We start from the raw sequence: 57,671 nt of genomic DNA on the forward strand, positions 1-57,671 counted from the left end.
CGGTTTTGTACAGTTCCTTGATGTTGGAGGGGATCTCGGGGATGCCCTGGATGGAACCGTTCGCCGAGATGATCTTGTTCTTCATGTCGTTGTCCCACAGACCGAGCTCTACGAGGTCTTTCAGCAGGTGTTTGTTCACTACCACGAACTCTCCGCTCAATACGCGGCGGGTGTAGATGTTGGAAGTGTATGGCTCGAAGCACTCGTTGTTGCCGAGGATCTGCGAAGTAGATGCAGTGGGCATGGGCGCCAGCAACAGGGAGTTGCGCACACCGTGCTTTTTGATCTCGGCTTTCAGGCCGGTCCAGTCCCAACGGTCAGACGGCTGCACGTTCCACATATCGTATTGCAGGATGCCTTTGGAAATGGGCGATCCTTCGTAGGAAGCGTATTTGCCTTCGGTAGTGGCGAGGTCTTTGGAAGCGGTCAGCGAAGCGAAGTAGATCGTTTCGAAGATTTCCTTGTTCAGCTGTTGTGCCGGCTCGCTTTCGAAGGGATAGCGGAGGAGGAAGAACGTGTCTGCCAGGCCCTGCACGCCGAGGCCGATGGGGCGGTGGCGGAGGTTGGAGTTGCGGGCTTCTTCAACCGGGTAATAGTTCTGATCGATGATACGGTTCAGGTTGATGGTAGCCTGGTAGGTAACGTCGAAGAGTTTCTGATGATCGAACTTGCCGTCGATCACGAACCGGGGCAGCGCCAGGGAGGCGAGGTTGCACACGGCTACTTCGTCTTCGGAAGTATATTCGATGATCTCGGTGCAGAGGTTGGAGGATTTGATGGTGCCGAGGTTCTGCTGGTTAGACTTGCGGTTGGCGGAGTCTTTGTACAGCAGGTACGGGGTGCCGGTCTCGATCTGAGCGTCGAGGATGGCGAACCACAGGTCCTGCGCTTTCACGGTTTTGCGGGCGCGGTTTTCGGACTCGTATTTTTCGTACAGTTTCTCGAATTCTTCGCCCCAGCAATCGGCCAGGCCGGGTGCTTCGTGGGGGCAGAACAGGCTCCAGTCGCCATTTTCTTCCACACGTTTCATGAACAGGTCGGGCATCCAGAGGGCGTAGAAGAGGTCGCGGGCGCGCATTTCTTCCTTACCGTGGTTTTTGCGGAGGTCGAGGAACTCGAACACGTCGGCATGCCAGGGCTCCAGGTAAATGGCGAACGCGCCTTTGCGCTTGCCGCCTCCCTGGTCTACATAACGGGCCGTGTCGTTGAACACGCGCAGCATGGGGATGATGCCGTTGCTGGTACCGTTGGTGCCGCTGATGTAGGAGCCGGTGGCGCGGATGTTATGGATGCTGAGGCCGATGCCGCCTGCGCTCTGGGAGATCTTGGCGGTCTGCTTCAGGGTGTCGTAAATGCCGTCGATGCTGTCGCCCTTCATAGTCAGCAGGAAGCAGGAGCTCATCTGGGGCTTCGGCGTTCCGGCGTTGAACAGGGTAGGGGTGGCGTGTGTGAACCAGCGCTCGCTCATCAGGTTGTACGTTTTGATGGCGGAGTCGATGTCTTCTTTATGGATGCCGACAGCTACGCGCATGAACATGTGCTGCGGGCGCTCGGCGATCTTGCCGTCCACTTTCAGGAGGTAAGAGCGTTCCAGCGTCTTGAACCCGAAGTAATCGAACGCGAAATCGCGGTCGTAAATGATGGTGGAATCGAGGATGTCGGCATTCGCCTTGATGATCTCCCAAACATCGTCGCCCAGCAGACCGGCGTTTTTGCCGGTTTTGGGGTCAACGTATTCATAGAGTTTCTTCATCGTTTTGGAGAACGACTTCAAAGTATTTTTATGCAGGTTGCTCACCGCGATGCGGGAAGCGAGCTGCGCATAGTCCGGGTGCTTGGTCGTCAGGGAGGCGGCGGTTTCGGCGGCGAGGTTGTCCAGCTCGCTCGTGGTAACACCGTCGTACAGTCCCTGGATCACTTTCTTCGCTACATCTATTGAATCTACGTATTCCGGCGCCAGTCCGTAACACAGCTTCTCTACCCTTGCCGTAATCTTGTCGAACTTGACAGTTTCCTTTCTGCCGTCTCTTTTTATAACGAACATAGTGTGATGAATTTAGTGGGTGAAAAATTGAATATGGCTAGATTGAGGTTATGTTTTTTTGACTAGAAATCTTCGTCGAGGCTGAAGGTTTGTGTTTCCTTGCTGCCCATTACGCCGGCTTTCTGGTAATCGCCTACGCGTTTTTCGAAGAAGTTGGTTTTGCCCTGGAGCGAGATCATTTCCATGAAATCGAAGGGGTTGGCGGCGTTGAAGAGCTTGCTTGCGCCCAGAGCCTGGAGCCAGCGGTCGGCCACGAACTCGATGTATTGTTTCATGAGGTCGGCGTTCATTCCGATGAGGGCTGCGGGCAGTGCTTCGGTGATGAATTCCTTCTCGATGGTAACGGCGTCGGCGATGATCTCGTGTACTTCTTTTTCGCTCAGCTTGCCTTCGAGCATGGAGTACAGGAGGCATGCGAATTCGCAGTGGAGGCCTTCGTCGCGGGAGATGAGCTCGTTGGAGAAGGTGAGGCCGGGCATGAGGCCGCGTTTTTTCAGCCAGAAGATGGAGCAGAAAGAGCCGGAGAAGAAGATGCCTTCTACCGCCGCGAACGCTACGAGGCGTTGGGCGAAGGTGCCATTCTCGATCCAGCGGAGGGCCCATTCGGCTTTTTTCTTCACGGCCGGTACGGTTTCGATGGCGTGGAAAAGACGGTCCTTTTCGGCGGGGTCTTTCACATAAGTATCGATGAGGAGGGCGTAAGTTTCGGAGTGGATGTTTTCCATCATGATCTGGAACCCGTAGAAGCAGCGTGCCTCGGGGATCTGCACTTCGCTCATGAAGTTCACGGCCAGGTTTTCGTTCACGATGCCGTCGGATGCGGCGAAGAATGCCAGTACGTGGGAAATGAAGTGGCGCTCGCCGTCGTTGAGTTTGGCCCAGTCTGCCAGGTCGCCCGACAGGTCGATTTCTTCCGCCGTCCAGAAGCTGGCTTCATGGCGTTTGTACTGTTCCCAGATAGCGGGGTAGTTGATAGGCAGGAGTACGAACCTGTCCTTGTTTTCCTTCAGTAATATCTCGTTCTCGTTATTCATACAAGTTTTTTTATATGGTTAACCAGTTTTAGTTGCCAGTTTTGTGATTGAACGTGATCCGAAGGGCGACGAAGGTCCCTCATCCTCGTAAGGAAAGTAGCGGGGGCCGTCAGCCAATACCTTGGATCGCGAAGGTTTTGACGTTGTCCGAAGTGCTGGCAGGTCTCCTGGCTATCCCTTGCCGGGGGCCTTCCCGTCCCGCTTTCGCTGAACAGTGGCGTAAATTGTAGAAACCGGCATTGACAGGGGGTTACAGTAGCGCGTCTGCCCGTGATTTGCACACGGTTCCCTTTTAATTCCTCGCGTCGGACACGTCCGGAAGCCAGCACATCGTTGTCAAGAACTGCTGCAAATGTAATGATCAAACCCCCTGCACAAATTCATAAGTTACCCCCATATGTGGATAAAGAACTCAACAACTTTGGAGATGCCGCAGGGGCGGCGGATCGGGGCTTTTACACACATAAATGCAGGTATTTGTTATGAGGATTTCTCACAATGTGTTGATTTTCTGGCACATATTAGCACAGTTAAAATGTATGTCGATCCGGACGCTGAAACCCAATTATTTGCACATTCATGGAAAAAAGCATTTCTTCTTTATCACCCATCGCCGTCCTTCTGAGAATGTAACAACGCATAACAGGAAGTAAGGGAATGCCTGTCGTTATCCACCATCGCCTTCCTTTCGCGGATAAAACATGCATAACAGGAGCAAAGGGGTGCCTTCGTTATCCCCATCGCCATCCTTCCATGTATAAAAAAATGCATAACAGGAGGAAAGGGATGCCTTCGTTATCCACCATCGTCATCCTTCCATGGATAAAACAGTGGATAACAGGAAGTAAGGGATGCCTACGTTATCCACCATCGTCATCCTTTCGTGAATAAAAACGCGGATAAAAACAATGCATGACAGGAAGTAAGGGGAATGCCTTCGTATTCCCCAATCACCAACCTTCCGCGGATAAAAACAGTGCATGACAGGAAGTAAGGGATACCCCTGCCAAACGTACGATGGCTCCCGGCCGGGAACGATGTGGATAAGGAAGGAAGCTCCTCTTTTTCCACCATCGCCAACCTTCCGCGGATAAAAACAGTGCATAACAGGAAGTAAGGGATACCCCTGCCAAACGTACGATCATTCCCGGCCGGGAAAGATGTGGATAAGGAAGGAAGCAGCCGCATTCGCGGGATTGGGTTAAAAAACAGGATTTCAATGTGAAAATCGTATCACGAGCGTGTCGGTTCCTCCCGTAACTTGCATATAACGTTAAATTCCGCGGATGGAGCAGTTGTTGGACCGAATTGCGAAAAACAGTGACCAGTTGGCTTTCGGCCAGCTCTTTTCCCATTACAGCGACCGCCTCATTTATTTCGCCGCGGCGCTCGTCCGCTCCCGCGAAGAAGCCGAAGAAGTAGTGGCCGATGTGTTCGTGAAACTCTGGCAGAACCGCACCCGCCTCCCGGAAATCCAATACTTCCAGACCTACCTCTACACCGCCGTCCGCAACACCGCCCTCAATCACAAATCCCGCTCGCTTTTCCCCCACGAAGAACTCGACGACCAGCACGCCGGCCTCATGCCCTGCGTAGTGTCTCCGGAAGAATCCCTCATCAGCCGCGAAAACCTCCGCCAGATAGAACAAGCGGTAAACGGACTGCCCCTCCGCTGCCGGCTCATTTTCAAGCTCGTAAAGGAAGACGGACTGTCGTACCGCGAAGTGGCCGAAGTCCTCGATATCTCCGTCAACACCGTTAACGCCCAGATCACCATCGCCCTGAAAAAACTCGGCTCCGCCATCGACCTGCGCAAGCCCTTCCGCATCCCCCTCCTCCGCAAATGACGGGGCGACAAAATTTTTTTTCAAGTCTTTTAACTGGACGGTCGAAAAACCGTGTCTAATTAATTAACCACCTGATTTTTTCCAGCATGGAACAAGAACAAAAGCTTTGGGAATTACTCGGCAAGGAATTGTCTGGCAGGCTCACCGAGAAAGAGCGGCCGGAGCTGGACATCCTGAAAAAACAGTTCCCCGAAGCCGTCAGGCAATACGAAATATTGGGTTCGTTGCAGTTCAGGAGCACCGAAACGCCTCCTGAAAGGAAAGAAGAACTGCTGGGCCGCATATTCGCCGCCGCCGGAGACCCGGCCGAAGAAATGCCGGCCGAAATGCCCCGCGCACGCCGCCTACGCAAACTTTGGCTCACCGCCGTTCCCCTCGCCGCCGCCCTCTGCGCCGGCGCCTGGTTCTGGATCGGGGATGGCACGTCGGAAGACAAAGGCTGGAGCACCGTGCAAACGCGCAAAGGCAGCAAATCGAAGCTCACCCTGCCAGACGGCACTGAGGTAGTCCTCAACGCCGGCAGCTCCCTATCGTACGCAGAAGGCTTCCGCAACGGGGCACGCGAAGTGCGCCTCAACGGAGAAGGATATTTCAAAGTGGCGCAAAACGCCGAGCATCCATTCATTGTAACCACCAATTCAGTCGTAGTACGCGTACTGGGCACGGAATTCAACCTCCAGGCGTACGATTCCGAATCAAAAACGGAAACCACCCTCATTTCGGGTAAAGTAGAAGTGACCGTGAAAAAAGAAGGGAAAAGCTATCTCCTGGAACCCCGGCAGAAACTGGCCGTAGTCAGCAATCCGCCGCCAGCCAAAACAGCCGCCCGGGTCGATCCCGCGCCGCCCAAAGTGACGCTCCTCGCCGCGGATACCGACCAGCAAGACAGCTCGCTTACCGCCGGCGCCTGGGTCGAAAACAGGCTCGTGTTCAACGACGAGCCCCTCGAAATCCTCGCGCGCCGCCTGGAACGATGGTACAACGTGGAAGTGGAAATCCAGGACGAAGCCCTCAAACAAACCCGCTTCACCGGCAGCGTAGAAAATGAACCGGTTTCGCAGATTCTGGAAATTCTGACCACGATCAAACCGATAAAATACAAAGTCACCGCGACCAAGATCATCATTTACTAACAAAAATTGCTAACAATGTACAGTTTACCACGTTCCACTTTCCAGCCTTCCTGACGCCCACCGTCTGGAAATAGAAACGGGAAATGCGCCAACATTCCCCGTTCAGTAAGTATGCAGGAAATCCGTCTGCTTTGGATTTCAACGGGTTTCCTATTGCCTTGACTTAACAATCAAATCTATGAAATTATTTACAAAACACGCTGCCAACAGGCAGTGGCATCAACTATTGCTGATCATGAAGATGAGTTTTGTGCTGACCTGCCTTTTCCTGCAGGTACATGCCGGCGTCTATTCGCAAAAACGTATCAGCGTGCAGGCCGACAAGCTGCCGGTGAGCCAGGTGCTCGCCATGATCGAGATGAAAACGTCGTACCGTTTTTTCTATAACAGCGATGAGCTCCGCAAACTCCCGCCGGTATCGCTTAACGTGACCAACAGCAACCTGGCAGACGTGATGTCGCTCGTGCTCGCCAGCCACATGCGCTACCGCGTGATGGACGACCGACTGGTGGTGCTCGGCAACGATATCGAAAACAAGCAGTTCAAGCGCCTGACCGGTAAGCTGACAGACAGCAAGGGCGGCCCCGTTCCCGGCGCCACCATCGTCATCAAAGGCACCACCAAAGGCGTGGCCAGCGATGCCGAAGGGCGCTTCGAAATAGAAGTGAACAACGGCGATGTGCTCGTGATCAGCATGATGGGCTTCAAAAAGCAGGAAATACCGGTAGCGGGCAAAGATCAGCTCGACATCGTCCTGGAAGCCGATGTAGCCGGTTTGCAGGAAGTGCTGGTGGTCGGATATGGTACCCAGAAAAAAGCGAACCTCACCGGCGCCGTGGCCTCCGTGGGCGGCGAAGTGCTGGAAAGCCGTCCGCTCGTGAACCTGGCCCAGGGGCTCCAGGGCGTAGTGCCGAACCTGAACGTGAACATGAACAACGGCGCCCCCGGCCGGGGAGCCACTTTCAATATCCGCGGCGCCGGCTCCATCACATCCGGCAACGACGCGCCGCTTGTGCTGGTAGACGGCGTAGTGATGGACCCCAACCTCATCAACCCGGCAGACGTACAGAACGTTACCGTGCTCAAAGACGCGGGCTCCGCCGCCATCTACGGCTCCCGTGCCGCCAACGGCGTGATCCTCATCACCACCAAGAACCCCAACAAACATCAGCCCATGCGGCTGTCTGTCAACAGTACCTACTCCTTCAACCGCCCTACTTACATGCCGAAATATATCAACTCCGTTGATTATATCCGCATGTTCCGCGAGGCAGACAGGACCGGCGCCGACGGCGGCAGAACTTCTTCGGAACCCTTTACGGCGGAGGATTCCATCCGCGCCGCGGAATATTATAATAATCCCGCCAACACTTCGCCCGTATACGTAGATCCCAACAACCCGAATAAATACCGCTATGTAGGCAATACCAACTGGCTGGATGAGCTCTATCCCGGTTGGGCGCCCATGTGGGACAATTCCTTCTCCCTCAGCGGCGGTTCCGGGAAAATCTCCTACGTGGCCAGCCTGGGATATCTCAAGCAGGACGGGCTTATCGAAGCGGCCGATCAGCGGTACAAACGCTACAACGCATCGCTGCGCCTCAACGCCGAAGCCACTTCCTGGCTCGATCTGAATTTCAAAGCGGCCCTGAACCGGTCCGATTTCAATACGCCGAACGCCACGCAGTTCGCGGAAAGCAATGTGAACGATTTCGCGTTTATTTCCAGTGACCTCCGTCCCATCATGCCCGTTAAACACCCCGACGGGAACTGGGCAGGACAGGGCAGCTTCACGAACCCTTTCGCCGTGATGGCCGAAAACGGGCGCGTTAAAGAAAACAAAACCGATATCTGGCTCACCGGCGGGTTTACCGTAAAACTGCTCCGCAACCTCCGCATCGTCGGCGATCTGACCTGGAACAATTACGGCGCGGGCAGAAGCATCCACTACAAAGCGTTCAAGGAATATGGGGTAGACGGAAGGCTGATCGGCACCTATCCCTGGACGAACCCCGACCGCCTCATCCGCCGGGCTTCCAACGACGGGTATCATGCCATCAATATCTATTCGGAATACTTCACCACTTTCGCGCGTAACCACAACCTGAAGCTCATGGCGGGTTACAACGAAGAGCTGAAACAGAATCTCTCGTTCAGCGCCACCGGCCGCAACCTCCTCGATCCTACGATGGAAAGCCTCACGCCGAACAACGATCCTACCGCCACGTCGCAATCCGTCGCCAACTCGATCTCCGAATGGGCCGTTCGCGGTGGTTTCTTCCGCGCCAATTACGATTTCAAGGAAAAATATTTGTTACAGTTGACGGGCCGATACGACGGAACTTCCCGCTACGCCCGCGGCAAGCGGAACGTGTTCTCGCCTTCGGTATCTGCCGCCTGGCGCGTGTCTGAAGAGAATTTCTTCGCCGGTGCGAAAAGCTGGGTGAACGATCTGAAGCTGCGCGCTTCCTACGGCATGCTGCCCAACCAGCTGAGCGACAACCCGTATCCCTACATCACCTTCATGCCCACCGGCACCACCGGCTACCTGTTCGGCAACAATCCCGGTGTAATTGTGGGCGCCCCGGCACTGGTAAGCGCGGATTTTACCTGGGAAAAAGTAACGACGCTGAACTTCGGGCTGGACCTCACTGCGCTCAACGACCGGCTCACCCTCGGTTTCGATATCTACCGCCGCAAAACGACGGACATGATCACCGCAGGCCGCCTGCTGCCCGCCATCCTCGGCACCAGCTCTCCCGCACGCAACTCGGCTGACCTGATGAACAGGGGATGGGAACTGGCGATCGGTTGGAAAGACAAGATCGGAAGCGATGTGCGGTATAATGTATCGCTCGTGCTGGCCGACAACCAGGCAGAAATCACCCGTTACGAAAACAATCCTACCGGCAACATCGGCGATCATTACGTGGGCAAGAAATGGAACGAGATCTGGGGGCTGGAGACCGACGGATTCTTTACATCCAACGAAGAAGCGGCGGCAACCGACCAAACGCAGATCTGGGCCGGTAAATGGCTCGCCGGCGATATCCGTTACAGAGACCTGAACGGCGATAAAAAGATCACCCGCGGCAGCAGCACCTTGTCTGACCCCGGCGATCAGAAGATCATCGGCAACACGACTCCCCGTTATACCTACGGCGTGAACCTCGGCATCGAATACAAGGGTTTCGACTTCACCGCGTTCTTCCAGGGCGTAGGCAAGCGCGACTGGATGCCGGGTGGTAACTATTTCTGGGGATTTGCGAGCGAATGGGCCGTGCCGATGGAGTACCATACCAATTACTGGCGCCCCGACAATACCAATGCCTATTATCCCCGCCTGCGCTTCGAAGGCGGCGGCAATTTCCAGGCGCAGTCCAAATACCTGCAGAACGCGGCTTACGCCCGGTTGAAGCAGCTGACGCTGGGCTACACCCTGCCGGCGGAATGGCTGCGCGTGGCGAAAATCCAGCGCCTGCGCGTTTTCGCTACCGGACAGAACCTGTTTACCATCACCAAAATGCACAAAGCGTTCGACCCCGAACTGCTGGGGGCCGACAGCTACCCGCTGAGCCGCACCATCTCGTTCGGTCTGCAACTGGGCCTGTAACCGCATTCGAATCCGTTGATCTAAAAACAGTATGAAATGAAAAAAACGCGCATCATATCAATCGCCATGCTCGCCCTCGTATTCGGCGCAGCCTGCAAAAAGGATTTGCTCGACCGCCTGCCGCAAGACCGGCTTAGCGACGCCACTTTCTTCAAGAATGAAAACGACCTGAAAATATACGCCAACCGTTTCTACACGCTCGTTCCGTTCCAGGGCCATACCGGCGATGTGGGGTCAGACAACTTCGTGCCCCGCGACCGTAATGCCTTCCTCGCCGGAACATACACCGTTCCCAATACAGGCGGTGGCTGGACGTGGACCAACGAGCGCGAAGCCAATTATTTCCTCGCGCGGTACGAGCGTGCCGACGCTTCGGCGCAGGTAAAGGCCAAATATGCCGGCGAAGTGAAATTCTTCCGCGCGTTCACCTGGTGGCGTAAAGTGGTGCAGTTCGGGGATGTGACCTGGTTCGGGAAAGACCTGAACGAGAATTCTCCCGAGCTCTTCGCCCCGAGAACGCCCCGCGCCGTGGTGATGGACACCGTGCTCAAAGACCTCAATTACGCCGTGGCCAACCTGCCCGTGCCCGCCAGCGCAGAGCAAGACCGCATCAACAAGGATATCGCCAATGCGATGAAGGCCCGCATCTGCCTGTGGGAAGGTACTTACCGCAAATACCGCGGCCTGGCCGGTGCCGACGCATGGCTCCGCGAAGCCGCCACCGCCGCCGAAGCCGTGATCAACAGCGGCAACTACGCCATCTACACCTCCGGCACTCCCGCAAAAGATTACGTGAACCTGTTCATCCAGGAAGAACTGCGCGGGAACAAGGAAGCGGTGTGGGCACGGAGGTTCGTCAAAGACCAGTCGATGCACAACACCACCCGCCAGATCGCCGACGTATGGCCCAGCTTCAGTAAGGATTTCGTGGAATCGATCCTGTGCGACGACGGGCTGCCGATCGGCCTGAGCCCGCGGTACCAGGGAGATGATACCCCCGATAAAGAGCGCACCAACCGCGATCCGCGATACACCCAGCTCATCGTTACCCGCGATTATGTGGTGACGCAGAATGCAGACGGCTCGGCCGACAAGATCACCCTTCCCCGCATCCCCGCCGTTACCACCGGTTACGCCAGCGCGAAGTACAAAAGCCCGGACCCCGTGCAGTGGGTCGCCAATCAATCCACCCTCGACCTCTTCCTCATCCGGTACGCAGAAACGCTGCTGATCTACGCAGAAGCCAAAGCGGAACTGGGCGAAGCTTCGCAGGCGATTATCGATCAAACCATCAATAAAATCCGCGACCGCGTAGGCATGCCGCATATGATCATCGCCGCACTGGTGAAGGACCCGAACTCCACTTTCCCCGCACTGGGCGTGCTGCTCGACGAAATCCGCCGCGAGCGCCGCATCGAGCTGGCACAGGAGAACTTCCGGTTCGACGATATCATCCGCTGGAAAGCCGGGTCGCTCATCAACAACCCGAAAACCATCGTGGGCATGAAACTGACCGCCGCACTGCGCGCGCAATATCCCGCATCGCAGGTAGCAGGCATCCAGGTGGATGCAGACGATCACATCCGCGTGTATACAGACATCCCGAACCGAACCTGGAACGATAAATTGTACCTCTATCCGCTGCCGCTGCAGGAAATGAACCTCAACCCGCAGCTGAAACCGCAGAACCCGGGATGGTAGTATGTATGAAAGGAAAGTAATTAAAACGACGAAGGGGGCTTTGGCCCCCTTTTTCATGCCCTAGATCCGCGGCACCTTGTTCCTGAATTTCTGCTGGATGACCTCCTGCACGGGGATGCCCTCGATCTTGCTTTCGAGCCAGCTCACGATGTCGAGATACAGATAGCTGCGGCGTTCGTAAGGGTTTTTCGCGATGATCTCCAGTTTGCCTTTCAGGTCGCGGAAAGCCGTGCGCAGCGCGCGGGGATTGGCGTACATGTTTTTGCGGAGGAACTTCAGGATTTCCTCCATCACCTGGCTAAGGTCTTTGTTCTTGGCGATGAAGTGATACACCGATTTGATGAGATATTCCACCAGGCTGTAGTTCTCCAGCTCGTAATGCGCGATCAGGTGCAGGATCCGCGCGAAGCACTGGATATCCGCCCGGAGGTTCCCGATCTTCAGCTGGATGATCTTATTGAGATAAATGATGGCATTGTCGTTATCGCCGCTGCCGAAATACAAACACGCGATCTTATAGTAGAAAACAAGCACGCGATGCTGGTCTACCGTCAACTGATGCTCGCTGATCTTTTCCTCTACTTCCTCCACCAGCTTGAGCCCTTCCGAAAAAGTGCCGTCGAGGAAGTGGCGGTTGACCTTGCCGGTATACAGATACACGAACGCATTGGTACGCGTGTTCTCGTTGAGGCTTTCCTCTTTTTCGGTGATGAAATTTTCCATCTCCTGGAGCACTTCGGTGAACTTGTCGTGGTTCATGGTATGGAAGTGCGCCGTCAGCAGGTTATGCATGGCCTTGATGTACAAATCCATGTCCGTATCCTTCAGTGCGGGATATTCGCTGAAAAGGTCCACCCATTTCTGCGTGTACCGGTAATACATGACGAAGTCCTGCAGGATATAGTAATACCAGCAATACGCCTGGTAGAGGTAGATGCGCTCGTAAAAACTCATCTGCTGCTGCTGGACGGGCGGGAGGTTGGTGTCGAAGAACGACTTGAGCATGAGGGTATCTTTCTCGTCGCGCGCGTGGCCGAGTTTGAGATAAAGCCCGTACATGCGGAGTGCCAGGGTAGAGAGGCGCGATACGTTGTTGAGCTGCTCGTTGATGAGGCGGCTTTCTTCAGACAGTTCCTCCGCGCGGTTGTCGAGGCTGCGGGTGATGTGCCGGGTTTCGATGAGTTTTTCGAACTCCACGATCTCGAAGTACAGCATCACTTCTTCCTGCTCGCGGGCAGAAACTTTCGCTTTGGCGAGGATTTTCAGGCTTTGATTGTATAAACCCTTGTTATACAATACCCTGGCGTAATCCAGCTGCTCCCGCAGCTCGATGAGCGCATCCTTCGTTTTGTAAAGCAACCGCAGGGTGGTGAGGAGATGTTTGTACAGATGTGCCTTGATATTGCTCAGCTGCTGCTTCTTGATGTCGGGCACACGGCGGAGGATCTGCTCGTCGTCGTACTCCTTCATCTTGTCGAGCGCATTGAACAACTGTATGAAAAGTACGTCTTCTTTCGTATTGTCCCGGTTAAAAGCCAGCTGGAAGTTCCTTTTTTCTGCTTTAGTGAGCGTTTTTATGAGTATGAACAAGGCGTCGTTCTGCGTGTTGGACATCGTTGTTATTGGATTATAATAATTTGACTTTCAATAAGTTAATGGCCTCAGGTGACAGTTGCTAATCGTAATATTGACAAATTTAACGAACTGAGGTTTAAAAGTGTCAATTAGATTTGAAGATGTAAAGTGATAGGAAAAGCAAATATAAGGGTTTGAAGATAAATGCATATTGAGGGTTAATATTTAACATATAATTGTCAAGATGCATGTATTGATACCCGGTTTATAAAGTCAAATTCGCATGGGGAAAACATTATTCGACAAGATTTGGGACAGCCACATTGTGGCGAGCCGGCCGGGCCATCCGGACGCGGTCTACATCAACACGCATTTCATACATGAAGTAACGAGCCCCCAGGCGTTCGACGGATTGCGGAAGCGGGGCGTTCCCGTGTTCCGTCCGGCAAAAACGCGGGCCACGGCAGACCATAACGTTCCCACCCTCGATCAGCACCTGCCCATCAAGGAAGCCCTGAGCCGCAAGCAGGTGGAAATGCTCACGCAGAACACCGCCGAGTTCGGCGTGGAATTATACGGCCTCGGCCATCCTTACCAGGGCATCGTTCACGTGATCGGCCCCGAACTGGGCATCACCCTGCCGGGCATGACCATCGTCTGCGGCGATTCCCACACCTCCACTCACGGCGCCTTCGGTGCCGTAGCCTTCGGGATCGGTACGAGCGAAGTGGAACAGGTACTGGCCACCCAGTGCATCCTGCAGTACAAACCCAAAAGGATGCGCATAACTGTAAACGGCCAGCTGAAGAAAGGCGTCTTATCCAAGGACATCATTCTTTACATCATTTCCCAGATCACGGCCGCAGGCGGCACCGGTTATTTCGTGGAATACGCCGGCGAAGCCATCCGGAGCCTCAGCATGGAAGCCCGCATGACCATCTGCAACATGTCTATCGAAATGGGCGCCCGCGGCGGCCTCATCGCTCCCGACAACACTACTTTCGAATATATCAAAGGCCGGGAATTCGCCCCCAAAGGCGAAGACTGGGAAAAATCCCTCGCGTACTGGAACACCCTCCGTACCGACGATGATGCCGTGTTCGACGCCGAACTGACCTTCGACGCCGCCGACATCGAGCCGCAGATCACTTACGGCACCAATCCCGGCATGGGCATGGGCGTTACCGGAAACATCCCTGCACTGGCGGACATCGAAGAGAAAGAACAGCTTTCGTTCTCCAAATCCCTCCAGTACATGGACCTTCAGCCCGGCAGCCAGCTCCTCGGCAAAAAAGTGGATTACGTTTTCATCGGCAGCTGCACCAATTCCCGCATCGAAGACCTCCGCATGGTGGCCGAATTCGTGAAAGGAAAACAGAAAGCCGAAGACGTAACCGTCTGGATCGTGCCCGGCTCCAAGCAAGTGGAAGCACAGGCCATCGCAGAAGGGATCGACAAAATCTTCGAAGCCGCCGGCTTCCAGCTGCGCCAGCCCGGATGCTCCGCTTGCCTGGCCATGAACGAAGACAAAATCCCGGCAGGAAAATATTGCATCGCCACCTCCAACCGCAACTTCGAAGGCAGGCAGGGCCCCAACGCCCGGACCTTCCTGGCAAGTCCGCTGACCGCCGCCGCAGCGGCCATCACCGGCAAAGTGGCAGACGTGCGCGCAATGATTTAATTCCCTGAAACAGCACCATCAACATGGACAAAAAATTCGCAAACCTGGTATCCTCCGTGGTACCCTTACCGATAGAAAACATCGATACGGATCAGATCATCCCGGCCCGATTCCTGAAAGCCACCACCCGCGACGGTTTCGGTGAAAACCTTTTCCGCGACTGGCGTTTCAGCGAAGACAATACGCCGAAGGCGGACTTCGTGCTCAATAACGATATCTACAAAGGCAAAGTGCTGGTAGCCGGCAAGAACTTCGGCTGTGGCTCCTCCCGCGAACATGCCGCCTGGGCGCTGGGCGACTACGGTTTCAAAGTAGTGGTGAGCAGCTTCTTCGCCGATATTTTCAAAAACAACGCGCTCAACAACTTCATCCTGCCCGTGCAGGTGAGCGAAGATTTTCTGCAGAAGATCTTCCGCGCCGTTGAAAAAGTGCCTTCCGCCGCCATCGAAGTGAACCTGGAAGAGCAGTTCATCGAAATTAAGGCAACGGGGGAGAAGGAAAACTTCGACATCAATCCCTACAAAAAAACATGCCTGCTCAACGGGTACGACGATATCGATTATCTCCTCAGCCTCCGCAACGAGATCGAAACATACGAAACAACAAGACCTTTTAATTTCTAAAACAATCTATGGGAGTTTCAAAGAAAATACTGGTAATACCCGGAGACGGGATCGGACAGGAAGTAACCGCGTGGGGTAAGAAAGTGCTGGAAACGATTGCGGCGAATTTCAATCATACATTTACGTTTGACGAGGGCATCATGGGCCACGTAGCCATCGAGGCCACGGGCGATCCGCTGCCGGCTGAAACGCTCGACAAGGCGCGCGCATCCGACGCGATCCTTTTCGGCGCCATCGGCCACGCCAAATACGACAACGACCCTACCGCCAAGGTCCGCCCGGAACAGGGGCTGCTCAAAATCCGCAAGGAACTGGGCCTCTACGCCAACCTGCGCCCTATCAAACTGTTCGACGACCTGCTGCAGGCTTCCAGCATCAAGCCGGAAATCCTCCAGGGGGCCGATATCCTCTTTTTCCGCGAACTGACCGGCGACGTGTATTTCGGGGAGAAGCAGCGCAGCGAAGACCGCGCCACCGCTTCCGACCTCATGATCTATCACAAATACGAAGTGGAGCGCATCGCCCGGAAGGCTTTCGAAGCCGCCCGCACGCGCCGGAAGAAACTCTGCTCCGTAGACAAAGCCAACGTACTGGAAGCTTCCCGCCTGTGGAGAGAAGTAGTGCAGGAAATCGCGAAAGAATATCCCGACGTGGAAACCGAGCACATGTTCATCGACAACGCCGCCATGCAGCTCATCAAAGACCCGAAACGCTTCGATGTGGTGGTGACCGGCAACCTGTTCGGCGACATCCTCACCGACGAGGCTTCGCAGATCGCGGGCTCCATGGGCATGCTGGCATCGGCCTCCGTGGGCGACCGCGTAGGGTTCTACGAGCCTATCCACGGTTCCGCGCACGACATCGCCGGCAAAGGCATCGCCAATCCGCTGGCTTCCATCCTGTCGGCCGCCCTGCTGCTCGATATTTCTTTCGGCTTGAAAGACGAATCGCAGCGCGTGATCCGCGCCGTAGACGCCACGCTGCGCCAGGGCTACCGGACCATGGACATCGCCAATAAACATACCGCCAACGATATGCTGCTGGGTACCGATGCGATGGGCGCCCAGGTGCTGAAAAACCTTAACTAATCAACTGTTTACAATATCATGGATAAGAATAGAGTATACGTATTTGATACCACGCTGCGCGACGGCGAGCAAGTGCCCGGCTGTCAGCTCACCACCGTGGAGAAGATTATCGTAGCAAAAGAGCTCGAAGCCCTCGGTGTAGACGTGATCGAAGCCGGCTTCCCCATCTCCAGCCCCGGCGATTTCCAGAGCGTTGTGGAGATATCCAAGGCAGTGTCCGAACCGGTCATCTGCGCGCTTACGCGCGCCAATACGGCCGACATCGACGCCGCTGCGTCTGCACTGGAGTTCGCCAAGCGTAAGCGCATCCACACCGGCATCGGAGCATCCGACATGCACATCAAATATAAATTCAACTCCACCCGCGAAGCCATCCTCGAAAGAGCTGTGAGCGCCGTGAAATACGCCCGCAAGTTCGTGGACGACGTTGAGTTTTATGCAGAAGACGCAGGCCGTGCAGACAATGCCTACCTCGCGCAAATGATCGAAGCCGTGATTGCCGCGGGCGCTACCGTGGTGAACATTCCGGATACCAACGGGTATTGCCTGCCGGAACAATACGGTGCCAAGATCAAATACCTCGTAGACCATGTATCCAACATCGACAAGGCGATCATTTCCGTGCATTGCCATAACGACCTCGGTCTGGCTACGGCAAATACCATCGCCGGTGTGATCAACGGTGCGCGCCAGGTGGAATGTACCATCAACGGCATCGGCGAGCGCGCCGGCAACACTTCCCTGGAAGAAGTGGCGATGATCCTCAAAACGCACCATGCGCTGGGATATAATACCGGCATCAACAGCAAGCGCATTTACGATATCAGCAACCTCGTGTCTAACATGATGCGCATGCCCGTGCAGCCGAACAAGGCGATCGTGGGCCGCAACGCGTTTGCGCACAGCTCCGGCATTCACCAGGACGGTGTGCTGAAACACCGCGAAAACTACGAAATCCTCGATCCGGAAGATATCGGCCTGTCGTCCAACGCCATCATCCTCACCGCGCGCAGCGGCCGCCACGCGCTGAAGCACCACCTCGAAAGACTGGGTTACAAGATCGACAAGATCAACCTCGACGAAGTGTATGCACGTTTCCTCGAGATGGCCGACAGCAAGAAGGAAATCAATGACCATGATCTGCTGGTGCTCATGGGCGACGGCGATGCGGGCCATTACGACGATAAGGCGATCAAGGTAACGCTGCTCCAGGTGGTTTGCGGCGATCCCCTGCGCCCGATGGCTACGGTGAAACTGCGTGTGAACGGCGAAGAAAAGGAAGCGAGCGCGGCCGGTAACGGTCCGGTGAACGCGACCATCAACGCCATTTCCAACATCATCAACGACGAGATCACTATCGACGAATTCAGCATCCAGGCGATGCACGGCGGAAGTGAAGACGTGAGCAAGGTGAACATGCGCGTGCATAAGGATGGTAAATCCTATTACGGTTTCGGATATTCGACCGATATCGTGAACGCGAGCGTGCATGCTTATGTGGATGCGCTGAACAAGATCTACTAGTCGGAACCGCTATATTTTTCTTCGAAAGACCGCCATGGTGCGGTCTTTCGTCGTTTTTGGAAAGGTTGGGACAGGAAGTCAGTGTGCAGGGAAGTAGTTCATCAACGAAAATCAACCCTGATCGTTTGGATGGATTAGGTTAACGGAAAGGAGCTCAGATATGATGAAGCAATTCATCGACGGATTTTCTCCGCGTTTGTTTGAATGCAATATGTTGATGGAACGGGAGTCTGGATGCAGGGAAGTAGTTCACCAACAGAAATCAACCCTGATTGATTGGATGGAATAGGTAAACGGAAGGGAAGCGGGGATCTGTTGATGAATTTCATCAAAGGATGTTTGCGGTGTTTTGAAATTCCTGGCGGCTTCGGTTTCCACATGTTGTACCGTAAGCGCGACGGAAGGATGGTTAATTTGAGGATGTGGAAGGGGTAGGGAATTCAGGATTTTGGGGGATGAGCGCAGTGATATAATAATGTACGGGAACCATTTTTGTTATCGTGATCGGGGGAGGGTAGAAGCGGTGGGAATCCCGGCCTGAATTTTGCTGCGGTACGCACGCAGCGCGAGGTTCGGCATAGATATAGATAAATTTTATTTGGATGGAAGTTGCCTTCTTCTTATCTTGTCGGCCAGTCGGTTAGCCACCGGATTTATTGAGTGAAACCATATTTAGAAACCATCGACGAACACTAGTTACCCGCCGTCAACCGCCATATCAGACAGAAGTTAAATTGCCGGCAGTGAACGTAGAAAAACCACGGACGAATTGTATTATGAAACCAAAATTCATTGACCCACGTATGACTAGACTGAACACGATCCGCCAACGCGCCAGGCACCGGAGCCGATGCATATCCGGTAGATTTTCATGATTCGATTTCGGTAAAGTAGCCAGGAACATTCGCCAACGCCATATCTAACGCCGTCATCCGGCTTGTTAGCCCGGGAAGTTGTTCCTCAATCCTAAAACATAACTACAATGAAAACTGCAACACTCCTTGCAAGGGGCATGTGCGGACTTTTGCTAAATCGATTTAGCAAAGGCTTTCGGCTTGCCGTCCCCATTTTGCTCCTCGCCTGCGCCCAGGCGCTCGGGCAATCCAAAAACATCACCGGCACCGTGAAAGACGACTCCGGCGCCCCACTCGCCGGCGTCACCATCCAGATCAAAGGCACCACTTCCGGCGCCGTTTCCGACGGCGAAGGGAAATTCAAGCTCACCGCACCCGATGACGCCGTGCTCAACGTCACCTTCATCGGATACGAACCACAGGAAGTACCCGTGGCCGGAAAATCGGAGCTCAACATCGTGCTCGCCCTTTCCAAGAAAACACTGACAGACGTAGTCGTAGTAGGGTACGGCTCCGTCGCCAAACGGAACCTCACCAGCGCCGTCACCACCGTCCAAAGCAAAGACTTCATCCAGGGTGGCTTCAACTCGCCCCTGCAACAGATCGACGGTAAAGTGGCCGGCGTCACCGTTTCCAACCCAGCCGCCGCCGATCCCAACCGCAGCACAGACGTACAGGTACGCGGCGCCGCTTCCCTCAACGCCGGCAACTCGCCCCTCATCGTCATCGACGGGATGCCCGGAGGCGACCTCCGCAACGTCATGCAGCAAGACATCGCCTCCATCACCGTGCTCAAGGACGCAGCAGCGGCCGCCATCTATGGCTCCCGCGGCGCCAATGGCGTAGTGCTGGTGGAAACGAAAAAAGGAAAGAGCGGAAGGGTGACCATGACCTACGACAGCTACGCCGAGCATGACGCAGTAGCCGCCAAACCGGACATCCTTTCCGCAGATGAATACCTCGCCAAAAACCGCGGCAACGACCAGGGCGCGCGTACCCAGTGGTACAACGAGCTCCTGCGCAAAGACAACTTCGGCACCAACCAGTTCCTCACCATTTCCGGCGGCAACGAAAACTCCATCTTCCGCCTGTCGGGGAACTTCCGCACCAAACAGGGGATCGACATCGCGTCTGACCGCCACGAATACGGCTATCGTGCCAACTTCCAGCAAAAGGTGCTCGACGGGAAACTGGAATTTTCCGGTAACCTTTCCCAACGCTTCGTGAAGGAGGAATACACCAATTACGCCGCGTTCAACCAGGCCGTGAAACTGAATCCCACCATTCCCATCATGGACCCTAACGATGCCACGAAGTACAACTTCCTCGCGGGTTACGACACCTACAACCCCGTGGCCGACCTGCTGGCCAGGGAAAACGGTGCAGACCAGAATTACTCCATCGTTGACCTGAACGTGAAGCTCCACATTCTTAAAAACCTCAACACCGAAGTTAAGCTCGCACGCCAGGGCCACGAGATGCTGAAGCGGGAATACTACACTTCCAAATCCCCCGAATCCATCTCCAACGACCGCACCGGCCGCGCGCGCCTGCAAAACGAAAAGTGGACGGATTATACACTGGAATGGATCGGCAACTACAACACCAAAATCGATAAGCACGACATCGCCGTAATGGGCGGTTACTCTTACCAGGAATTCAACAACCAGGCGTTCTGGGCGGAGAACATGGACTTCCCCAGTGATGGCTTCGGCTACAACAATCTCGGCGCAGGCCTCTGGAACCAGGAAAAAGGCCGCCTCGGCATGGATTCCTGGAAATCGAAAGAGAAACTCGTCGCCTTCCTCGGCCGCGTCAACTATAACTTCGACGACACTTACTTCCTCACGGCTTCGTTCCGTTATGAAGGCAACACCAAATTCGGGAAAGACAACAAATGGGGCATGTTCCCGTCTTTGTCCGCAGCATGGCGCATTTCTAACCTGCCCGCGCTTAAGGACAGCCGCATCTTCAACGACCTGAAACTGCGCGCTTCCTACGGGGTGACGGGCCGCTCCGGCTTCGACCGGTATACGGCCATGTTCCGCTACCAACAGTATGGCATGTACCAGAACGACCAGGGCGAGTGGATTTCCGTGTACGGGCCGGGCAACAACTTCAACCCGCGGCTCGCCTGGGAAAAAGCACAGGCGTATAACGTAGGGCTCGACTTCGCACTGCTCAACAACCGCCTCAGCGGCAGCCTCGACGTGTTCGACCGCCGAAGCAAAGGCCTGCTCGATAACTACGAAGTGGCGGTAGGTGCGTTCCTGCACACCAATATGTTCGTGAACGTGGGCACCACCAGTTCGAAAGGCGTGGAGCTGACATTGAACTGGGAAGCGGTGAAATCCGGCGATTTCTCCTACAACACCAGCGTGACCGGCTCTTATATCAAATCGAAACTCATCACCTGGTCGAACGCGGAATATACCGGCAATTTCCGGGAACTGCAGAGTTTGCCGTCGCCCGGTAACCCCGGCTACGCGTACCGCCTCGATCCCGGAACCGAGCTCGGCAGTTTCTACGGTTACCGTTATGCGGGCGTGAACGACGCGGGGCAGATCATGGTGTGGAAAGACGGGCAGATAGGGAAGGAGGCGATCGTGTACAGCAGTGCGAACGCCGATCGCGACAGGACGTACATCGGCCACGGCGCGCCGCGATACGAACTGTCGTGGGGCAATACGCTCAATTATAAGGCGTTTGACCTGAGCCTCTTTTTCCGCGGGCGGTTCGATTACCAGATACTCAACCTTTACCAGATGTATTATGGTTTGCAGGCAGAACAGGGGATCAACCTCCTGAAGGATGCGTATGGCCGCAACGGTCATATCAAATCGTCGAAACTCATCACGGATTATTTCCTGGAGAACGGTGATTATTTCCGGCTGGACAACGTAACCCTTGGCTGGACGCCCAAGCTGCATTCGAAGATCGTGAACAATTTCCGGCTGTACGGCAGCGTGCGGAACGTGTTCACCCTCACCGGATATTCCGGCCTCGACCCCACCGCCATCGGCGTTGCCGGTCTTACGCCGGGCTATGGCGATCTGAGCCTCTATCCCGTAACCCGCACTTTCACGCTGGGCGCACAGGTAACTTTCTAACCACGTAAATGCAAAAGACCATGAAACTCAAAACCAGAATAGGCAGCCTTTTGCTGCTAAGCATCTTCTCTGCCACGTCGTGCACCAACCTGGACGAAGAACCGTTCGACGTGCTGCCGGCAGACAAATATTACCAGGACAAGAAATCCGTCATCGCAGCCGTAGTACGCCCGTACGAGCACGGCCACTGGTGCGGCTGGGACGGCGACCGCTGGCTCGTGTCGGAGCTCACGGCCGACCAGCTCGTATGGACGCAGAAAGGCATTCACGGATACGACGGCGGCGACTGGCAGCGATTGCACCGCCATAACTGGACGGCAGACGATAACCATATCTACGGCGCCTGGTCTGGCCCGTACCAGGGCATCGCGCAATGCAACGTCATCATGCGCGACCTGCAGGCATTGAATTATCCGGCCATCGGGCTGACCGACGCGGAGAAAGCGAACCACATTGCCGAGCTGCGGACACTTCGCGCCTGGTTCTATCTTTTCCTCATCGATTATTTCCGGACGGTGCCGATCTACGAAACACCGCAGGAACTGGTGGGCCAGTCGTCTCCCGAAGAAGTTTTCGCCTATATTGAAAAGGAGCTGAAGGAATCGCTTCCGCAGCTGCCTAAAAATACCCGCGCAGGCCGCTGGGACCAGGGCGGTGCCGCGGCATTGCTCGTGCGCCTGTACCTGAACGCCGAGAAATGGATCGGGAAGCCGAAATATACCGAATGCGCGGCCGTGGCCCAGGAAATCATCAACGGGAAATACGGCACGTACGCACTGGATACGGATTACCGCGGGCCGTTCCGGTCGGGGATCAAGGATTACCGTTCTCCCGAGAACATTTTCGAATTCCCCCACGCCAAAAACATCTACGAATTCAGCTGGATGTACAACGCCACGATGCACTACCAGGCCCGTTATTCGCTGGACAATGACTGGGGCGGATGGAACGGCGTGCATCTGACGCCTTCCCGCAATCCCGACGGGGCGCTGTACACCTACAAACTGGGGATGCCTTACGAACGGTACACCGCCGGCGACATGCGCAAGCAACCATTCCGGACCACGTCGAGGAACGCGACGTATGAAGGTTTCTTCCTGATCGGCCAGCAATATGCATTCAATAACGCGGCCGGTTTCGGGTTCGACAGTACGAAGAAGATCAATGGAACGGAAGAGTACAAAGACAAGCCGCTGGCCTATGTAGACCAGGTGGGGCGCTTCTCCGAAAAGCCGGGAGGCCGCTGGAGCGAAGGTTCGCAGGTGCTGACGGGCGAAGAGAACTCGGGCGTGCGGCTCATGAAATTCCCCTGGCTGCCCATGTCTCAGGAGTTGTTCCAGTTCAATTCTGCACCGGAAATCAGGCTGGCGGAGATTTATTTCGCACTGGCCGAATGCAAGTACCGCGCGGGCGCCAGGCTCGAAGCGGCCACACTGCTCGATGCAGTGCGCAAACGTAATTTCACCGCCGTTGCCTGGCCGCTGAACAGTTACGTGACCAACCTGGTGAAACTGACGGACGATGAATTCGTGCTGGAACTGGGAAGGGAGTTTATCGGCGAGCGCCACCGCAGAACGGATCTCGTGCGCTGGGGCCGTTTCGGCAACGAGTGGTGGGATAAACCGGTTGACGGAAAAGACCGCAGCGTATTCCCGATCCCGCGGAAGGCGCTCAATACCAATCCGCAATTAAAACCGAACGGATACGAATAGGATAGAGGAACATTGAGAAACCCAGGGGCTGACGTCGGAAGATGTCAGCCCTTCTTTTTGCGGGATGCGCAAAAAAATGGCCCGCGTGAACGGGCCATTCATGAATGTTATCAACCGGATTCGGTTATTTTTTGCGTTTCTGCAGTTCTTCGATCTTTTTCGCCAGCTTCTTTTTGTCTTTCATGTACGGTGCGAGGTCGAACAGGTCTACCTTGCGGTATTCCACGGGATGGCTTTCGCTTTGCAGGGCGATGTAGCCTTCGGAGAGGAGCCTGCCGTTTTGCTGGAGTTTGGGATCTGCGTGGGAAACGTTGCCGCCGCCGATCTGGGGCTTATTGTATGTGAGCACGGTATCGCCTTCCACGATGTGCTTCACGATGGAATCGCCGAGCACCAGAACTTCCGCGCGTACCCAGCGGTCACCGTCATAGGTTTCGCTTTTGCTGTCTACACAATGCGCGGTGATCAGTTTACCGTCCATCACCACATTGGTGCCGGGTGTGCAAAGGTTGGCGGTGCTACGTTTGCCGTGGCCGAGGCCGCCCAGCAGCTGCACTTCGATGGAAATGGGGAAATCCTGGTCTTTGCCCATGGAAGCGGCGGATTGCGAGTGGATCATGGCGCCGCTGTTGCGGGTAGCCCATCCGGGGCCGCCTTTCACCTGGTCGCCCACGAAGCGGTACTCCATTACCAGCAGGTAAGCGGAAAATTTCTTTTTATGGAAGATGTGGCCATACTGATCGTTGAAGGCGTCGTAGTTTTCGTAAGACACGGCGAGGGCGCCGTCTTTCACGCGGAAAGTATTGCCGTTATTGTCGTTCAGGGCATGACCGGTAATTTTGATATCCCAGTCTTTGAGGTCCTTCCCGTTAAACAGCTTGATCCAGCCACCTTTCTGGGCTGAGCAGCTGGCGCCCAATGCGAGGGCGAGTGTAGTCATGAGGATCGATCTTATCATACGGAGTAAAGAATTAGGCCGTTAAACTAATTAAATTATCTCAGGTGCTCAAACGGTATATCCATGAGCGGAAATTTGGAGGCGCCTTTGAGCGCGTAATGCCACCATTCCGATTCGAGGGGAACGAAGCCGTAAGCCATCATGAGGTCGAAGATCAGCCTGCGGTTCCCGGCGGCTTCGGCCGACACGTTTTCGCTGCCGTGATGGGCTTTTTCGGAGAATTCGTCGTACGGTGTGCCCATGTCCAGCTCTTTCCCGGTTTTCGTATAAATGAATGTGAGGTCTACCGCCGCGCCGCGGTTATGGCCGGAGCCTTTCCTGGGATTGGCGGCATATCGCTCGTCGGGCACCACTTCCCACATTTTTTCCGTAACGCGGTATGGGCGGTAGCCGTCGAATATCTTGACGCTAAGCCCCATCGGGGCCAGCCATTGCTGCAGCCGCACCAATTCTTCAAACACAGGGCGGCGAACGTACACGGCGGCGTAAGGGTAGAGGGCTTTGCCAGTGAAGTTGCTGTCGGTAGCGTATCGCACATCGATCGGGATGCCCGTCACCCGCACCAGTTCCTGTTCGGGATCGAGTTTGACCAGGGCCTGGTATTGAAGGGTGTCGCTCACTACGGCCAGGCCGTATTTGTTGGGCGGGACCTGCTGCGCAAAAGCGGCCAGGGAAAGTGTCAAAAAGCACAGGATAAATAGATTTTTCACGAGTATCGATTTAGAACTGCTCAAAAATAGTCAAGATCGTACAGAATGAGGCTAAAAAAGAATTGCTATAGCGGTATAATTTGAGGTATTTTAGAACCCTTAAATTAACACAAAGATGAGTTTGTTCCGATTAGATGGTAAAACAGCCGTGGTAACCGGCGCCGGCAGCGGCATCGGCCAGGCTGTTGCGAAGTCGTTCGCCCAGGCGGGCGCCACCGTGCATGTGCTGGAATTGAATGAAGCGGCCGGTAAGGTGACGGCCGACGAGATCGCCGCCGAAGGCGGGAAAGCCTTCGTGCACGCGGTGAACGTGGCAGATCAGGCCGCCGTGGCAACCGTAATGAATAACATCGCATCCACGGCCGGGCGGCTCGATATCCTGGTGAACTGCGCCGGCATCGCGCATGTGGGCAACCTCGAAAACACGGCCGAAGCCGATTTCGACCGCGTCTTCAACGTCAATGTAAAAGGAACATATAATTGCATGTACGCTGTGATCGGACAAATGAAGTCCCAGGGCGGCGGCGTCATCCTCAATATCGCGTCTATCGCCTCCAGCGTGGGCATCCCCGACCGTTTCGCCTATTCCATGAGCAAAGGTGCGGTGCTGACCATGACCCTTTCCACCGCGAAAGATTATCTGGGCGCGGGCATCCGCGTGAACTGCGTATCGCCTGCGCGCGTGCATACGCCGTTCGTGGACGGTTTCATCGCCAAGAACTATCCCGGCAAGGAAGCCGAGATGTTCGAAAAACTGTCGAAAACCCAGCCGATCGGAAGGATGGCCAAGCCTGTTGAAGTGGCCAATCTCGCGTTGTATCTTTGTTCCGACGAAGCCGGCTTCATCACCGGTTGCGACTACCCGATAGACGGGGGCTTTATCAAACTGAACAACTGATCATGCACAAAACCATCCCCGGGATGCTGCTCGTGCTGCTGACCGCCTGTGGCGGCCCCAGCGCTGAAGAACAGGCCCGCAAAAATTACCATGAAGGCGAAGCGCCCGTTGCGCCCGCAAAACCTGCCGGCACCCTCGAAGTGAAAATCGAGGACCGCGAAAAAGATACCTCCAAAGTCACTTTTTACTGGACGGTGGATTCGCTGAAATACGACAAAACGTTCAACGACCTCCCGCTCATGCAGAACCTCACAGACACTTCGTTGTATAAAGTACTGTGGGACGCGCCGAACAGCGTGTGGATCGGGTTCATCAAACCGAACCGCGACACCCGTTATTATCACGGCACGCAAGACGGGAAGTTGCTCCGCATCCTTTGGGTGCCCTCGCCGCCGCAGCGTATCTATCAATACATGGAGAAAGACCTCGGCCTCGGAGACGCCATCCGCAACTACGAAAAAGTGACCCGGTACGCCAAACAGGTAAAATCCGGGCAGATCATCGCCGAATTCATCGTAGACCTGCGCAACGCCACGCCCGAAAAAGTAGGCGTGTACATGGAATACGGCGGCGTTCGCCGGGAAATCGACCTGCGCACGCCGAAAGGCACCAAACCCTATATCATGGCCGTTGCCGAAGATCATTGCATCGTTGGGCTGGAGCTGGAAGACGGGGAAATGGAAGACATCTACCAGGTACGCGTCGTGAACGGCCGTATTGGATACAAACAAATGCAAACAGTTAAATAATCTAAGGATATGAAATTAATCAGGTTCGGATTGCCGGGTGAAGAGAAACCGGGTGTAGTTACAGACAACGGCATGTTTGACGTGTCCGCTTTCGGAGAAGATTTCGGAGAGCGTTTTTTTGAAACCGACGGCCTTGCCCGCTTACAGTCCTGGTGGGCTGCCAACGGCGCCGGATGCCCGTCCGTTCCCGCCGGTACCCGCCTCGGGTCCTGCGTACAGCGCCCCTCCAAGATCATCTGCATCGGCCTGAACTACGCCGACCACGCCAAAGAAACCGGCGCGGCCATCCCCACAGAACCCATCGTATTCTTCAAATCCACCTCCTCGCTCGTTGGGCCCAACGATAACCTCGTTATCCCCCGCAACAGCGTGAAAACCGACTGGGAAGTGGAACTGGCCGTAGTGATCGGCAAAAAAGCCAGCTATGTAGACGAAAGCGAAGCCATGGATTATGTGGCCGGCTACGCACTGCACAACGATTACAGCGAACGGGAATTCCAGCTGGAAAGAAACGGGCAGTGGGTGAAAGGCAAATCCAGCGACACTTTCGCGCCGCTCGGCCCCTGGATGGTTACCAAAGACGAGATCAGTGATGTAAACAACCTGCGCCTGTGGCTGACCGTAAACGGCAAAACCATGCAGGACGGGAACACGTCCAACCTCATCTTCAAACTCCCCTTCATCGTTTCGTACCTGAGCCAGTTCATGACCCTGCTCCCGGGCGACGTAATCTCTACCGGAACGCCTGCTGGCGTAGGTTTGGGCTTCAATCCCCAGATTTACCTGAAAGCCGGCGATGTGATCGAACTGGGGATCGACGGGCTGGGCACTTCCAAACAAACAGCCGAGGCCTGGAAAAAATAACGATATGAAAAGATATTGCCTGGCGCTGGACCTGAAAAACGATCCGGCGCTTATCGCAGAATACGAAGCGTACCACCGCGCCGTTTGGCCGGAAATCCTGGACAGCATCCGCGGCGCCGGCGTTACGGCCTGCGAGATCTACCGTGCGGGCAACCGTATGTTCATGATCATGGAAGTAGGGCCGGATTTCTCGTTTGAAAGGAAAGCCGCCATGGACGCGGCCAACCCGAAAGTACAGGAATGGGAAACGCTCATGTGGAATTACCAGCAATCCATCCCCGTTGCCAAACCTGGCGAGAAATGGGTGATGATGGACAAGGTTTTTTCATTGTAGAACTGATACGACCACGCCAACTACAACGTTATGACAATTGATGCACACCAGCACTTCTGGCAGTTCGATCCCGTGCGCGACGCCTGGATCACGGAAGAGATGAACGTCATCCGCCGCGATTTCCTCCCCGCCGACCTGGCACCCCTTCTCAAAGCCGCGGGCATAGACGCCTGTGTGGCCGTTCAGGCAGACCAGTCTGAAGCCGAAACGCAGTTCCTCGTGGATTGCGCCAAAGGCAGCGATATCGTGAAGGCCGTGGTAGGATGGGTAGACCTGCGCTCGCCCGATGTGGCCGAAAGGCTGGCGTTTTGGGCGGGAGAACCGCTGGTAAAGGGTTTCCGTCATATCGTTCAGGGCGAGCCGGACGACAAATTTTTGCTGCGCGAAGATTTCAATCACGGGATCGCCGCGCTGAAAAAACATGGTTTTACATACGACGTGCTCGTGTTCCCCCACCAGCTGCCCGCCGTGGAACAGTTCGTGGAGCGGCACCCCGAGCAGCCGATGGTGATCGACCATCTCGCCAAGCCCTACATCAAAAAGAAAGAAATCGGCGACTGGACCAAGCACATCCGCCGAATCGCTCGCTCGCCGCATGTGCATTGCAAGCTCAGCGGCATGGTGACCGAAGCCGATATGCAAAACTGGAAGGAAGCCGACTTCCGGCCGTACCTCGATACGGTACTGGAAGCCTTCGGGCCGGAGCGCCTCATGTATGGCTCCGACTGGCCGGTTTGCCTGCTGGCGGCTGATTACGCCCGGCAGAAAAGCATCGTCGGTAATTTCATATCGGCACTTTCTGCCAGCGAGCAACTGTGCATCATGGGCAACAACGCCGCGGCATTTTATAACATCTCTTAAATCAATACCACAAAATGAATCTCGGGTTACAGGATAAAGTAGTGATCGTAACGGGCGGCGCCAAAGGCATCGGAGCGGCCATCGCAGAACTGATCGCGCAGGAAGGCGGCATCGCCGTCATCGCCGGCAGGAGCGAAGCGGACAACGATAAAGCCGTAGACGCCATCCGCAAAGCCGGCGGCAAAGCTTTCGGCATCCGTGCGGAGCTGGGGAAAGTGGAGGATTGCAGGCACGTGATCGACACTACCGTGAAGGAATTTGGCCGGATAGACGGGCTCGTGAACAACGCCGGCGCCAACGACGGCGTAGGGCTGGAAAGCGGAAGCCCCGAGCGTTTCATGGCTTCCCTTCAGAATAACCTTTCCCATTACTACAACCTCGCGCACTTCGCGCTGCCGTACCTCAAAGCCGCCAAAGGCTCGATCCTCAACATCGGTTCGAAAGTGGCGGAAACAGGGCAGGGCAACACATCCGGCTACGCCGCGTCCAAAGGCGCGATCAATGCGCTGACGCGCGAATGGGCCGTGGAACTGCTGCAATACTCCGTACGCGTAAATACCGTAAACCCGGCCGAAGTCTGGACGCCGCTCTACGAAACCTGGATCAATTCCCTGCCCGATCCGAAAGCCAAACTGGCTTCCATCGTGGCCAACATCCCCCTGGAAAAGAGAATGACCACTTCAGAGGAAATCGCCAACATGTCGGTTTTCCTGCTGAGCGACCGCTCTTCACACACTACCGGGCAGATCATTTACGTAGACGGAGGGTATACGCATCTCGACAGATCGATCTCTTAATTCCACCGTTATATCACCAATTAAACTGACAAATTATGGCAGGAGGCGCCGCAACCACCACGCAATACACGACCGCACCGTCGGGTAACAAGGCATCGGGGTATTTATTCCCATTTATCCTGGTGACCAGTCTCTTTTTTCTCTGGGCGCTCGTGCATAACCTGAGCCCTATCCTGATCCCGCACCTGAAGAAGGCGTGTATGCTGACGGATACGCAATCGTCTTTCATCGATTCCGCGGTATTCCTCGCATATTTCCTGTTGGCCTTGCCTGCGGGTTTCTTCATGAAGCGGTTCGGCTTCAAGGCGGGTATTATCCTTGGATTGATGCTATATGCGGCGGGAGCGTTGCTCTTCATCCCAGCGGCTAATTCCGGCCAGTATGCGTTTTTCCTCATCGCGCTATTTGTAATCGCTTCCGGGCTTACTTTCTTGGAAACGGCGGCGAACCCGTACGTGACGATCCTCGGCAAGCCGGAAACGGCAACACAGCGCCTTAACCTGGCCCAGTGCTTTAATGGTTTGGGCGCTTTTGTGGCACCGATCATCGGCGCACAGTTCATTCTTTCCGGAACGGAACATACCGAAGCGGAATTGAAAGCAATGCCTGCGGCGGAATTGCAACAGTATCTGGCTGGCGAAGCCGCTACTGTGAAAATGCCTTATATGATCATCGGTATCGTAGTGATCCTCGTTGCGGTATTGTTCATTTTTACCAAACTGCCCGATATCAAAGAGGAGAAGGACGAAAAAACAACGACCGGAAATCATCCTAAGGAAGGCAGCATTTTCAAACACAAGCACCTCATTGCCGCTATCATAACACAATTCTTTTACGTAGGCGCGCAGGTAGGCGTGAGCGCATTCTTTATCCGATTCGCGAAGTTCGCCGGGCATATGCCGGAGAAAGATGCGGGATTCCTGCTGGGCGCAGTGGCCGGGCTCGGTTTTATGATCGGCCGTTTCGTAGGCACATTCCTCATGCGTTATGTCAAACCCCACACCCTGCTGGCACTCTATGCACTTATCAATGTAGTATTGGTGGGCATTGCAATGACGACAAAAGGCGACGTGGCGATCTATACCGTACTGGCGGTGCCGTTCTTCATGTCGATCATGTTCCCCACCATTTTCTCCCTCGGACTGGAAGGGCTGGAAGGTGGCCATACGAAACTGGGTTCGTCGTTACTGGTGATGTCTATCGTAGGAGGCGCCATTTTTCCTCCGGCGATGGGCCTCATTTCCGACGCTACCAGTATCCAGACGGCATACCTCATTCCCGTGGTTTGTTTCCTGGTAGTACTCTGGTTTGCCACCAAAGGATATAAACTCGGCAGGACGAATTGATTTTCAATTGATAATTAAGTCGAAAACGCTGCAAATCCACCCGGTTTTGCAGCGTTTTTTTATGTAACTTAGGGAAACACGTTTTTCCCCATGAAGCCTTGCTATCTCATTTTCACGTTGCTGATCTGTTGCATGGCCTGCAAGAAGGACCTCATCCCGAAGAAAGAGGGGAATTTCAAGCTGAATTTCGAACATAAAGTCGGCACATCGCGCCTGACACTCGGCACCACCACCTATAAAAACCCCTCCGCCGAAAGCTACACCGTCACCGCTTTCAAATACTTTATCAGCAATGTTTATCTCGTGAAGATGGATAATTCCCTCCTCCGCCTTCCCATTTCCTACCACCTGGTCGACGAAAGCAAGCCGGAGTCCAAATCCATCCTTCTCCTTGCCCCGCAGGGAGAATACCGCGCCATCGGGTTCAAATTGGGGGTAGACAGCACCCGGAATGTGAGCGGCGCGCAGACAGACGCGCTCGATCCCGTGCTGGGCATGTTCTGGAGCTGGAACAGCGGGTACATCATGGCGAAAATGGAAGGCGCATCGCCGGTTTCCGCCGCGCCCGATAAAAAGCTCACGTTCCATGTCGGCGGATTTAAAGGACAATACAACGCCGTGCAGGATATCCGCATCCAGACGCCGATCTCCATTAACGTGGGGCCCGACCGTGAACCGGCCGTCACTTTTACGACCGATCTGAACGCGTGGTTCGGCCCACCGAATATCGTTTCTTTCGCCACAACGGCCACCATCCACTCGCCCGGCGAAGCCGCCTGGAAAATTTCGGTCAATTATAAAAACATGTTCCGCATCACCAACGTCACCGACCTGTGAAAAGATACGTCGTGTATACCTGTTTCGTGATGGCGCTCATCTGGGCCTGCCGTAAATCGGGCGACAATAAGCCGCCCGCCGGGCCTACGCCGTATACGGTGACGTTGCCGGCACATTTCCCGCAGCCGGTGTACGATCTCACCCAAAATCCGCCCACGGTGGAAGGGATCGCACTGGGGCGGCGCCTGTTTTACGATCCGCGGCTTTCGCGCGATAGCACCATCTCCTGCGGGTTCTGTCATCAGCAGTTCGCCGCGTTCGCGCATTTCGACCACGCGCTAAGTCATGGTATCGACAACCGCAATGGTTTCCGGTCCGTTCCATCGCTTTTCAACCTGCTCTGGCAAAAGGATTTCATGTGGGACGGGGGCGTCAATCATCTCGACATCCAGCCGCTCACGCCCATCACCGACGCCAACGAAATGGGGGAGGACCTGGGCCGCCTTATCGCCCGGCTGAACGCGGATAAAAAGTACCGTTCGATGTTCGATGGCGCTTTCGGGCCGGGGGAAATCAATAGTCAGAAGCTGTTCCGCGCCTTGTCGCAGTTCATGGCCACCATGAATTCGTTCAACTCGAAATACGACAGCGTGCTCACCCATAAAGCGCAATTCACGCCCGACGAACAGGCCGGCTATGCCATTTTCCAGGCGAAATGCGCGTCTTGCCACAAGGAGCCGCTGTTTACCGACGGCTCTTTCCGCAATAACGGCTTGCCTTACAACGAGTTCCTCAACGATGCCGGCCGGATGCGCATCACCAACAGCACGGGCGATTACCTCAAGTTCAGGGTGCCGTCGCTCAGGAATATCATTAAAAGTCCACCGTACATGCACGACGGCCGTTTTTACGACATTTACGACGTTTTCGAGCATTACAGTTCCGGGATCGAGCAAACGCCCACCATCGACCCGATTGTGAAAAATGGCATACCTTTAAGCCAGGAAGAGCAGCGGCAGCTGTACTTTTTCCTCACCACCCTGACAGATTATACCTTTATCAATAACAAGTCGTTAAGCGAAATTTTAATTGATAATTGATTGGTTAGCAAAAAGCAAGGAATTTTAGCCCCGGTTTTAACATATCTTATTGGGTCTTTTAACGGTTTTTGGCAGCATTTTTGCCAATTCCCCACGTCATGCAAAAAAATGTATTAAAAAAAGTGTTGAAGTATGCACTGTTGATGCTGCTGCCGGTAATGGCGGGGATCGTTCCCGCTGTGGCGCAGGTGAAAACAGGTGTAGGAACGGCCAGCTATTACGCCCAGAAGTTTCACGGGCGGAAAACGGCCAGTGGAGAGATTTTTGATAACAATGGAATGACGGCGGCCCACAATACCCTTCCGCTCGGGACCCTTATCAAGGTAACGAACCTGCGGAACAACCGTTGGGTGGTGGTGCGCGTTACCGACCGGCTGCACGCGGCTAACCGCCGTATCGTGGACCTCACGCAGGCCGCCGCCAAAAAACTGGGATTCATCCACTGGGGATTGACCAAAGTGAAGGTGGAAGTAGTGACGAAAGAATTCGTGAACAGTCTTCCCATCCTCGACATGGCCATGAACCCGTCATAAACGCCTTGTATTGGAAAGCCCGTGAACGTGTAACAGAACCGTCGTCTGTTGTAACCCGCAAAACAAAACTTCGCACGTTCGCAAAAAAAATACCGGCCTTAGTGCCGGTATTTTCGTTTTCAGGAATGCGTTATCTCAGGGGTGGAATTTGAAACATCCTTTCACATGATCGTCGACCATACCGCAGGCCTGCATGTAGGCGTAGCAGATGGTGCTGCCGATGAACTTGAAGCCCCGTTTCTTGAGGTCTTTGCTCATGGCGTCCGAGACCGGTGTTTTGGCGGGCACGTCTTTCATGCTGGCGAATTTGTTGTGGATGGTTTTGCCACCTACGAACTGCCAGATGTATTTGTCGAAGCTGCCGAATTCTTTCTGAACGGCGAGGAATGCTTTCGCATTGGCGATGGTGCCCCTGATCTTCAGCTGGTTGCGGATGATGCCGGGGTTCTGCATGAGCGATTCCACTTTCTTTTCGGAATACTTCGCGATCTTTTCCGCGTCCCAGTTGTCGAAGGCTTTGCGGTAATTTTCGCGCTTGATGAGCACGGTGTACCAGCTCAGGCCGGCCTGCGCGCCTTCCAGGTTCAGCATTTCGAAAAGGTGATGATCGTCGTGGCTGGGAACGCCCCATTCTTCATCGTGGTACGCGTTGTACAGCGCGTCTGTTCCTGCCCATCCGCAGCGTTGTTTTTCTTTTACAGTTGCCATTGCTTCACTATGTCTTTTATCTGTTTCTTATAACCTTTCAATTCTTCCGCCGTTTGCTGGATGAAACTGTTGTCTTCCAGCTTGCCGACCACTTTTTCCATTTCTTCCGGACTGTCGTAGGTCATCTGGCGGAAGGGATTAAGATAATCCTTTTCGCGCGATTTGAAAATATTGTCGGTGATGGACGTCAGTGTTTCCGCGGATTCCGCGAGGAAGCTGCGCAGCGCGTCGGGCGTGAGGGCAGAAGCTTTCAATCCGTGCAGCTCCAGCAAACAGCCGAGTGCGTGGCGGAGTTTGTCTTCCTCGTACCGGTCGCCGGTTTCGCGGTAAGCATCATGCAGCGCGTCCCAGCTGGCGATTTTATTTTTACGGATGCGCTGCTTGATATCGTTCACCCGGTCTTCGGGGATGAGTTGTCCGCCCACGTTATTCCACGCCGAGCGGCGGCATTGTTTCAGGAAAGATTGCAGTTCCCCGAAATCCCTGAACCGCGCGTACTCCTTCACGAGGTTGCGCATCGCGTACAGCGTCACGAGCTTGCGGAACAGCGGGTATGCCTTGTCTACTTTCAGCAATTGCGTTTTGCGCGACGAGTTCTCGCATCCATCCGCGAGGATTTCCATCCCGGCAATTTTCGCGGGAGATTCCATCAATAACGCGCGGCCGGCTTTACGGTCTTTCCCGATCGCTTTGCCCACGGCGGTTTCGAACAGTTCCAGCGCGGTGAAGATCTCTTCCACGGAATCGGGCGCCAGGTAATCGTATTCGATGAGCTGGGTCTTGTCTGTCCGCCGGTCGCGGTCCACATATTTCCACGCGTTCCGTGCCAGGGCGTACATGTTGTGGAGGAACCAGTATCCCGGCATGATCTTCAGCATATCGTCGTGCTCGTCGTTGACCACCAGGCTGAACGGAATGGCGATGTTCAGTTCGCTCATATAGTTCCCTTTCGCGATGAGCGTAAAGGAAGCGAACATGGAATTATGTTTGAGGCTGACGCATAATCCCGGCCAGAACCCGCGCCCGGCGATGATTTCGCCATCCGCTCCGCGGGAATTGTGGTTGGAGCCGATGGTGGCGCCGGCGGCCATGTTGCTTTGCCCGAGGATGAGCGCGGCGCAGAGGAACGAGTTGTTATGGTGCTGTTCGTGTGCAGGAAAAATGAGGGAATTGAGTACTTCGCAGCAGGAAATGGTGGCGTTGTTGCCGAGGTACGAGTTGATGAGGCGCGCGCCGTATTTCAGTTGTGAGTGCGACGCCATGACGAACCTCACGGCTTTCACGCCATAGAATAGGCGGCAGCCATACCCGATAATGCCGTTCACGATCTCGCAACCTTCGCCGATCTGCGTGGGTGCCGCGGCGTTGCTGTTGACGGTCACGTTCTTGATCTTGTTGGCGCCTTTGAGATAGGCATCCGTCCCGATCTTCGTATCCTTGATGATCTTGCAGTTTTTGATGACGGAGCGGTCGCCCACTTCGCCATAATAACCGCGCCGCTTATCGAATTTCTTTTCGGTGAAGGCTTTGAACTGGTTTTGCAGGGCATCGTCTGCGCGGTTGCGCGTCCAGAGCCAGGCGTCGCCAGGGAGCATGCCGTCGAACGGCAATACGCTCCGTCCGCCGTTTTCGTTGCAGAGTTCCAGCCAGATGCGCACGCTTTCCGGCTCGCCTTCCTTCACGATGCCGTTCCCGAATTTGCTGTGGTCGGTCACGCCCATTTCGTTGACGTTGGTGATGATGACGTCGTTACCGATAATGTAATGCGACAGGGAATTCACGTTATGGATCACGACGTTGTCGCCGATGTCGCAAGACGCGATGGTGCTGTAATACAGGCCCACGGGCAGCCGCAGGTTGTGGAACTCCAGGAAGTAGGGCTCCAGTTTCCCGATTCGGACGATGCCGTAGAACTGGCAGTGCTGGACGAGCTGGGGATCGAAATCGTTGTCGACGAAAATCTGGTTCCAGTCGTCGGAGGTATTATCGTTGCGGACGAGCGTTTCGATCTCGCCGGCTTTCAGTTTGCGGTAAACATTGGAGGAGCCGCGTTGCTGGTCGCGCAGGTAATATTCATTGCGGCCTTTCGGCAGATAGGGCCCTTCTACGAACTGGTAGCCCAGCTGGCTGAGGGGTTTTTTCAGGATTTGGTTCATACGCGGATTATTCTACGGTTACGGACTTGGCGAGGTTGCGCGGCTTGTCGACGTCGTACCCTTTGCTGACGCCGATATGATAGGCGAGGAGCTGGAGGGGGATAACGGAAACGATGGGCGCCACCAGTTCGTCGGCCTCCGGCACCACGATCACGTCGTCTGCCATGGAGGGAATGGTGGCATCTCCTGCGGTGGTAACGGCGATCACCTTTCCTTTCCGCGCCTTGATCTCCTGGATGTTGGACACGATCTTTTCGTAATAGCTGTCTTTCGTGGCTACGAACACCACGGGCAGGTTTTCGTCTACCAGCGCAATGGGGCCATGTTTCATTTCCGCGGCGGGATAGCCTTCTGCGTGGATGTAGCTGATTTCCTTGAGCTTGAGCGCGCCTTCCAGGGCGATGGGGAAATTATAGCCACGGCCGAGGTATAGAAAATCGCGGGCGTCTTTATATTTCTCCGCGATGGCTTTCACCTGGTCGTTGAGCTGGAGGGAGGTGGCTACTTTTTCGGACACGTCGTTCAGTTCTTCGAGCAGATGCTGGAACCGTTGTTCGGAGATGCTGCCTTTCGCCTGCGCGATCTTGAGCGCGATCATGGTGAGCACGGCAAGCTGAGCGGTGAAGGCTTTGGTGCTGGCGACGCCGATCTCGGGGCCGGCGTGGGTATATACGCCGCCGTTACTGAGCCGGGCGATGGAAGAGCCTACCACGTTGCAGACGCCGAGGATGATGGCGCCCTTTTCCTTGGCGCTTTCCATGGCCACGAGGGTGTCTGCGGTTTCGCCGGACTGGCTCACGGCGATGATTACGTCGCCGGGGCCTACCACGGGGTTGCGGTACCTGAATTCGGAGGCGTATTCCACTTCCACGGGAATGCGGCAAAGCTCTTCGATGATGTATTCGGCCACGAGCCCTGCGTGCCAGCTGGTGCCGCAGGCAACGATGATGATGCGGCGCGCGGCGGTGAGCACGTCCAGATGCTCGCGGAGGCCGCCCAGGGTGAGGGTGCCCGATTTGGCGTCGAGGCGGCCGCGGAGACTGTCGAAAATGGTTTGCGGCTGCTCGAAGATTTCCTTGAGCATGAAATGGTCGTACCCGCCTTTTTCGATGGCCGCCAGCTCGATGTCGAGCTTCTGGATGTAGGGGGTCTGGATCTCGTTGGAAATATTTTTGAGGATGAGCTCGTCTGACCGGAGGATGGCGATCTCATAATCGTTCACATATACCACTTCTTTGGTGTATTCCACGATGGGCGATGCGTCTGACGCGAGGAAGTGCTCGCCTTTTCCGACGCCGATCACGAGGGGGCTGCCTTTCCTGGCGGCGATGAGCGTGCCGGGATTGTCTTCATCGACGATCACGATCACATACGCGCCCACCACGCGTTTCAGCGCGATGCGCACGGCTTCTTCCGTGGAGCAGTTGTTGCTTTGCTTGATTTCCCCGATGAAATGTACCAGCACTTCGGTGTCTGTGTCGCTGGAGAACTGGTGCCCTTTGTTCAGGAGCTCCTGCTTCAGCTGCATGTAGTTCTCGATGATGCCGTTGTGCACCATGGCCAGCTTGCCGTCTCCCGAAAGGTGGGGATGGGCGTTACGGTCAGACGGTTCGCCGTGCGTGGCCCAGCGCGTGTGGGCGATGGCGATATGGCTGCTGACGTCTTTCCCCGTCGCATATTCTTCCATCTCGGCCACTTTCCCTTTCTTTTTATACACTTTCAGCTTGCCGCCATTGAGCAAAGCCACCCCGGCGCTGTCATATCCGCGGTATTCCAGTCTTTTCAATCCTTTCAGAACAACGGGATATGCTTCCCGATGGCCGATGTAGGCTACGATTCCACACATTGATTTCAGTAGATTAAGAGGTTAAGTGAAAACAAAAACGGCTTCAATGTAAGATTAATCAGGCAATTAACAGCGGGCTTTATAAAAGTTTTCCGTTAATATTAATTAAATAATATATGAATAAACAATGTTAAATCAAACTGGTATGAGTGGTTTTTCCATCGGATTGTATCAGAACTTAAAAAATATTTTAAAAAGTTGTCCGGGATGTCCAATTCGGGAAAGTTCGTGCATTATTAGGGTATACGAACAGATTATTCACTGATTTAAAAATACAAAATCATGTCTCACAGATTCAATCCCATCGAAAAAGGTTTCCCGGTTACCAAGGCATTATTCAGCATGGGCGCGTACCTGCACAAGAACCCCGTTGTCGAGCAACCGCTGCTGCACCTTATTTATATGCGCGTTTCGCAGATCAACGGTTGTGCTTTTTGCCTGGACATGCATTCCAAAGACCTCCTCGCCATGGGCGAAACCGCACAGCGCCTGCTCCTGCTCGACGCCTGGCGCGAAACCGAACTGTATTCCGACCGCGAGCGCGCCGCTTTCGCCTGGGCGGAAGCCATCACCCGCCTCCAGGACCGCGAAGTGCCGGACGAAGTGTATGAAGAAGCCCGCGAGATTTTTTCCGAAGAAGAACTGACCGAACTTACCTTCGCGGCCATGGTCATCAACAGTTATAACCGTTTCAACATCGCTTTCCAGATCACCGGCGGCAACTACGTTCCCGGTATGTTCAACGCGAAAGCGGCGGTATGAACCATTAAATATTTAATTTCAAGCATCCTTTAAAATCAAACACATGAAAGACTTCGCATTATTATTCCGTCAACCTTCATATGATTACCAGCAACTCCCGGAAGCAGAACAGGCGGTGCTGATCAAAAAGTGGCAAGACTGGCTGGGCGGCATTGCCGCGCAGGGCAAACTGGTATCGCCGCCCACGCGCCTGATCCCCAACCAGGGCCGGGTATTGAAACCCGGGGGCGTGGTGACCGACGGGCCTTTCGTCGAAATCCGCGAGCGCCTCGGCGGCCTCACGGTGATCCGGGCGGCAGATCTCGACGAAGCCACCACCCTCGCACACGGTTGCCCTGCCATCGAAGTGGGCGGCAGTGTCGAGATCAGGCCGGTAATGGGTTGATGAAAATTCTTTGACACGGTTCGCCCGGGCATACGGGCGAACCGTTTATTTTGCATCCATGAACCAAGAACGCGCAACGATCGATCAGCTGTTTCAGCAGGAATTCTCCAAAATGGTGGCGGTGATCAGCCGCCAGTTCGGGCTGGAACATATCGAAACTGCGGAAGACATCGTGGGCGATACATTCCTCACCGCCGCCGAAAACTGGGCGGAGAAAGGTATCCCGGAAAACCCGGCCGCCTGGCTGTATGTGGTGGCGAAGCAGAAAACGCTGGCCATGTTCCGCCGCGGCACCACCTGGAAGGAAAAAGTGCTCCCGGCCGTGAAAGCCGGACTGGAAACGGAGGAGCCCGAAACCGACCTGGACTTTTCGGCCCAAAACATCCAGGATAGCCAATTGCGCATGATCTTCGCCATCTGCAACCCCGCCATCGCGAGCGAATCGCAGATCGGGCTGGCGTTGCGGATCCTTTGCGGGTTCGGGATCGATGAAATCGCCGCGGCGTTCCTTACCAACAAGGAAACCATCAATAAAAGGCTCTTCCGCGCGAAAGAAAAACTCCGCACGGAAAACATCCGCATGGAATTGCCGCCGGAACATTTGCTGGATGCGCGGCTCGACAATGTGCTGCACATTATCTACCTCCTTTTCAACGAAGGATATTACAGTCGCACCCAAGACACTATTCTGCAAAAAGACCTCTGTCTCGAAGCCATGCGCCTGGGCCTCCTCCTCACCGCATTCCCCGTCACGGCGCAGCCGCGCACCTTTGCGCTCATCGCGCTGATGTGTTTCCACGCTTCCCGTTTCGAAGCCCGAGAATCTGCCGCCGATACGCTGGTGCTCTACGATGAGCAGGACGAAAACCTCTGGGACCGCGAGCTGGTCCAACAGGGGATGCACTTCCTGGGGCTTTCGGCCACGGGCAGCATGCTCAGCTCCTATCACCTCGAAGCCCGCATCGCTTTCCTGCACTGCCGCAAGGAAGATACGCCGGAGAAATGGCTGGAGATCCTGGCCATGTACAACGAGCTGCTCATCATCAACTATTCCCCCAGCGCCGCGCTCAACCGCACTTTCGCGCTGTACAAAGCACATGGGGCAGATATCGCGCTGGCGGAAGCGGAAAAGCTCCAGCTCACCGAAAACCACTTTTACTGGATGTTGCTGGGTGAATTGACGCGCCATTCCCATCCCGCGAAAGCGGCCGCGCATTACCAACAGGCATACGATCTGGCGAAAACGGCGGCGGAGAAGGAAGGGATTTTGCGTGTGCAACGTTCGCTGCATCTGGGTTGAACGAATAGGGGTGAAAATGATTCGGGGGAATCCGCTGTCCATTGCTGAAGCGTATTCCCCCGAATTATTTATGGCGATTTGAAACTATTCCTCAAACTGCGCCCGCACCCGCGCTTTATACCGCGCCTTCCGCATGAGGCGGTCCTGCTGCTCGGTCACCGGTATTTTGGGGTCCATGGGCTTGTCGTTCACTTCCAGCAGCGCCATTTCGCTCCGCACATCGGATTCCTTTTCCGGCTGCAGGCCGCTCACCGCAAGGAACCATTCGTCAACGTTCTTGATCCGGCATTTATAGAAATACACCGTTCCATTTTTCAGACGGAAAGTGGTGGCCTGTTTGCCGACGTACACCACCGAATCCAGCCGGCTGTCCCATGCCGGGGTGGCCATGAGCGCACTCCGGGCCAGCAATTCCTGCTTCCGGTAACGTTCCGGGAAACGCGCGGCCTGGCCGATGTTTTCCAGTTCTTCCAGCAGTTTCGCGCGGTAGAGGTCTTGGCCGGCGATGGCCTCGAGGAGACTGTCTTTCACCGGGATCCCGCGGCGCAGGTACATCGTTATCAGACTGATCTGCTGCCCCGGCTGGCGCAGTTTTTCGAGACTGTTGAAGAAGCGCGCCGCATTGCGGTTTTGCGTGCGGAAGGGAAGGAGCAGGGTGGCGAATTGCGTGATGTCGTCGTCGGGCGCTTCGTAACTGCGCTTGCCGTCGTTTTCGGCTTCCTGCACCTGCGATTCGCTGACCATCGCCTGGAGCGCGGCACGGGCATCGAACGCGATCTGGCCGATGTGATCGGCGTAAAGCGCCGGCGCCAGGGCGTTACTGTCTGCCGCCATCGCCATGGTCCGGTAAATACTGTTTTTGTATACAGACAGCGCCGTGAGCTGCAAAAGCTCGGGGAAAAGGCCGGCGCTGAGCTGCAGCGTGTCGTACAGGGGGAAGAACCAGTCGTACACCCGGTCGCCTTCGCTGAGGATGGGAATGTCTGCCAGCACAAGTTCCTTGAAAAGCGAATTGGCTTCGGTGGTTTTTTGTAGCAGGAGCGCCCGCGCCACGGCCTGTTGCAGGGCGGAAGTGTCTTCCGCCGCGAGGTACGCGCTCTTCAGAAACGGCAACACATTTTTGTGTTTGATAGTGCCCAGGCTGCCGAGCAGTTCGGATTTGACGGACAGGTAATCCTTTTCCTTCATGTTCCAGCCTTTCACCAAACGGATCAGTCCCGGCGCGTCGGCATCCCGGAAATTGGCGGAGGAAACCGACATCCGCGCGGATGCCCGCGTGGCGCTGTCTGCCGCGTAAAAATCGCGGACGAGCAGATTCCCGCGGGGCGAAAAGATCGTTCCGGTATCGGATTTGTCGCCGTAAGGCTGGAAGCTGTCGAAGAAATTTTTCACGAAATCCGATGGCCCCGCCGTTGAATCGATCAGGGCGGAAAGCAGGTAGCGCATGTGGTTGCGGACGATCACCCTATGCAGGATGGCGCGTGAAGAATTGGTGTCGCGCATCCGCAGCAACATGCTTTCCGTTTCGGGGGAAGAGCGCCGCTCGCGCGAGGCGATAACGAGGTGGTCATCTCCGCCGAGATCGTCGGTGATCCGCTGCCAGTACTCGCTACTGTCTATCGAAAAATAAGGATTGTATTTGCGGACCATCACGCGCACCGCCTCGCCGGTACTGTCGGCCACGAACCAGCGCGTTTTGGTACGGGAATCTTCGCCGGAATTGCGGCTCCAGGCCAGCGATTCCTCCACCGCTTCGGCCATATCGTCCTGCATGGCTTTTACGGGCGATTGAACGGTGAATTGCAGCATGGTGTCGCGCTCGGTCATCGGCCGGCCGTATTTCGAAAGGATGGGTTTGAACGCGGCGAGAAAATCTTCGGCTGCTTTCCGGTTTTGCCTGAACCTGGCGGCAACCAGCACGGTATGCGGCCCTTGCACGAAGAACCGTGCGATAGTATTGCTGCTGTCCGCGTTTTTGTACAGCATCTCCAGGCAATCGCGCCCTTCCCAACGGATGACTTTCCGGCCGGCGGTCTGTTGAATGGATGCCGTGGCGCGGTAGGTTTCTTCGGCGAACGACAGCTCAACGGTATCTTCCTCGAGCCGCGTGTAACTGTGCAGCGGGATCCTGAACACCTGGTAATTATTGCCGGTCTGCCGGTCCAGCATCCCGAATTCCTGCCGCTGCACGGAGCCCGGGCCGGCAATCGTGTTGGTGTGGAAAGGAAGATCGGTCACGTCGGCGCTGAAGCCTCCGTAAGACGATGAATACGTAAACGGCTGCACCACGCTGCCCATGGAAGATTGCAGGCGGATGGACTGCAGGAAGCGGTCGCCTTCGGGGCCGGCAGCGTAATCGCCGTTCCCGCTGATCTTGAAAATGAGTATTTCGAATGGCGTGACGAAGATGCGGTAGCGTTGCAGATCGCCACGGCGCGTCCTGCTTTCGATATCGAAGCCGGGCGTGGATGTGTGGGTGTTTTTCTTGATGGAAGTGATCTTTCCCGGCACGAATTCGTACAGCGAACTGTCGATCTTTTTCATGACGTCGTCCGTTGTTTGCCCGAGGGTAGCGGCGTTCGTCCGGATGCGGCTGACGAGGTAATAGGCACCGTTGGCGAGGTCTGCGTATTGCAATTGGTTGACGGCGCCGAGCCGGTTGAAGTTGAACAATGTGCCGGGAAGCTCTACGTAGAAGCTCCGGTCGTCTGCGAAATATTCACGGAATTGAACGGGCGCGCGCATTTTGTCGAGCTCGTCTTTCTGTTTGCTGTCGCGGTTGGCGAATTGTACCGGGCGGAGTTTGTACCCCATCTTCCGGAGCATGTTGATGACGCCGCGGTCTCCGGGAAGATGTGCGGCGCCCACACCGGCGAACAGGCTTGTTTTCCGGGCGATGGAATCGATGGCGCGGGCCATGTTCTCATTGCGTTTATAGAGGAATTTTTCCAGGAAGGCGGGTGATTCGGATTGCCGGTTGGAAAGGGAATCGAGCATGTCGAGGTCGCCGCGGCGATAGGCGTCGTTGAGCATTTCTCCCGATCCGCTGCGGTAGCGGACGGGCCTTTCGCGCTTGCTCTGCCGGTCAAGGCTGGCATCGCGGTAAGCTTCGAACATGAGTTTTTCGGATTCGTCGAAATTCTCCACGCCGGTCGCTTTTTTGCCGAGTTTGCTGCCTACCTGGTAGATGTACATATCGAGGAAGGTGTTCTCTTCGAAATCTTCCTGCATGGCATAGGAGCGGTACAGCAGGTGGTTGATCATTTCCGGGCGATAGGCGAGCCCCGCCTCCAGCGCGTCTGCATAAGATGAAACGGTGAAAGCCTGGTCGGGGAGGGTTTTGCGCTGCGGCGCCCTGCGGGAAGCCATGCTGCCGAGGAAGAACATCCGGCTTTTGGAGAAATCTTCCTGCAACTGTTCCGGATTGGTTTCCAGCGCCACCATGTCCGAATTCCGGATGCAGTGGTAAAACGAATCGCTGAGATGGAAAGCCAGTTTGCTGCTGACGTGCATGGTGCCGAAGAGGTAAGATGGCTTTTTGAGCCCGTTCCCGGTAATCTCCCATAAAAGGCCCTGGTACCGGGGCTGCTGCGCCGCGGAAATGGTGGTAATGCCCAACAGGAGCGCCCCCAGTGCCAGTATTTTCCGGAAAATCATAAGGTTGAAAGGGATGGTGTTATCCAAATATACCGAAAAAAAGAGGGTGCATCATCAGTAATGATACACCCTCTTTTTATAATATGCCGGCCGTTATTTCCCTGCCGGCTTCAATTCGTTTTCGAAAAGCCGCAGGATGCGTTTGTACTCGTCCGTCCAGCTGCTGGGCTCGGTGAACCCATGGTCTTCCACGGGGTACACGGCCAGTTCCCATCCGTCTTTCCCCAGTTCTATCAACCGCTGGCTCAGCCGCACGATGTCCTGGAAATGAACGTTGGTGTCTACCATGCCGTGGCACATCAGCAACTTTCCTTTCAGCCCTTCCGCATAATAGATCGGGGAAGAACGGCGATAGGCGAGGCTGTCGGTAAACGGCTCGTTGAGGATATTGCTGGTATACCCGTGGTTGTAATGCGCCCAGTCGGTCACGGAACGCAGGGCCGCTCCGGCCGCAAACGCGTCGGGCTCGGTGAACAGGGCCATCAGGGTGATGAACCCGCCGTAACTGCCGCCATAAATCCCGATACGTTTGGGATCTACGCCGAGCTGTTGCACGAGGTATTTCGCGCCGTCTACCTGGTCTGTGAGGTCTTTGCCGCCCATGTGGCGGTAAATGCCCGTGCGGCAATTGCGACCATAACCCGCGCTGCCGCGGTAATCGATATCGAGCACGGTGTACCCGAGGTCGGTAAGGAGGTTGTGGAACATGTACTCGCGGAAGTACTGGCTCCACCATTTATGCGCGTTCTGCAGGTAGCCCGCGCCATGCACGAACACCACGGCCGCACCGTTTTTCTTCGCCGCGTCCGGGGTGTACAGGCGGGCGTAGACGGGCTGGTTGTCGCGGGCGTTGAACGTGATCACGTTGGCCTCGCGCCAGGGGTAGGAGCGGAACTCCGGGCTCATGGCCTGGTCGGTGATCTGCGTTGCCGGTGCGCCGGCGCGGTTTTCCTGGAGGTACATTTCCCAGGGGTGGTTGGAGTTGGAATACCGGTAGGCGATCCATTTCTCGTCCGGGCTCATGCTCACGGTATGCGCGCCGCTCATGGCCGTGATGCGCTCGGGCTTTCCGCCGGCAACGGCCAGTTTGTAGAATTGCTTCTCGCCGGGATGCACTTCGTTGGTCGTAATATAAAAATGCTTTTTATCCCTGGACAGCTGGGCTTCCTGCACTTCGAAATTCCCGGATGTCAGCGCGGTCCGCTTGCCGGTGTTCACGTTCACGGTATAAAGGTGGCTGTATCCCGTAGCTTCGCTCTGGAACCAGCAAGTCTGCTCATCGATCCAGCCGAGGCCGCCCCAACCGATGCCCGGGCCGCCGATCCAGGCTTCGTCGCGCTGGCGGTCTACGGGCGTGAGTTTCCCCGAAGCTGCGTCCAGCAGCATGATCCAGCGGTCTTTATTGTCTTGCGAGCGGATGTTCACGATGGCTTGCGTCCCTTTTTCCGACCAGTAGGGGCCGTTGATGATGACGGGCCGTGCGGCTTTGGCGGTATCGCGCCCGGGATAGTCTTTCGTATAATCCGGTTTGTCGTAGATACCGGGGATTTGCGTGGTTTTGATGGCGAAGGAAGTATCTTTCACCCTGTCGTACACGAACGATTCATATTGCGGCTGCGCTCCGCCTACTTTAGATCGGCTGCGGATGTCGGTAGTGTAACCGGTTTCGGTCACGAATTCGGGAACTTCCGTTCCGCGCGACATATTCTCCCGGAAAACGCGATACACGACGAAACGCCCGTCAGGGCTCATTCTCGCGTCGTTGAGGGAGCGGTCGTCCAGGTAAAGGGAACGCAGGGATTTAGTTTTGGGGAGATTGTTATTGAATGCGGTGGCCGCGTCGGAAGTGGTTTTCTTGTCGCGCAGCACTTCAAACAGTTCCTGCTGCTGGTTTTTGAGGTGTTTTTCCTGTTCGCCTGCGGAATCGCCGCGTTTGGCGGGTTTGGCGCCGGCCACGAAGTCGGTCAGTTGTTCGACGGCCCCGGTAGCGGGGTCCCAGCTGAAGATATTGCGGTCGCGGCGGTAGAGGATTTTACTTTCCCGGAACCCGAATTCCGCACCGGTCTCGAGGTCGTTGGTCTGCGTAACGCGCGTGTCTTTCCCGGTTTCCATGTCGCGCAGCCAGACATCGCCCTGCCAGGTGTAAACGAGCCGCGTGCGGGCGAGGTTGAGCTCGCCGGACTGGAGCGCCTGGATGTGCGCTCTGTCTGCAGGCGCCGTTTTCAGGGGTTTGTGGTTAGCGAGGGTGATGGCGTGGAGGGAATCGGCCGGGGATTTTTCCGGGTTCCAGTTGAAATAGATGGTTTTCCCATCCAGTCCCCAGAAAATATTATCGGGAGAAGTGCCGATCCATTTCGGGTCGCGCATGATCTTTTCCACGGTCAGGGTCTGCAATTGCTGGGCGAAAGTGGAAACGGGCCAGCAAAGGGTTGCGAGTAGCGTGAGGCGTTTGATGTGTGTTGGCATAATCTCGTAAACAGGCGATTGATTATTGGTTTGCTTGGAGATATTTTATAATTTGATGCACAAGATACTAAACAAGACAACCCGATGATGCGTAAAATGATGGCCGGTGCTTTCCTGTTGGCACTTACAGCGGGATGCGGGCCGGCGAAGCAAAAGGAGCGGGCCACCACGCCCGTGGCGGAAGATACCACGTTCCTGACGGGTACTTTCTTCCTCGTCCGCCACGCCGAGAAAAATCCCGGTGCAGACTCTACGCTCACCGCCGCCGGCGAGCGGCGGGCCGGAAAGCTGTACCACTTGCTGAAGGATTCCGCCATCCAGCGCATCTATTCCACCCCCTTCCGCCGTACCATGCAAACGGGCGACTCCCTCCGCATCCGCCTGGGGATCGATACGGTGATCTATCCAGCAGACAGCTCCGGGGAAGGGCTGCTGTACGAGATTTCCCGCCGGGGCGACTGGGGAAAGCGCATCCTCGTGATCGGCCACAGCAACACGCTGCTGCCGCTCATGCGCAGTCTCAACGCCAAACCCGACATCGACAGTATCGCCGATAAGGATTACGGCAATCTCTTCATCATCCGCAAAACACGGAAAGACAGCCGTTACATCCGCAAACGGTATTGATTTACAACAGAATTCCCTGGAGGAACATATACGCTACCGAGAAGTAGATGAGCAGTCCCGTTACGTCTACCAGCGTGGCTACGAATGGTGCACTGGAGCTGGCGGGGTCGGCGCCGGCTTTTTTCAGTAACAGGGGCAGCATGGAGCCGGAGAAGGTGCCCCAGAGCACTACGCCTATCAGCGAAACGCCCAGGGTGGCGGCGATGAGGATGGTATGGTCGCCGTAGGTATGGAAGAAGTGGTTCCAGACGAGGATGCGGACGAAGCCGATGAGGCCCAGCACGCTGCCCAGCATGAGGCCCGAGAGGATTTCGCGGCGCATGACGCGCCACCAGTCCTTGATCGTGATCTCACCCAATGCCATGGCCTGGATGATGAGGGTAGACGCCTGCGAGCCGCTGTTGCCGCCGCTGGAAATGATGAGGGGGATGAACATGGCGAGCACCACCGCCTTGGCGATCTCGTCTTCGAAATAGGCCATCACGGAGGCGGTGAGCATTTCACCAATAAATAATATTACCAGCCAGCCCACGCGCTTCTTGATGAGGCGCAGCAGCGGCATGTCCAGGTACGGCTCGTCCAGGGCTTCGGTACCACCGATCTTCTGGATGTCTTCGGTATGTTCTTCGTTGGCGATCCAGAGGATGTCGTCGATCGTCACGATCCCAAGCATGACTCCTTTATCGTCGAGCACGGGAAGGGCCACACGGTTTTCCAGGCGGAAGGTCTGGATGGCTTCTTCCTGGTCGTCGTTCACATTGAGGGCCACGAACCGGTCGTCCATGAGGGTTTCCACGACGGTTTCGGGAGAAACGAGGAGGAATTCCCGGATCCGGAAATCGTCCAGCAGTTTGCCCTGCCGGTCGATGACATATATTACGTCGATCGTTTCGGAATCCTTGCCGTACATGCGGATGTGGTTCAGCACTTTGGCGACGGTCCAGTGGGAGCGGGCCGCGATGTAATCGGGTGTCATGAGCCGGCCCACGCTGTTTTCCTTGTAACCGAGGAGGGAGAGGGTTACTTTCCTTTCTTCGGGGTCGAGGAGTTTGATGAGTTCCTGCACGGCCTGCGAAGGCAGTTCTTCGAGGAAGGCGGTGCGGTCATCGGGCGGGAGCTCGTTGAGGAGCTCTGCGGTTTTGTGGGCGGGGAGGTCTTTGATGATCTCTTCCTGCGTGGGGAATTCCAGGATGCGGAATGCCGCGGCGGCGCGGCTTAAGGTCAGATGGTTGATGATGAGGGGCCCCTGCTCCGGGTCTTCGTAGATCAGCTCGGCGATGTCCGTAATAAGCTGATCGTCCAGGAACGACCGTAGTTCCTGGGGTTGCTGCTCACGGGCCAATTGCTCGAACTTTTCCAGTAAAGCTTCATTTTCCATAAATCCTGACTCTTGCGCGAAAATAGGTAATTACTGCATGATCTCCTGCACGTGACGGCGGATATTGGCCGAGATGGTTTCTGTGGGGAGATCGTTGGCGTCTTTCCCGAAGGGGTCTTCGATTTCTTCGGCGATCAGTTCGAGGCTGGCCAGGACATAGAAAATGAAAACGACCATGGGCACAACGAGGTAGCCTAAACCGAAAACGTATCCCATAGGCAGGGTCATGACGTAAAAGAAAATGAATTTCTTGAGGAAAACGCTGTAGGAGAAGGGGATGGGCGTATTCTTGATGCGCTCGCAGGCACCGCAGATATCCGTAAATGATTCCAGTTGCGCGTTGATGGTGATGAGCTGGTCGCCGGAGATGACCTGCTGGCGGTGAAGCTCGTTGATTTTTTCCATGATGAGGGTGGCCATGCGGTTGGGGACGTGGATCCCCTTGCCCAGGCGCTCCAGTTCATCTTCCGCGATATTCTCCAGCTTGTCTGGATGGAATTCCCCGCGCAGATGGTCTTTCAAAGCAAAAGCATAGTTCGGTATCATATGCGCGAACCAGGCCACCGCCGGGTGCCCCGTGGGCAGCATGGCCTTCAGCTTCATGGCGAGGTTGCGGCTGCTGTTCACCAATCCTCCCCACTGCCTGCGGCCCTCCCACCAACGGTCGTACGCCGTGTTGGTGCGGAATACCAGCAGCATCGAGATCACAAAGCCCAACAGGCCGTGCATGGCCGAAATGTTCTTCAGATGGTCGCGCTCCGCCTGCGCCCGGATAAACGTCAGCTCCAGCCAGGCGATAACGCAGCTGTACAAAGCAATAGCGATGAACATCGGGAACAGCTTCTTCACCGTATCCGCCCGGTGGATGCGGAAAATGAAGGTAAACCAGTCTGTAGGATTGTAATTGATCATGCCGCAAAAATAATAACCATCCCGCTTATTTTGATTAGTGTCGGTATTAGTGTTAATTTACGCCCTGCTTATCTATTCCCAAGTCATTTATGATCAAGCCGTATTTGTACATACAGAAGACGAAAGAAAAAGGCCGCGGTGTTTTCACCAGGGAAGCCATTCCCGCAGGTACTACCATCGAAGTATCGCCCGTATTGGTGCTGTCCAACAGCGATACCCAGATCGCCGACACTACCAAGCTGCATAACTACATCTTCCTCTGGGGAGTGAGGGAAACCCGCTCCTGCGTGGCCCTCGGCTACTGCTCCATCTATAACCACTCTTACGAGCCCAACTGCGAGTACGAGATGGATTTCGATGCGGAAACCATGGCCATCAAAACCCGCCGCGCCATCAAAAAAGGCGAGGAACTGCAGATCAACTACAACGGCGATCCGGAAGACGTTTCCTCCGTTTGGTTCGACGTGAAGCGGAAATAAATCCCCCGCAAAAAAATTCTCCGCGATTGCGAAGGATTTTTTAATATTGTAAAATATATAAGCACTTATATAATTTACATGAGCTTCTATCCCAAACTCGGTTACCTGATATTCGGGAGCCGCCTCCGGCGCCTCAGCGAATACTTCCTGGCGGAGGTGAATAAAGTGTACGCACAGGCCGGCATCGCGTTCGACGCCAGCTGGTTCCCCCTGTTCTACCTCCTGTCCGAAGGGCGGCAGCTCACGCTGATGGAAATTTCTCAGGAACTGGAAGTGTCCCATTCCGCCGTTTCCCAACTCATCGCCAACCTGAAAGGCAAAGGGCTTGTTACTGCAACGCGGTGTGCCGAAGACGGGCGCCGCCAGCTCGTGGAGCTCACCAAAAAAGGCGCCGCGCTGCTGCAACAGGTATTGCCCGTCTGGAAAGCCATCGGGGAATCGATGGAAGACCTCGTGCAGGAAGATCCGCAAAGCCGCAAAATACTCGAAGCCATCGGCGCCGTGGAACGCTCGGTAGCGGAAGATCCGCTCTCCGCCCGCATCCTCCGCGCCATGGACATCAACGCCAAAACCATCTCATCATGAGCCAAAACTTTCATTACGGAAAAGACCAACTGACGGCCCGCACGGCCCTCGATATCGCCGAAGGGCGTACGCAGGGCGTGTTGCTGCCCGAAGTGATGGACCGCGTACGCCAGAGCTACGGGCACGTCCAGGCTATCGTCAAGGAACACCGTACCGTGTACGGAATTAATACCGGCTTCGGTCCGCTGTGCGACACGAAGATCTCCGAAGAAGACACCCGCGCCCTGCAGTACAACATCCTGCAAAGCCATAGCGTGGGCGTAGGCAATCCCATCCCCGAAACCATTTCGCGGCTCATGCTCGTGACCAAGGTACAGGCCCTGGCACAAGGGTTCTCAGGCGTGGCGCCGGATACGCTGGAGCGCATCGTCTGGCATATCGACAAAGGGATCACGCCGCTCGTTCCCGAAAAAGGGAGTGTGGGCGCTTCGGGCGACCTCGCCCCGCTGAGCCATCTCTTCCTCCCGCTTATCGGGCTTGGCGAGGTTTGGCGGAAAGGACAGCGGATGCCGGCTGCGGAAGCGTTGCAGCTGGAAGGGAAGGAGCAGGTGGTGCTCGGACCGAAGGAAGGGCTCGCGCTCATCAACGGCACGCAGTTCATCCTTTCGTTCGCCGTGAGCGCGGTAGCGAAAATGCATAATATCCTGGAGGCGGCCGATTTGACGGGGGCGCTTTCGCTGGAAGGGCTCATGGGTACCTACAAACCCTTCGATCCCAGGCTGCACGCCATTCGTCCATACGCCGGCAACCAGCTCGTGGCGCACCGGTTGAATACATTATTAAGCGGATCGGGCATCATGGCGGCGCATGTGGATTGCGGCCGCGTACAGGACCCCTACAGCCTCCGCTGCATGCCGCAGGTCCACGGCGCTTCCCGCACGGCGTGGAAACACCTCGAAGAACTGACTTCCATCGAACTGAACGCGGTAACGGATAACCCCATCGTGTTTGCCGCAGACGATACCATTTCCGGCGGGAACTTCCATGGCCAGCCCATGGCGCTCCCGCTCGACTACGCCACACTGGCGTCCGCCGAAATCGGCAACATTGCCGACCGCCGCTGTTATATGATGATCGAAGGAAGGTTCGGGCTGCCGAAACTGCTCATCGAAGACGCCGGCCTCAATTCAGGGTTCATGATCCCGCAATACACCACCGCGGCGCTGGTCACGGAGAACAAAACCCTGTGCTTCCCCGCTTCGGCAGACAGCGTGCCGACCTCGCTGGGGCAGGAAGACCACGTTTCCATGGGCTCCATCTCCGGCCGCAAGTTGCACCAGGTGATCGGGAACGTGGAATACATCCTTGCCATCGAACTGCTGTATGCCGCGCAAGCCATGGATTTCAGGAGACCCCTCAAATCCACGCCCGTCCTCGAAGCATTGCACGCCTACACCCGCGAGAAAGTGACTTTCGCTAAGAAAGACCGCATCTTCGCCAACGACATCGCCGCGCTGCAAACCATCATCGCCGACGGCTCCTTCGTGGCCACGGCCACCGCTGCGGCAAAAGCCAACGGCATCGACCTGAACGGGCCTTATCACGATACATTCCGTCTTTCTTAAATCATCCACCAAAACGATCTGCCATCATGAAAAATACGACTGATTTTATCCAGCAATACGCCGCACATCCACACTACAAAGCCCCGCGCGGCACGGAGCTGCACGCACGCAGCTGGCAAACGGAAGCCCCGCTCCGCATGCTCCTCAACAACCTCGATCACGAAGTGGCCGAAAACCCCGACGAGCTCGTGGTATACGGCGGCATCGGCCAGGCGGCGCGCAACCGCGAAGCCCTGCAGCAGATCATCCGTTCCCTGCTCACGCTCGACGAAGAACATTCCCTGCTCGTGCAATCCGGAAAGCCGGTAGGCGTGGTGCGCACCCATCCGCAGGCGCCGCGCGTGCTGCTGGCCAACAGCAACCTCATTCCGAAATGGGCCACCTGGGAGCATTTCAACGAGCTCCGCGCGAAGGGCCTGATGATGTACGGACAAATGACCGCCGGCAGCTGGATTTATATCGGCACCCAGGGCATTCTCCAGGGAACGTATGAAACCTTCGTGGAGTGCGGCCGCCAGCATTTTAACGGCGATCTGAAAGGCAAGCTCCTCGTGACCGCGGGCATCGGCGGCATGGGCGGCGCTCAACCGCTCGCAGCCACCATGGCTGGCGCCGTGTTCCTCGGAGCAGACGTTGACGCCACCCGCCTGCAAAAACGGATCGATACCAGGTACCTCGACCGCATGACGCATTCCTACGACGAAGCCATCGCCTGGGTACGGGAAGCGCAGGCGAAAGGCGAAGCCATTTCCATCGGCCTCGTAAGCGACGCCGGCGATATGCTGGAACGCATGCTGAAAGATGGCATCATCCCCGATATCCTCACCGACCAAACCTCCGCGCACGATCCCATCAACGGATATGTGCCCAACAATATGAGCCTCGAAGCCGCCGCTGAACTGCGCATAAAAGATGCCGCCGCCTACAAGCAGCTGGCACTCAAAAGCATGGCGCGCCACGTGGGCTTCATGCTGGAAATGCAGCGCCAGGGCGCCATCACCTTCGACTACGGCAACAACCTCCGCGAATTTGCGAAAGAAGGCGGCGAACCGAATGCGTTCAACTTTCCCGGATTCACGCCGGCCTACATCCGCCCGCTGTTCTGTGAAGGAAAAGGGCCCTTCCGCTGGGTGGCGCTTTCCGGCGACCCGGAAGATATTTATACGACAGACCGTGCGCTCATGGAACTTTTCCCCGACAACAAGCCCCTCCACAACTGGCTCACCAAAGCACAGGAGCGCGTGGCCTTCCAGGGCTTGCCCGCCCGCATTTGCTGGCTCGGCATGGGCGAAAGGGAAAAAGCCGGATTGCTGTTCAACGAACTGGTGCGCACCGGCAAAGTGAAAGCACCCATCGTCATCGGCCGCGATCACCTCGACTGTGGCTCCGTGGCATCGCCCAACCGCGAAACGGAAGCGATGAAAGACGGTTCGGACGCGGTTTCCGACTGGACGCTCCTCAACCTCATGAGCAACACCGCCGGCGGCGCCACCTGGGTATCGTTCCACCATGGCGGCGGTGTGGGCATGGGATATTCGCAACACGCGGGCATGGTAGTGCTGGCAGATGGGACAGACCGGGCGGAAGCATGCCTCAAACGCGTGCTCTTCAACGACCCCGCCATGGGCATCTTCCGCCATGCAGACGCGGGTTATGAAAAAGCCATCGAAGTACGCGATGAATTCGGCCTCGGATTATAAACCTCCAACATCATCCACATGAAAATCATCGGACCATTCCAGCAGATATTGCCACTGACCGGTCTCCCGGAAAAAGGGCCCATCGCCGACGAACAGCTGACGATCATCGATGACGGCGGCGTGTTGGTGGAAGATGGAAAGACGCTGCAGTTCGGAAATTTCGACGCGCTGCGCAAAGCCCATCCCACCGCTGAAATTGAAAAGATCGACGAGCCCATGGTATTGTTACCGGGGTTCGTCGACTGCCATACACATATCTGCTTCGCAGGATCGCGGAGCCGCGATTACGCCATGCGGACGGCGGGGAAGTCGTACCTCGACATCGCCCGTGCCGGCGGCGGCATATGGGATTCGGTGACCAAAACCCGCGCGGCTACTGATACAGAGCTGATGGAAAACGTGGTAGCCCGCGCCAACCGGCACCTCCGCGAAGGCGTGACCACCATGGAAGTGAAGAGCGGCTACGGTCTGGACATGGCCGGCGAACTGAAAATGCTGCGCGCCATCCGCACGGCCGACCAGTTTACGCCCGCCGAATTCGTGACCACCTGCCTGGCGGCGCACATCCGCCCGAAAGATTTCGACGGCGACGAAAAAGCTTACCTGCACTGGATCCTGCACGAATTGCTGCCCGTTTTGAAAGATGAGCACCTGACGAACCGGGTGGATATTTTCGTGGAGGAAACGGCGTTTTCCGTGGCGGCGTCCCGCCCGTTTTTGCAAGCCGCGAAAGCGATGGGATTCCAGATCACCGTACACGCAGACCAGTTCACCAGCGGCGGTTCCGCCCTCGCGGTGGAAGTGGGCGCCCTTTCCGCAGATCACCTCGAAGCGTCGAACGCGGAAGACATCCGCCGGCTGGCGGCTTCAGATACGGTGGCGGTAGTGCTCCCCGGCGCCTCGATGGGCCTGGGCATGGGGTATGCCCCCGCCCGCAAGCTCCTCGACGCCGGCGCCTGCGTGGCCATCGCGAGCGACTGGAACCCGGGATCCGCGCCCATGGGCGACCTCCTCATGCAGGCGGCCGTCATGAGCGCATCCGAACGGCTTTCGGCAGCGGAAGTTTTCGCCGGGCTCACGTTCCGCGCAGCGAAGGCGCTCGGCATCCCATCCGCTTCGGCCGACCTGCAGGCTTATCCCTGCGCGGATTACAGGGAAATACTGTACCACCAGGGCAAACTCAAACCCTCGTTTGTGTGGAAAAATGGTGAGCGCATCTGATTTTTCAGGATATTAGCAACATCAACAGACCCAATCGCAGACCCATGACCCTCGTATGTTACCAACCCACGTCTCCCGGTGCCTGGCAGGGCCGGAACGACGGCAACGACCCCGATCTCCAACGCTGGCACCAGCGCGTGCAACTGGCAGACCTGAGCCGGGCGCCGCTGCCGCCGATCCCTGAAGGCCAGAAGGGCATCGCGTTCCTGGGGTTCGCCTGCGATGAAGGCGTTCGCCGCAACGGTGGCCGAATTGGCGCCGCCGCCGGCCCGGAAGCCCTGCGCAAGGCGTGCTCCTCCTTTCCCGTTCATTTCGGCGGACAGTTGCTCGTAGACGCCGGCAACATCGTTTGCGACGGCCCTCAGCTCGAAATGGCGCAAGACGCGTTGTCGGCCACGGTGGCGCATATACTCCAGGCGGGCTACCTGCCGGTGGTGCTGGGCGGCGGGCACGAAGTGGCATTTGGCCACGAGCGCGGCATCAGCAGTCATTTCGGGAAGGAAGTGGTCGGCATTATCAATTTCGACGCGCACTTCGACCTCCGGGAGCCCGGTGGGGAAGGGGTTTCGTCGGGAACGGGGTTTTGGCAGATCGCGCAGGAAAGGAAGCAGGAAGGGCAACCCTTTCATTACCTCGTCCTGGGAATCCAGCAAAATTCCAACACGCCCCGGTTGTTCAAAACCGCGGCGGAATTAGGGGCAGACTTTCTGCCGGCGGGCCTTTTCCAGCAGAAATACCACGATCAGCTCGTAGGGGCCATCCGGTCGTTCATCCAGCGGACAGACAGAATTTATCTCACCACCTGCCTCGATGTATTCGCATCGGCCTACGCGCCGGGCGTTTCCGCGACGGCATATAACGGCCTGGTGCCGGACGCGCTGTTCCTCGACTGTTTCCGTACCGTTTTACGGACCGGCAAACTGGCCGGTGTAGACTTCGCGGAATTGAACCCTTCCCTCGATATCGACAATCGTACCGCCAAGCTCGCGGCATCGCTGGTGTTCGAAACGGTGATGAATTATTTCCTCCGGCAGGGCGATTAATTCGCCTATATTAGCGGCATGAAGATTGGATTGATGTCGGACACGCACGGGTATCTTCACCCGCTGGTATTCAAGTATTTCGAGCAGGTAGACCAGATCTGGCATGCGGGAGATATCGGGAATGTGCAACTGGCCGACGAGCTGGAGGCTTTCAAGCCGCTGAAGGCCGTGTTCGGGAATATCGACGGGCAGGATATCCGTATCCGTTACCCGGAACACAATCTTTTCATCTGCGAAGGCGTGAAGGTCTGGATGACCCACATCGGCGGCTATCCCCCCAAATACACGCCCGCCCTGAAACCACACATCCAGAAAAAAAGACCGAATCTTTTCATTACCGGCCATTCCCACATCCTGAAGGTAGTGCCCGATCCGGCATTACAATTGCTACATATCAACCCGGGCGCCTGCGGCAGCAGGGTTGGCACAAGGTTAAAACCCTCGTGCGGTTAGAATGCCTGAACGGAGAGATCAAAAATCTCGAAGTGATTGAACTGCCTGATTAAAGGATTGTTGTATACCAGACGACTGTTACACGCATGAAACTCCGGACCATCACTATCTGCTGGCTCATCCTGCTCTGTCCTGCGCTCACCCGCGCACAGGAGCGCGGCTTCCTGCGTTGGCTCCACACGGATAACGACACGGCCTACATCGAAGACCTGACGCAAGACCTGACGGTCCGCCTCTACGGTTCCCGCAAGTACAACTACTATGACATGCATCACCGTTCGGTGAACGAAGAGCTGCTGTACCGGCCCAACGCCAATAACAACGTGGGCTTCGGCGCCAATTACAAGTTCATCGGCCTCAATCTCGGCTTCAACCTGCCCTTCATCAATAACGACAACGACCGCTACGGCAAAACGAAATACCTCGATTTGCAGACACATTTATACACCCGCAAACTGGTTGTGGATTTTTATGGGCAATATTACCAGGGTTATTACAGCGGCACTTCCAAACGTTTTTTCGATAACGCCCTTTCGGTAAAGGCATCCGGCATCCGGCCGGATATCATCAATACCAACATCGGCCTCCACGCGCAATACATCTTCAACGACAAGCGGTTCTCTTACCGCGCAGCCTTCCTGCAGAACGAATACCAGAAGAAAAGCGCGGGCTCGCCGCTGGTAGGGGCGGAAATTTTTGCCTGGCAGATGCGGGGAGATTCGGCGCTGGTGCCTTTAGACCTTCGTAACGATGGATTTTACGGCGGCATGCCGTTTACGCGTAGCAGCAACGTCAGTTTCGCCGTGAACGGGGGATATGCGTACACGCTCGTCATCGCGAAACACTTCTTCCTCACGGGCTCCCTGGCGGTGGCCGCGGGCGTGAACCGCACGGTGCTGGCCTTCAATGACGGTTCCGGCAAAGTGCATGGCTTCGGCTGGCAGTTGAACAGCACGTTCCGC

Annotated in this window: 44 protein-coding genes and 1 riboswitch (2 of these 45 running past the window's edge); of the genes, 32 read left to right on the forward strand and 12 right to left on the reverse strand. The window is 55.8% G+C overall.

Annotated elements, in window-relative coordinates; genetic code table 11:
* A protein-coding gene (locus WJU22_RS11355) for a ribonucleoside-diphosphate reductase subunit alpha (protein ID WP_341843350.1) crosses the window boundary here: on the reverse strand, window positions 1-2,044 show its 5' portion. 329 nt of this gene lie to the left of the window's left edge; the window shows 2,044 of its 2,373 coding nt (coding positions 1-2,044); the start codon lies at window positions 2,042-2,044; its stop codon lies beyond the left edge, outside the window.
* A 62-nt stretch (window positions 2,045-2,106) separates the two neighbouring features.
* Complete coding sequence (locus WJU22_RS11360) at window positions 2,107-3,078, reverse strand: ribonucleoside-diphosphate reductase small subunit (RefSeq protein WP_341843351.1); 972 nt, start codon at window positions 3,076-3,078, stop codon at window positions 2,107-2,109.
* Between the two features lie 140 nt (window positions 3,079-3,218).
* Window positions 3,219-3,420, reverse strand: a riboswitch (cobalamin riboswitch).
* A gap of 944 nt (window positions 3,421-4,364) precedes the next feature.
* On the opposite strand from WJU22_RS11360, the gene WJU22_RS11365 reads away from it, so the two are divergent.
* The 4 genes from WJU22_RS11365 (at window position 4,365) to WJU22_RS11380 (ending at window position 11,372) form a co-directional block, all read left to right on the forward strand.
* Window positions 4,365-4,925, forward strand: a complete 561-nt coding sequence (locus WJU22_RS11365; RefSeq protein ID WP_341843352.1) for an RNA polymerase sigma-70 factor — start codon at window positions 4,365-4,367, stop codon at window positions 4,923-4,925.
* An 86-nt stretch (window positions 4,926-5,011) separates the two neighbouring features.
* On the forward strand, window positions 5,012-6,058 hold the full coding sequence (locus tag WJU22_RS11370) for a FecR family protein (protein ID WP_341843353.1): 1,047 nt from the start codon (window positions 5,012-5,014) through the stop codon (window positions 6,056-6,058).
* A gap of 178 nt (window positions 6,059-6,236) precedes the next feature.
* Entirely contained in the window at window positions 6,237-9,671 is a 3,435-nt protein-coding gene (locus tag WJU22_RS11375; protein ID WP_341843354.1) for a TonB-dependent receptor, read from the forward strand.
* A 36-nt stretch (window positions 9,672-9,707) separates the two neighbouring features.
* Window positions 9,708-11,372: a RagB/SusD family nutrient uptake outer membrane protein gene (locus WJU22_RS11380; protein WP_341843355.1), complete on the forward strand. Its 1,665-nt coding sequence runs from the start codon at window positions 9,708-9,710 to the stop codon at window positions 11,370-11,372.
* A gap of 60 nt (window positions 11,373-11,432) precedes the next feature.
* Here the strand turns inward: WJU22_RS11380 and WJU22_RS11385 are convergent, their stop codons facing one another.
* Window positions 11,433-12,986 carry a hypothetical protein gene (locus WJU22_RS11385; protein ID WP_341843356.1) on the reverse strand — a complete coding sequence of 518 codons (1,554 nt, stop codon included), beginning with the start codon at window positions 12,984-12,986 and terminating at the stop codon, window positions 11,433-11,435.
* A gap of 244 nt (window positions 12,987-13,230) precedes the next feature.
* Between WJU22_RS11385 and leuC the strand changes: the two genes are divergently transcribed.
* From leuC to WJU22_RS11415, 6 genes are all read left to right on the forward strand, one after another.
* Window positions 13,231-14,628: a 3-isopropylmalate dehydratase large subunit gene (leuC, locus tag WJU22_RS11390; protein WP_341843357.1), complete on the forward strand. Its 1,398-nt coding sequence runs from the start codon at window positions 13,231-13,233 to the stop codon at window positions 14,626-14,628.
* 23 nt (window positions 14,629-14,651) lie between these two features.
* Window positions 14,652-15,251, forward strand: a complete 600-nt coding sequence (gene leuD / locus WJU22_RS11395) for a 3-isopropylmalate dehydratase small subunit (RefSeq protein WP_341843358.1) — start codon at window positions 14,652-14,654, stop codon at window positions 15,249-15,251.
* Between the two features lie 8 nt (window positions 15,252-15,259).
* The gene (leuB, locus tag WJU22_RS11400; protein ID WP_341843359.1) at window positions 15,260-16,339 is read left to right on the forward strand and encodes a 3-isopropylmalate dehydrogenase; all 1,080 of its coding nucleotides are present in this window, start codon (window positions 15,260-15,262) and stop codon (window positions 16,337-16,339) included.
* Between the two features lie 18 nt (window positions 16,340-16,357).
* The gene (locus WJU22_RS11405) at window positions 16,358-17,863 is read left to right on the forward strand and encodes a 2-isopropylmalate synthase (RefSeq protein WP_341843360.1); all 1,506 of its coding nucleotides are present in this window, start codon (window positions 16,358-16,360) and stop codon (window positions 17,861-17,863) included.
* A gap of 1,069 nt (window positions 17,864-18,932) precedes the next feature.
* On the forward strand, window positions 18,933-21,827 hold the full coding sequence (locus WJU22_RS11410; RefSeq protein WP_341843361.1) for a SusC/RagA family TonB-linked outer membrane protein: 2,895 nt from the start codon (window positions 18,933-18,935) through the stop codon (window positions 21,825-21,827).
* A 20-nt stretch (window positions 21,828-21,847) separates the two neighbouring features.
* A complete protein-coding gene (locus tag WJU22_RS11415) occupies window positions 21,848-23,539 on the forward strand; it encodes a RagB/SusD family nutrient uptake outer membrane protein (protein WP_341843362.1) in 1,692 nt (563 codons plus the stop codon).
* Between the two features lie 124 nt (window positions 23,540-23,663).
* On the opposite strand, the gene WJU22_RS11420 is transcribed toward WJU22_RS11415, so the two are convergent.
* Both WJU22_RS11420 and WJU22_RS11425 read right to left on the reverse strand, forming a co-directional pair.
* On the reverse strand, window positions 23,664-24,497 hold the full coding sequence (locus WJU22_RS11420) for a DUF1080 domain-containing protein (protein WP_341843363.1): 834 nt from the start codon (window positions 24,495-24,497) through the stop codon (window positions 23,664-23,666).
* Window positions 24,498-24,532: 35 nt separating this feature from the next.
* Entirely contained in the window at window positions 24,533-25,207 is a 675-nt protein-coding gene (locus WJU22_RS11425) for a M15 family metallopeptidase (RefSeq protein WP_341843364.1), read from the reverse strand.
* A 115-nt stretch (window positions 25,208-25,322) separates the two neighbouring features.
* Here WJU22_RS11425 and WJU22_RS11430 point away from each other — a divergent pair, with 115 nt between their 5' ends.
* The 10 genes from WJU22_RS11430 (at window position 25,323) to WJU22_RS11475 (ending at window position 33,466) form a co-directional block, all read left to right on the forward strand.
* Window positions 25,323-26,105: an SDR family oxidoreductase gene (locus WJU22_RS11430; protein WP_341843365.1), complete on the forward strand. Its 783-nt coding sequence runs from the start codon at window positions 25,323-25,325 to the stop codon at window positions 26,103-26,105.
* Window positions 26,106-26,107: 2 nt separating this feature from the next.
* A complete protein-coding gene (locus WJU22_RS11435) occupies window positions 26,108-26,854 on the forward strand; it encodes a hypothetical protein (RefSeq protein ID WP_341843366.1) in 747 nt (248 codons plus the stop codon).
* 9 nt (window positions 26,855-26,863) lie between these two features.
* The gene (locus WJU22_RS11440; protein ID WP_341843367.1) at window positions 26,864-27,718 is read left to right on the forward strand and encodes a fumarylacetoacetate hydrolase family protein; all 855 of its coding nucleotides are present in this window, start codon (window positions 26,864-26,866) and stop codon (window positions 27,716-27,718) included.
* A gap of 4 nt (window positions 27,719-27,722) precedes the next feature.
* Complete coding sequence (locus tag WJU22_RS11445; RefSeq protein ID WP_341843368.1) at window positions 27,723-28,052, forward strand: L-rhamnose mutarotase; 330 nt, start codon at window positions 27,723-27,725, stop codon at window positions 28,050-28,052.
* 30 nt (window positions 28,053-28,082) lie between these two features.
* Entirely contained in the window at window positions 28,083-28,913 is an 831-nt protein-coding gene (locus WJU22_RS11450; RefSeq protein WP_341843369.1) for an amidohydrolase family protein, read from the forward strand.
* Window positions 28,914-28,927: 14 nt separating this feature from the next.
* The gene (locus WJU22_RS11455; protein ID WP_341843370.1) at window positions 28,928-29,710 is read left to right on the forward strand and encodes an SDR family oxidoreductase; all 783 of its coding nucleotides are present in this window, start codon (window positions 28,928-28,930) and stop codon (window positions 29,708-29,710) included.
* A 35-nt stretch (window positions 29,711-29,745) separates the two neighbouring features.
* A complete protein-coding gene (gene fucP, locus WJU22_RS11460) occupies window positions 29,746-31,056 on the forward strand; it encodes an L-fucose:H+ symporter permease (protein ID WP_341843371.1) in 1,311 nt (436 codons plus the stop codon).
* Window positions 31,057-31,146: 90 nt separating this feature from the next.
* Window positions 31,147-31,893 (forward strand): MbnP family protein, encoded by a 747-nt coding sequence (locus WJU22_RS11465; RefSeq protein ID WP_341843372.1) that lies wholly within the window; start codon window positions 31,147-31,149, stop codon window positions 31,891-31,893.
* Complete coding sequence (locus WJU22_RS11470; protein ID WP_341843373.1) at window positions 31,890-32,933, forward strand: cytochrome-c peroxidase; 1,044 nt, start codon at window positions 31,890-31,892, stop codon at window positions 32,931-32,933. Before WJU22_RS11465 ends, WJU22_RS11470 begins: the two co-directional genes overlap by 4 nt.
* A gap of 98 nt (window positions 32,934-33,031) precedes the next feature.
* Complete coding sequence (locus WJU22_RS11475) at window positions 33,032-33,466, forward strand: septal ring lytic transglycosylase RlpA family protein (RefSeq protein ID WP_341843374.1); 435 nt, start codon at window positions 33,032-33,034, stop codon at window positions 33,464-33,466.
* Window positions 33,467-33,601: 135 nt separating this feature from the next.
* Here WJU22_RS11475 and WJU22_RS11480 read toward each other — a convergent pair whose 3' ends face one another.
* Genes WJU22_RS11480 through glmS form a run of 3 tightly spaced genes read right to left on the reverse strand, consistent with a single transcriptional unit; the run spans window position 33,602 to window position 38,176 of the window.
* Entirely contained in the window at window positions 33,602-34,174 is a 573-nt protein-coding gene (locus WJU22_RS11480; RefSeq protein WP_341843375.1) for a DNA-3-methyladenine glycosylase I, read from the reverse strand.
* Complete coding sequence (locus WJU22_RS11485; RefSeq protein WP_341843376.1) at window positions 34,162-36,330, reverse strand: DUF4954 family protein; 2,169 nt, start codon at window positions 36,328-36,330, stop codon at window positions 34,162-34,164. Before WJU22_RS11485 ends, WJU22_RS11480 begins: the two co-directional genes overlap by 13 nt.
* 7 nt (window positions 36,331-36,337) lie before the next feature.
* Window positions 36,338-38,176, reverse strand: a complete 1,839-nt coding sequence (gene glmS / locus WJU22_RS11490) for a glutamine--fructose-6-phosphate transaminase (isomerizing) (RefSeq protein WP_341843377.1) — start codon at window positions 38,174-38,176, stop codon at window positions 36,338-36,340.
* A 282-nt stretch (window positions 38,177-38,458) separates the two neighbouring features.
* On the opposite strand from glmS, the gene WJU22_RS11495 reads away from it, so the two are divergent.
* From WJU22_RS11495 to WJU22_RS11505, 3 genes are read left to right on the forward strand one after another with little or no spacing between them, the layout of a single operon-like run.
* On the forward strand, window positions 38,459-38,938 hold the full coding sequence (locus WJU22_RS11495) for a carboxymuconolactone decarboxylase family protein (protein ID WP_341843378.1): 480 nt from the start codon (window positions 38,459-38,461) through the stop codon (window positions 38,936-38,938).
* 43 nt (window positions 38,939-38,981) lie between these two features.
* Window positions 38,982-39,323 carry a YciI family protein gene (locus WJU22_RS11500; RefSeq protein ID WP_341843379.1) on the forward strand — a complete coding sequence of 114 codons (342 nt, stop codon included), beginning with the start codon at window positions 38,982-38,984 and terminating at the stop codon, window positions 39,321-39,323.
* A gap of 58 nt (window positions 39,324-39,381) precedes the next feature.
* Window positions 39,382-40,623: an RNA polymerase sigma factor gene (locus WJU22_RS11505; protein WP_341843380.1), complete on the forward strand. Its 1,242-nt coding sequence runs from the start codon at window positions 39,382-39,384 to the stop codon at window positions 40,621-40,623.
* Window positions 40,624-40,707: 84 nt separating this feature from the next.
* Here WJU22_RS11505 and WJU22_RS11510 read toward each other — a convergent pair whose 3' ends face one another.
* Window positions 40,708-44,307: a TraB/GumN family protein gene (locus WJU22_RS11510; protein ID WP_341843381.1), complete on the reverse strand. Its 3,600-nt coding sequence runs from the start codon at window positions 44,305-44,307 to the stop codon at window positions 40,708-40,710.
* Between the two features lie 66 nt (window positions 44,308-44,373).
* Window positions 44,374-46,746, reverse strand: coding sequence for a S9 family peptidase (locus WJU22_RS11515; protein WP_341843382.1), 2,373 nt, complete (start codon window positions 46,744-46,746; stop codon window positions 44,374-44,376).
* An 84-nt stretch (window positions 46,747-46,830) separates the two neighbouring features.
* Between WJU22_RS11515 and WJU22_RS11520 the strand changes: the two genes are divergently transcribed.
* Window positions 46,831-47,373: a histidine phosphatase family protein gene (locus tag WJU22_RS11520; RefSeq protein WP_341843383.1), complete on the forward strand. Its 543-nt coding sequence runs from the start codon at window positions 46,831-46,833 to the stop codon at window positions 47,371-47,373.
* 1 nt (window position 47,374) lies between these two features.
* Here the strand turns inward: WJU22_RS11520 and mgtE are convergent, their stop codons facing one another.
* Entirely contained in the window at window positions 47,375-48,751 is a 1,377-nt protein-coding gene (gene mgtE, locus WJU22_RS11525; RefSeq protein WP_341843384.1) for a magnesium transporter, read from the reverse strand.
* Window positions 48,752-48,781: 30 nt separating this feature from the next.
* Window positions 48,782-49,663, reverse strand: coding sequence for a bestrophin family protein (locus WJU22_RS11530; RefSeq protein ID WP_341843385.1), 882 nt, complete (start codon window positions 49,661-49,663; stop codon window positions 48,782-48,784).
* Between the two features lie 89 nt (window positions 49,664-49,752).
* Here WJU22_RS11530 and WJU22_RS11535 point away from each other — a divergent pair, with 89 nt between their 5' ends.
* The 8 genes from WJU22_RS11535 to WJU22_RS11570 all read left to right on the forward strand — a co-directional run.
* A complete protein-coding gene (locus WJU22_RS11535; RefSeq protein ID WP_341843386.1) occupies window positions 49,753-50,142 on the forward strand; it encodes an SET domain-containing protein in 390 nt (129 codons plus the stop codon).
* Between the two features lie 78 nt (window positions 50,143-50,220).
* A complete protein-coding gene (locus WJU22_RS11540) occupies window positions 50,221-50,727 on the forward strand; it encodes a MarR family winged helix-turn-helix transcriptional regulator (RefSeq protein WP_341843387.1) in 507 nt (168 codons plus the stop codon).
* Window positions 50,724-52,292, forward strand: a complete 1,569-nt coding sequence (hutH, locus tag WJU22_RS11545) for a histidine ammonia-lyase (RefSeq protein WP_341843388.1) — start codon at window positions 50,724-50,726, stop codon at window positions 52,290-52,292. The genes WJU22_RS11540 and hutH overlap by 4 nt, the downstream gene beginning before the upstream one ends.
* Before the next feature lie 26 nt (window positions 52,293-52,318).
* Window positions 52,319-53,992: a urocanate hydratase gene (hutU, locus tag WJU22_RS11550; protein ID WP_341843389.1), complete on the forward strand. Its 1,674-nt coding sequence runs from the start codon at window positions 52,319-52,321 to the stop codon at window positions 53,990-53,992.
* Window positions 53,993-54,010: 18 nt separating this feature from the next.
* Complete coding sequence (gene hutI / locus WJU22_RS11555) at window positions 54,011-55,213, forward strand: imidazolonepropionase (RefSeq protein ID WP_341843390.1); 1,203 nt, start codon at window positions 54,011-54,013, stop codon at window positions 55,211-55,213.
* A 44-nt stretch (window positions 55,214-55,257) separates the two neighbouring features.
* Window positions 55,258-56,256 carry a formimidoylglutamase gene (hutG, locus tag WJU22_RS11560; RefSeq protein WP_341843391.1) on the forward strand — a complete coding sequence of 333 codons (999 nt, stop codon included), beginning with the start codon at window positions 55,258-55,260 and terminating at the stop codon, window positions 56,254-56,256.
* 18 nt (window positions 56,257-56,274) lie between these two features.
* Window positions 56,275-56,709, forward strand: a complete 435-nt coding sequence (locus WJU22_RS11565) for a metallophosphoesterase family protein (protein ID WP_341843392.1) — start codon at window positions 56,275-56,277, stop codon at window positions 56,707-56,709.
* Between the two features lie 86 nt (window positions 56,710-56,795).
* On the forward strand, window positions 56,796-57,671 hold the 5' portion of the coding sequence (locus tag WJU22_RS11570) for a DUF4421 domain-containing protein (protein ID WP_341843393.1). 165 nt of this gene lie beyond the right edge of the window; 876 of the gene's 1,041 nt are visible here — the first part of the coding sequence; its start codon is at window positions 56,796-56,798; its stop codon lies off the right edge, out of view.

The organism is Chitinophaga caseinilytica, assembly GCF_038396765.1.
Lineage (GTDB): Bacteria > Bacteroidota > Bacteroidia > Chitinophagales > Chitinophagaceae > Chitinophaga > Chitinophaga caseinilytica.

Coding starts and splice junctions, on each gene's coding strand:
- WJU22_RS11455 (WP_341843370.1), top strand. CDS start 28,928: ATGAATCTCGGGTTACAGGATAAAGTAGTGATCGTAACGGGCGGCGCC.
- WJU22_RS11565 (WP_341843392.1), top strand. CDS start 56,275: ATGAAGATTGGATTGATGTCGGACACGCACGGGTATCTTCACCCGCTG.
- WJU22_RS11495 (WP_341843378.1), top strand. CDS start 38,459: ATGTCTCACAGATTCAATCCCATCGAAAAAGGTTTCCCGGTTACCAAG.
- WJU22_RS11500 (WP_341843379.1), top strand. CDS start 38,982: ATGAAAGACTTCGCATTATTATTCCGTCAACCTTCATATGATTACCAG.
- WJU22_RS11435 (WP_341843366.1), top strand. CDS start 26,108: ATGCACAAAACCATCCCCGGGATGCTGCTCGTGCTGCTGACCGCCTGT.
- WJU22_RS11405 (WP_341843360.1), top strand. CDS start 16,358: ATGGATAAGAATAGAGTATACGTATTTGATACCACGCTGCGCGACGGC.
- WJU22_RS11440 (WP_341843367.1), top strand. CDS start 26,864: ATGAAATTAATCAGGTTCGGATTGCCGGGTGAAGAGAAACCGGGTGTA.
- WJU22_RS11415 (WP_341843362.1), top strand. CDS start 21,848: ATGAAACTCAAAACCAGAATAGGCAGCCTTTTGCTGCTAAGCATCTTC.
- WJU22_RS11485 (WP_341843376.1), bottom strand. CDS start 36,330: ATGAACCAAATCCTGAAAAAACCCCTCAGCCAGCTGGGCTACCAGTTC.
- WJU22_RS11365 (WP_341843352.1), top strand. CDS start 4,365: ATGGAGCAGTTGTTGGACCGAATTGCGAAAAACAGTGACCAGTTGGCT.
- hutI (WP_341843390.1), top strand. CDS start 54,011: ATGAAAATCATCGGACCATTCCAGCAGATATTGCCACTGACCGGTCTC.
- leuD (WP_341843358.1), top strand. CDS start 14,652: ATGGACAAAAAATTCGCAAACCTGGTATCCTCCGTGGTACCCTTACCG.
- WJU22_RS11450 (WP_341843369.1), top strand. CDS start 28,083: ATGACAATTGATGCACACCAGCACTTCTGGCAGTTCGATCCCGTGCGC.
- WJU22_RS11535 (WP_341843386.1), top strand. CDS start 49,753: ATGATCAAGCCGTATTTGTACATACAGAAGACGAAAGAAAAAGGCCGC.
- hutH (WP_341843388.1), top strand. CDS start 50,724: ATGAGCCAAAACTTTCATTACGGAAAAGACCAACTGACGGCCCGCACG.
- leuC (WP_341843357.1), top strand. CDS start 13,231: ATGGGGAAAACATTATTCGACAAGATTTGGGACAGCCACATTGTGGCG.
- leuB (WP_341843359.1), top strand. CDS start 15,260: ATGGGAGTTTCAAAGAAAATACTGGTAATACCCGGAGACGGGATCGGA.
- WJU22_RS11465 (WP_341843372.1), top strand. CDS start 31,147: ATGAAGCCTTGCTATCTCATTTTCACGTTGCTGATCTGTTGCATGGCC.
- hutG (WP_341843391.1), top strand. CDS start 55,258: ATGACCCTCGTATGTTACCAACCCACGTCTCCCGGTGCCTGGCAGGGC.
- WJU22_RS11530 (WP_341843385.1), bottom strand. CDS start 49,663: ATGATCAATTACAATCCTACAGACTGGTTTACCTTCATTTTCCGCATC.
- fucP (WP_341843371.1), top strand. CDS start 29,746: ATGGCAGGAGGCGCCGCAACCACCACGCAATACACGACCGCACCGTCG.
- WJU22_RS11445 (WP_341843368.1), top strand. CDS start 27,723: ATGAAAAGATATTGCCTGGCGCTGGACCTGAAAAACGATCCGGCGCTT.
- WJU22_RS11430 (WP_341843365.1), top strand. CDS start 25,323: ATGAGTTTGTTCCGATTAGATGGTAAAACAGCCGTGGTAACCGGCGCC.
- WJU22_RS11480 (WP_341843375.1), bottom strand. CDS start 34,174: ATGGCAACTGTAAAAGAAAAACAACGCTGCGGATGGGCAGGAACAGAC.
- WJU22_RS11475 (WP_341843374.1), top strand. CDS start 33,032: ATGCAAAAAAATGTATTAAAAAAAGTGTTGAAGTATGCACTGTTGATG.
- mgtE (WP_341843384.1), bottom strand. CDS start 48,751: ATGGAAAATGAAGCTTTACTGGAAAAGTTCGAGCAATTGGCCCGTGAG.
- WJU22_RS11540 (WP_341843387.1), top strand. CDS start 50,221: ATGAGCTTCTATCCCAAACTCGGTTACCTGATATTCGGGAGCCGCCTC.
- hutU (WP_341843389.1), top strand. CDS start 52,319: ATGAAAAATACGACTGATTTTATCCAGCAATACGCCGCACATCCACAC.
- WJU22_RS11380 (WP_341843355.1), top strand. CDS start 9,708: ATGAAAAAAACGCGCATCATATCAATCGCCATGCTCGCCCTCGTATTC.
- WJU22_RS11420 (WP_341843363.1), bottom strand. CDS start 24,497: ATGATAAGATCGATCCTCATGACTACACTCGCCCTCGCATTGGGCGCC.
- WJU22_RS11375 (WP_341843354.1), top strand. CDS start 6,237: ATGAAATTATTTACAAAACACGCTGCCAACAGGCAGTGGCATCAACTA.
- WJU22_RS11360 (WP_341843351.1), bottom strand. CDS start 3,078: ATGAATAACGAGAACGAGATATTACTGAAGGAAAACAAGGACAGGTTC.
- WJU22_RS11370 (WP_341843353.1), top strand. CDS start 5,012: ATGGAACAAGAACAAAAGCTTTGGGAATTACTCGGCAAGGAATTGTCT.
- WJU22_RS11385 (WP_341843356.1), bottom strand. CDS start 12,986: ATGTCCAACACGCAGAACGACGCCTTGTTCATACTCATAAAAACGCTC.
- glmS (WP_341843377.1), bottom strand. CDS start 38,176: ATGTGTGGAATCGTAGCCTACATCGGCCATCGGGAAGCATATCCCGTT.
- WJU22_RS11520 (WP_341843383.1), top strand. CDS start 46,831: ATGATGCGTAAAATGATGGCCGGTGCTTTCCTGTTGGCACTTACAGCG.
- WJU22_RS11505 (WP_341843380.1), top strand. CDS start 39,382: ATGAACCAAGAACGCGCAACGATCGATCAGCTGTTTCAGCAGGAATTC.
- WJU22_RS11515 (WP_341843382.1), bottom strand. CDS start 46,746: ATGCCAACACACATCAAACGCCTCACGCTACTCGCAACCCTTTGCTGG.